Annotated in this window: 46 protein-coding genes (2 of these 46 cut by a window edge); 18 read left to right on the forward strand and 28 right to left on the reverse strand. The window is 46.2% G+C overall.

All coding sequences use genetic code 11. The annotated features are described in order from the left end of the window. The 4 genes from pstB to ACF8CV_RS08495 form a co-directional block, all read right to left on the reverse strand. Positions 1 to 492, reverse strand: partial view of a phosphate ABC transporter ATP-binding protein PstB gene (gene pstB, locus ACF8CV_RS08480; RefSeq protein ID WP_020838153.1) — the 5' portion only. Its footprint begins 258 nt before the window's first position; the window shows 492 of its 750 coding nt (coding positions 1-492); the start codon lies at positions 490 to 492; the stop codon falls past the left edge of the window. A gap of 60 nt (positions 493 to 552) precedes the next feature. Beyond that, positions 553 to 1416, reverse strand: a complete 864-nt coding sequence (gene pstA, locus ACF8CV_RS08485; protein ID WP_005478161.1) for a phosphate ABC transporter permease PstA — start codon at positions 1414 to 1416, stop codon at positions 553 to 555. Between the two features lie 22 nt (positions 1417 to 1438). Next, positions 1439 to 2371 (reverse strand): phosphate ABC transporter permease subunit PstC, encoded by a 933-nt coding sequence (gene pstC / locus ACF8CV_RS08490; protein ID WP_005462956.1) that lies wholly within the window; start codon positions 2369 to 2371, stop codon positions 1439 to 1441. A gap of 99 nt (positions 2372 to 2470) precedes the next feature. After that, a complete protein-coding gene (locus tag ACF8CV_RS08495) occupies positions 2471 to 3292 on the reverse strand; it encodes a phosphate ABC transporter substrate-binding protein (RefSeq protein ID WP_005462954.1) in 822 nt (273 codons plus the stop codon). 331 nt (positions 3293 to 3623) lie between these two features. Here ACF8CV_RS08495 and ACF8CV_RS08500 point away from each other — a divergent pair, with 331 nt between their 5' ends. Continuing rightward, positions 3624 to 5267: a methyl-accepting chemotaxis protein gene (locus tag ACF8CV_RS08500; RefSeq protein WP_138938069.1), complete on the forward strand. Its 1644-nt coding sequence runs from the start codon at positions 3624 to 3626 to the stop codon at positions 5265 to 5267. Between the two features lie 105 nt (positions 5268 to 5372). On the opposite strand, the gene ACF8CV_RS08505 is transcribed toward ACF8CV_RS08500, so the two are convergent. The 6 genes from ACF8CV_RS08505 to ACF8CV_RS08530 form a co-directional block, all read right to left on the reverse strand. Further along, positions 5373 to 5939, reverse strand: coding sequence for a DUF1566 domain-containing protein (locus tag ACF8CV_RS08505; RefSeq protein ID WP_005462950.1), 567 nt, complete (start codon positions 5937 to 5939; stop codon positions 5373 to 5375). A gap of 1 nt (position 5940) precedes the next feature. Then, on the reverse strand, positions 5941 to 7383 hold the full coding sequence (locus tag ACF8CV_RS08510; protein ID WP_138938070.1) for a DUF1566 domain-containing protein: 1443 nt from the start codon (positions 7381 to 7383) through the stop codon (positions 5941 to 5943). Between the two features lie 5 nt (positions 7384 to 7388). Beyond that, positions 7389 to 9695, reverse strand: a complete 2307-nt coding sequence (locus ACF8CV_RS08515) for a proprotein convertase P-domain-containing protein (protein WP_138938071.1) — start codon at positions 9693 to 9695, stop codon at positions 7389 to 7391. Positions 9696 to 9707: 12 nt separating this feature from the next. Beyond that, positions 9708 to 11846 carry a TonB-dependent hemoglobin/transferrin/lactoferrin family receptor gene (locus ACF8CV_RS08520; RefSeq protein WP_031851980.1) on the reverse strand — a complete coding sequence of 713 codons (2139 nt, stop codon included), beginning with the start codon at positions 11844 to 11846 and terminating at the stop codon, positions 9708 to 9710. Further along, positions 11847 to 13847: a prolyl oligopeptidase family serine peptidase gene (locus ACF8CV_RS08525; RefSeq protein ID WP_025499660.1), complete on the reverse strand. Its 2001-nt coding sequence runs from the start codon at positions 13845 to 13847 to the stop codon at positions 11847 to 11849. Between the two features lie 322 nt (positions 13848 to 14169). Next, a complete protein-coding gene (locus tag ACF8CV_RS08530) occupies positions 14170 to 15516 on the reverse strand; it encodes a DEAD/DEAH box helicase (RefSeq protein WP_208871071.1) in 1347 nt (448 codons plus the stop codon). A gap of 552 nt (positions 15517 to 16068) precedes the next feature. Between ACF8CV_RS08530 and ACF8CV_RS08535 the strand changes: the two genes are divergently transcribed. Next, complete coding sequence (locus tag ACF8CV_RS08535; protein ID WP_005462467.1) at positions 16069 to 16323, forward strand: Lpp/OprI family alanine-zipper lipoprotein; 255 nt, start codon at positions 16069 to 16071, stop codon at positions 16321 to 16323. Between the two features lie 26 nt (positions 16324 to 16349). Here ACF8CV_RS08535 and ACF8CV_RS08540 read toward each other — a convergent pair whose 3' ends face one another. The 4 genes from ACF8CV_RS08540 to ACF8CV_RS08555 are packed head-to-tail and all read right to left on the reverse strand — an operon-like array spanning position 16350 to position 20460. Next, positions 16350 to 17276: a L,D-transpeptidase family protein gene (locus ACF8CV_RS08540; RefSeq protein WP_015313564.1), complete on the reverse strand. Its 927-nt coding sequence runs from the start codon at positions 17274 to 17276 to the stop codon at positions 16350 to 16352. Positions 17277 to 17282: 6 nt separating this feature from the next. Continuing rightward, positions 17283 to 18698: a deoxyribodipyrimidine photo-lyase gene (phrB, locus tag ACF8CV_RS08545; protein WP_208871070.1), complete on the reverse strand. Its 1416-nt coding sequence runs from the start codon at positions 18696 to 18698 to the stop codon at positions 17283 to 17285. A gap of 9 nt (positions 18699 to 18707) precedes the next feature. Further along, positions 18708 to 19520: a MerR family transcriptional regulator gene (locus tag ACF8CV_RS08550; protein ID WP_005462936.1), complete on the reverse strand. Its 813-nt coding sequence runs from the start codon at positions 19518 to 19520 to the stop codon at positions 18708 to 18710. Beyond that, positions 19510 to 20460 carry a DUF523 and DUF1722 domain-containing protein gene (locus ACF8CV_RS08555; protein WP_020838168.1) on the reverse strand — a complete coding sequence of 317 codons (951 nt, stop codon included), beginning with the start codon at positions 20458 to 20460 and terminating at the stop codon, positions 19510 to 19512. Before ACF8CV_RS08555 ends, ACF8CV_RS08550 begins: the two co-directional genes overlap by 11 nt. Before the next feature lie 398 nt (positions 20461 to 20858). Between ACF8CV_RS08555 and deoD the strand changes: the two genes are divergently transcribed. From deoD to ACF8CV_RS08600, 9 genes are all read left to right on the forward strand, one after another. Then, complete coding sequence (gene deoD, locus ACF8CV_RS08560) at positions 20859 to 21569, forward strand: purine-nucleoside phosphorylase (RefSeq protein WP_005462930.1); 711 nt, start codon at positions 20859 to 20861, stop codon at positions 21567 to 21569. 68 nt (positions 21570 to 21637) lie between these two features. Continuing rightward, on the forward strand, positions 21638 to 23107 hold the full coding sequence (locus ACF8CV_RS08565) for a transposase (RefSeq protein ID WP_005462928.1): 1470 nt from the start codon (positions 21638 to 21640) through the stop codon (positions 23105 to 23107). A gap of 163 nt (positions 23108 to 23270) precedes the next feature. Continuing rightward, entirely contained in the window at positions 23271 to 24755 is a 1485-nt protein-coding gene (locus ACF8CV_RS08570; RefSeq protein ID WP_208871069.1) for a hypothetical protein, read from the forward strand. Then, on the forward strand, positions 24739 to 26322 hold the full coding sequence (locus tag ACF8CV_RS08575; protein ID WP_005478159.1) for a GGDEF domain-containing protein: 1584 nt from the start codon (positions 24739 to 24741) through the stop codon (positions 26320 to 26322). Before ACF8CV_RS08570 ends, ACF8CV_RS08575 begins: the two co-directional genes overlap by 17 nt. A gap of 245 nt (positions 26323 to 26567) precedes the next feature. Then, positions 26568 to 26948: a DUF3302 domain-containing protein gene (locus tag ACF8CV_RS08580; RefSeq protein WP_005478107.1), complete on the forward strand. Its 381-nt coding sequence runs from the start codon at positions 26568 to 26570 to the stop codon at positions 26946 to 26948. Beyond that, positions 26948 to 28078, forward strand: coding sequence for an HlyD family secretion protein (locus ACF8CV_RS08585; RefSeq protein ID WP_005478401.1), 1131 nt, complete (start codon positions 26948 to 26950; stop codon positions 28076 to 28078). Before ACF8CV_RS08580 ends, ACF8CV_RS08585 begins: the two co-directional genes overlap by 1 nt. A 337-nt stretch (positions 28079 to 28415) precedes the next feature. Further along, on the forward strand, positions 28416 to 28964 hold the full coding sequence (locus tag ACF8CV_RS08590) for an ECF-type riboflavin transporter substrate-binding protein (RefSeq protein WP_005375133.1): 549 nt from the start codon (positions 28416 to 28418) through the stop codon (positions 28962 to 28964). Positions 28965 to 28970: 6 nt separating this feature from the next. Further along, complete coding sequence (locus ACF8CV_RS08595; RefSeq protein WP_138938075.1) at positions 28971 to 30710, forward strand: ABC transporter ATP-binding protein; 1740 nt, start codon at positions 28971 to 28973, stop codon at positions 30708 to 30710. Continuing rightward, entirely contained in the window at positions 30707 to 31546 is an 840-nt protein-coding gene (locus ACF8CV_RS08600) for an energy-coupling factor transporter transmembrane protein EcfT (protein ID WP_138938076.1), read from the forward strand. Before ACF8CV_RS08595 ends, ACF8CV_RS08600 begins: the two co-directional genes overlap by 4 nt. Before the next feature lie 82 nt (positions 31547 to 31628). Here ACF8CV_RS08600 and ACF8CV_RS08605 read toward each other — a convergent pair whose 3' ends face one another. From ACF8CV_RS08605 to napG, 3 genes are all read right to left on the reverse strand, one after another. Then, the gene (locus tag ACF8CV_RS08605; protein WP_138938077.1) at positions 31629 to 32810 is read right to left on the reverse strand and encodes an MFS transporter; all 1182 of its coding nucleotides are present in this window, start codon (positions 32808 to 32810) and stop codon (positions 31629 to 31631) included. A gap of 203 nt (positions 32811 to 33013) precedes the next feature. Beyond that, entirely contained in the window at positions 33014 to 33868 is an 855-nt protein-coding gene (gene napH / locus ACF8CV_RS08610; protein ID WP_138938078.1) for a quinol dehydrogenase ferredoxin subunit NapH, read from the reverse strand. Beyond that, on the reverse strand, positions 33868 to 34638 hold the full coding sequence (gene napG / locus ACF8CV_RS08615) for a ferredoxin-type protein NapG (RefSeq protein WP_015313573.1): 771 nt from the start codon (positions 34636 to 34638) through the stop codon (positions 33868 to 33870). The genes napH and napG overlap by 1 nt, the downstream gene beginning before the upstream one ends. Before the next feature lie 395 nt (positions 34639 to 35033). On the opposite strand from napG, the gene ACF8CV_RS08620 reads away from it, so the two are divergent. Continuing rightward, positions 35034 to 35534, forward strand: coding sequence for a GNAT family N-acetyltransferase (locus ACF8CV_RS08620; protein ID WP_005462908.1), 501 nt, complete (start codon positions 35034 to 35036; stop codon positions 35532 to 35534). 46 nt (positions 35535 to 35580) lie between these two features. On the opposite strand, the gene ACF8CV_RS08625 is transcribed toward ACF8CV_RS08620, so the two are convergent. Then, the gene (locus ACF8CV_RS08625; RefSeq protein ID WP_171055943.1) at positions 35581 to 36555 is read right to left on the reverse strand and encodes a phosphotransferase; all 975 of its coding nucleotides are present in this window, start codon (positions 36553 to 36555) and stop codon (positions 35581 to 35583) included. A gap of 2 nt (positions 36556 to 36557) precedes the next feature. Beyond that, positions 36558 to 36833, reverse strand: a complete 276-nt coding sequence (locus ACF8CV_RS08630) for a GNAT family N-acetyltransferase (RefSeq protein ID WP_005478017.1) — start codon at positions 36831 to 36833, stop codon at positions 36558 to 36560. A gap of 150 nt (positions 36834 to 36983) precedes the next feature. Here ACF8CV_RS08630 and ACF8CV_RS08635 point away from each other — a divergent pair, with 150 nt between their 5' ends. Beyond that, positions 36984 to 37718 carry a flagellar brake protein gene (locus ACF8CV_RS08635; RefSeq protein ID WP_005462902.1) on the forward strand — a complete coding sequence of 245 codons (735 nt, stop codon included), beginning with the start codon at positions 36984 to 36986 and terminating at the stop codon, positions 37716 to 37718. A 123-nt stretch (positions 37719 to 37841) separates the two neighbouring features. Here the strand turns inward: ACF8CV_RS08635 and ACF8CV_RS08640 are convergent, their stop codons facing one another. Together ACF8CV_RS08640 and ACF8CV_RS08645 are read right to left on the reverse strand one after the other, a co-directional pair. Then, positions 37842 to 39470 (reverse strand): methyl-accepting chemotaxis protein, encoded by a 1629-nt coding sequence (locus ACF8CV_RS08640; protein WP_005478090.1) that lies wholly within the window; start codon positions 39468 to 39470, stop codon positions 37842 to 37844. 234 nt (positions 39471 to 39704) lie between these two features. Beyond that, positions 39705 to 42065, reverse strand: coding sequence for a Lon protease family protein (locus tag ACF8CV_RS08645; protein ID WP_005462897.1), 2361 nt, complete (start codon positions 42063 to 42065; stop codon positions 39705 to 39707). 187 nt (positions 42066 to 42252) lie between these two features. On the opposite strand from ACF8CV_RS08645, the gene ACF8CV_RS08650 reads away from it, so the two are divergent. Then, positions 42253 to 42750, forward strand: a complete 498-nt coding sequence (locus ACF8CV_RS08650) for a hypothetical protein (protein WP_015313576.1) — start codon at positions 42253 to 42255, stop codon at positions 42748 to 42750. 89 nt (positions 42751 to 42839) lie between these two features. Continuing rightward, complete coding sequence (locus ACF8CV_RS08655) at positions 42840 to 44471, forward strand: ABC transporter ATP-binding protein (RefSeq protein WP_031814726.1); 1632 nt, start codon at positions 42840 to 42842, stop codon at positions 44469 to 44471. A 236-nt stretch (positions 44472 to 44707) separates the two neighbouring features. Here ACF8CV_RS08655 and ACF8CV_RS08660 read toward each other — a convergent pair whose 3' ends face one another. After that, positions 44708 to 46741, reverse strand: a complete 2034-nt coding sequence (locus ACF8CV_RS08660) for a prolyl oligopeptidase family protein (protein WP_138938080.1) — start codon at positions 46739 to 46741, stop codon at positions 44708 to 44710. Positions 46742 to 46856: 115 nt separating this feature from the next. Continuing rightward, entirely contained in the window at positions 46857 to 47756 is a 900-nt protein-coding gene (locus tag ACF8CV_RS08665; protein ID WP_005499789.1) for a LysR family transcriptional regulator, read from the reverse strand. A 162-nt stretch (positions 47757 to 47918) separates the two neighbouring features. Between ACF8CV_RS08665 and ACF8CV_RS08670 the strand changes: the two genes are divergently transcribed. Together ACF8CV_RS08670 and lldD are read left to right on the forward strand one after the other, a co-directional pair. Continuing rightward, positions 47919 to 49610, forward strand: coding sequence for an L-lactate permease (locus ACF8CV_RS08670; protein WP_005462890.1), 1692 nt, complete (start codon positions 47919 to 47921; stop codon positions 49608 to 49610). Positions 49611 to 49924: 314 nt separating this feature from the next. Beyond that, entirely contained in the window at positions 49925 to 51064 is a 1140-nt protein-coding gene (gene lldD, locus ACF8CV_RS08675) for an FMN-dependent L-lactate dehydrogenase LldD (RefSeq protein WP_138938081.1), read from the forward strand. A gap of 93 nt (positions 51065 to 51157) precedes the next feature. Here the strand turns inward: lldD and ACF8CV_RS08680 are convergent, their stop codons facing one another. Beyond that, entirely contained in the window at positions 51158 to 51505 is a 348-nt protein-coding gene (locus tag ACF8CV_RS08680) for a helix-turn-helix transcriptional regulator (RefSeq protein WP_005462888.1), read from the reverse strand. Positions 51506 to 51764: 259 nt separating this feature from the next. Between ACF8CV_RS08680 and ACF8CV_RS08685 the strand changes: the two genes are divergently transcribed. Beyond that, positions 51765 to 52862: a mechanosensitive ion channel family protein gene (locus ACF8CV_RS08685; RefSeq protein WP_005462887.1), complete on the forward strand. Its 1098-nt coding sequence runs from the start codon at positions 51765 to 51767 to the stop codon at positions 52860 to 52862. An 83-nt stretch (positions 52863 to 52945) separates the two neighbouring features. Here ACF8CV_RS08685 and ACF8CV_RS08690 read toward each other — a convergent pair whose 3' ends face one another. From ACF8CV_RS08690 to ACF8CV_RS08705, 4 genes are all read right to left on the reverse strand, one after another. After that, positions 52946 to 53662, reverse strand: coding sequence for a carbonic anhydrase (locus ACF8CV_RS08690; protein WP_138938082.1), 717 nt, complete (start codon positions 53660 to 53662; stop codon positions 52946 to 52948). A 141-nt stretch (positions 53663 to 53803) separates the two neighbouring features. Beyond that, positions 53804 to 54772 carry a spore coat U domain-containing protein gene (locus tag ACF8CV_RS08695; protein ID WP_138938083.1) on the reverse strand — a complete coding sequence of 323 codons (969 nt, stop codon included), beginning with the start codon at positions 54770 to 54772 and terminating at the stop codon, positions 53804 to 53806. Beyond that, positions 54769 to 57144, reverse strand: a complete 2376-nt coding sequence (locus ACF8CV_RS08700) for a fimbria/pilus outer membrane usher protein (RefSeq protein WP_171055954.1) — start codon at positions 57142 to 57144, stop codon at positions 54769 to 54771. The genes ACF8CV_RS08695 and ACF8CV_RS08700 overlap by 4 nt, the downstream gene beginning before the upstream one ends. Before the next feature lie 59 nt (positions 57145 to 57203). Next, positions 57204 to 57671 carry the 3' portion of a molecular chaperone gene (locus ACF8CV_RS08705; RefSeq protein ID WP_171055944.1) on the reverse strand. Its footprint extends 291 nt past the window's final position, so only the last 468 of its 759 coding nucleotides appear in the window; the start codon falls outside the window, past its right edge; it ends in the stop codon at positions 57204 to 57206.

The raw sequence follows: 57671 nt of genomic DNA on the forward strand, positions 1-57671 counted from the left end.
CGGTTCCATCGCGATAGTACGCGCGATACACAAACGCTGCTGCTGACCACCAGAAAGGCCGAATGCGTGTGATTTAAGGCGATCTTTCACTTCATCCCAAAGTGCTGCGCCGCGTAGCGAACGCTCTACCACTTCATCAATGGTCTTTTTGTCTTTGATACCTTGAGCACGCAAGCCGTAAGCCACGTTCTCGTAGATGCTCATTGGGAATGGGTTTGGCTTTTGGAATACCATGCCGACTTTAATGCGAAGATCCGCAACGTCAATGTTACCGTAGATGTCTTCACCATCCATCGCCAGCTTACCCGTAATTTTTACGCCTTCGATAAGGTCATTCATGCGGTTCAAACAGCGTAGAAGCGTTGATTTACCACAACCTGATGGGCCGATAAGAGCCGTCACTTGACGAACAGGAATAGGCAGGTTGATCGATTTCAGTGCTTGGTTTTCACCGTAGAATAGGTCTAGGTTTTCAATATCAAACTTGTTCATTGTCTTAATCTCTTAAATCTTGAATTCGTGTCTTTTAACGTGCGTTCTTAATTGGTTTTGTTAGTAAGTTGCTGTGTTAAAACGTCTTGCAATCAGTTTAGTCACCATGTTGATCAAAAGAACAACGACGATCAGCACTGTTGCCGTACCGTAAGCCTGATTCCATTCTTCAATGGTAAACAGCTCGGTAGTCAGTTTGTAAAGATGAACGGTTAGCGTACGGCCTGAATCCAATAGAGAATCCGGAATACGAGCAACCATACCTGCTGTCAGGAATACTGGAGCAGACTCACCAATGACACGACCAATACTTAGAATGACCGAGGTTAAGATACCTGGCATCGCGCTCGGAAGAATCAAACGCCAGATAGTGTAAATTTTTGAAGCGCCAAGGCCGTATGAGCCTTCACGATACGTTTGTGGCACTGCCATCAATGCTTCTTCCGTGGTACGGATGATAACTGGCAGGATTAGGATACTTAGCGTCAGTGCACCCGATAGAATCGAGAAACCAAGACCAAGAATTGCCACGAAGAAAGTCATACCAAACAGACCGAAGATGATCGACGGAATACCTGCTAGGGATTCTGTACAGAATCGAATCACTTTCACCAAACGGCTGCCGACTTTTGCGTATTCAGTCAGGTAAATCGCCGTCATGATACCCAGAGGTGCCGCTACTGCAATGGATGCAATAACCATGTAGATGGTCGACACAATCATCGGGAAGATACCGTGCTCATCGCCGGTACGAGTGTAATTGTCAGTAATGAAGTTCCAATCTACGTGTTGTAGACCGTTTGATAGGATGTACCAGATAATCCAGAACAGAAAACCTACCGTTAGTGCAGCCGAAATCCAAACGAAAGCGTTAAAGACGTTATCTTTGAACTGGCGTGCTTTTTTCAGTTTTGCGCGATCCATAATAGTCACCTTTAACGAGCGATTACTTCGCTTTTTCTCGGTTTAGGTAAAGAAGTACAGCGTTCAACGACATGATGAAGACCAGCAGTACCACACCTGTTGCGTACAGTGCGTTCGCGTGAACACCACTTGCGTAAGACATTTCAATCGCGATGTTCGCGGTCAGCGTACGTGCTGAGTCGAGAATACCTTCTGGCATTGCCGGTGCGTTACCCATCACCATGATGATTGCCATTGTCTCACCCAACGCACGACCGATACCAAGAATCACACCAGTCATGATGCCTGAACGAGCCGCAGGAACGAGCAGTTTGAAGATTGTGTAGATTTTTGAAGCGCCAAGAGCCAAAGAGCCTTCTTTGTATGCACGAGGCACTGCTCGAATAGACGTTTCAGATACCGTGATTACGGTCGGTAGAATCATCACACCAAGAACAATGATACCCGCCAAGATGGTGTTACCCGCTGGCACATTGAAGATGTCTTGAATCAAAGGAACGATGATAACGAGGCCGAAGAAGCCATACACCACCGAAGGGATACCCGCTAGCAACTCAACCGCAGGACGAATAACATCAGCCAAACGCTTAGGCGCGATTTCAGCGATGAAGATTGCGGTAAGCACACCAACAGGAACGCCAACCATCACCGCACCCGCAGTAGAGACTACAGAAGCGACAATCATTGTTGCTACGCCGTAAAGCGCAGGTGGAAGCCAGTTTTGGCCAAGAACGATGCCCGATACTCCAGCTTCTTGGAAGGCAGGAATACTCTCTCGAACAATAAAGTAAGCAATTACTGCTAACGACACAATGCCGATAACAGCACTGGTTAGGAACAAGCCGTGGAAGATACGCTCTTTCCAGTCTACACGACGTTTCTCGCGTAGGCCTGGCTTGCTGATAGCTTTAGCGTCAGTATTCATAAGCTTTTCACTATTTGTTGCGATGGTCATTTAAAAATCTCACGGTTCTGGGTATTGCCAATGAACGCTATGGATAGAAAAGGCTCAGCCCTAAACGGTGGGCTGAGCAAACTTAAGAGTCCCGATAAATTAGTGAACTGAGATGTAACCGTTTTGGTCAACTAGCTTTTGCGCATCTTCAGTTAGCATCCAATCTAGGAATTTTTGCGTTTCTGCAGATGGCTTGCCTTCTTTGTAAAGCACAAGGAATGGGCGAGCTACTTTGTAAGAACCGTTTTTCACGTTAGCGACTGTTGCATCAACACCGTCGATTGCTAGAGCGTTAACTGTGTTGTCTACTGTACCTAGTGAGATGTAGCCGATTGCGTATGGGTTAGACGCAACCATTGTTTTAAGTGCGCCGTTACCGTTAGCAACTTGAGCACGTTGAGAGATTGCAGATACTTTCTTGCCAGAGATTTTCATTTTCAGCGCCATGATGTCTTCAAATGCACCACGAGTACCAGAAGCGGTATCACGAGTGATTGCTACGATTGGCTTATCTTCGCCGCCCACTTCTTTCCAGTTTGATACTTCGCCTTTGTAGATTGCTGTCACTTGTTCAGCAGTTAGACCTGCTAGCTTGTTTTGTGGGTTAACAACAACCGCGATACCGTCACGAGCAACCACTTCTTCAACAAGTGTTGGCTCTTTTTCTGATTCCTTCAGGTTACGAGAAGACATACCTAAGTCTGCTGAACCGTTTTTCGCCGCTTTAACGCCAGCTGAAGAGCCAGGGCCTTGAACCTCGATGAATACGTTCGGGTTCGTCTTCATGTATGTTTCAGAGAAAACTTCCATCAGTGGAGTTACGCTGCTAGAACCCACTGCAGAGATAGTTTCTTTAGCAGAAACAGGAGTCACTGCCATTGCGCCTAGAAGTGCGATTGCACCGATTACTGTCTTTTTCATCACAATTTCCTTAAAGTGGCTTTATTGCCGTTGTGTTTCACTTGAACGGTGCCCACTTTAGAATCCGAATATGACAGTTGTGTTTCACTTAGTTGAACCCTCTATGACACGTTGTCATTTCTGTATATTAATTCCGCAACATTTCAGGTTGTGTTATTTCCTCGCTTACTTCCACGCCTTTCTACATCTATACAAAATGCCAAGTCCTTCAATTTTGCTACATTTCATAACAATTCGGCATTAGTAAGTGATTGATTTGAAAAATGTATTCATTAGAATCCTTAAGGTTATTAATAATAATGATAATAATCAAAACTATAGAGGGTCAATCATGCGTCAATTTCTTAGTACGCTTTCTATTAAACTTCAGGTCTTTTTACCTGTTCTATTCACCGTTGTATTACTCGTCATTGGATTGAGCGTCGGAATCGGCAAGCTCGACCAAGCATTCAATAAGGTTTCCACTTCCACCAACAAGCTGATCATTCATAAAGAGGAACTCAGCGCCATCGTAGACAACACCTACGCCATGCGCATCAAAGCCATTTACAGTCTATTTAGAGCCGAAGATGTCCAATCTCTCAACCAAGAACTGTCTGATAGACAAAACAAAAACCGCGATTTTCTGAATTCCATCGATAGCCTCCCAGGCGTTCAAACCGAAGTGAATGCCATGCGCAAAGCCATGGATCACTATGTTGATTTCACGCGCGTCACCATGACACCTCTGCTCACCACCAAACACTCTTCTGGCTACACCACATCCGATTTCAATCAAAAGTACGAATCTGCGATGGCAGAATATCGATTGGCTGGCGAAGCAATGATCAACGCCATCGACAACCTGTCTAAACAATTGAATCAAATCGTCACCGATGAAGTGGAAGCGAATGGCGAACAGCATTCAACCACGCTCACGTACAGCGCGGTCTCGCTTGCGGTGATCTTGAGTGCCGCTTCTCTTATTAGTTGGATACTAGCCAGCTATATCGTTGCACCGATTCGTAACCTTCAAGGAACCATGCAAGAAGTCGCGAAGGGAAATCTATTGGTTAAAGCCGAAGCCATCGGAAAAAACGAAGTGTCGCAGCTGGCTCAGGATGTAAATCAAACCATCGACAAACTGCGTGAAACAGTGAGTGCATTAGTTCGCATTAGTGAAGATGTGGCATCAGCATCGACTGAGTTAGCGACCGTTATGACTCAAAGCAGCGTCAATTCGGATCAAGAAAAACAAGAAGTTGAGCAAGTGGCTTCGGCGATCAACCAGCTAGAATCTACCGCAGCTGAGGTATCGACCAATGCACAAGAAGCCGATAGCTCATCAAATCAAGCACGCATGCTGACCTCACAAAGCCTGAGCATGTTTGAAGAAAGCACTCGCGCAAGCGAAAAAATGGCGGAGCAACTCAACGAAGCCGCAGCCGTCGTGACGTCGCTAAAAGATCAATCAGAACATATTGGTCGCGTGATCGAAGTGATTGAAGGCATTTCTGAGCAAACCAATCTGCTTGCACTGAATGCAGCAATCGAGGCTGCACGTGCGGGCGAAAGTGGCCGAGGCTTCGCGGTAGTGGCCGATGAAGTCCGTATGCTAGCGGCGCGAACTCAGGAGTCGACAAAAGAGATCCAGACCATCATTGAAGAGCTTCAACAGCAATCTGGTCACGCGAATGAAAGCATGCACTCTAGCTTAGCCATGCTGTCAGACAACCAAGCTCTGGCACAAGAAGTTAGCCAATCACTTGCTAATATCAGTAACGCTATCGCCGAACTGAACTCAATCAACACTCAAGTGGCGACCGCATCAGAAGAGCAGAAACAGGTCACGGCTGATATCAATAACAACTTAACAAACATCTATGAGCTGGTGAGCCAGAACGTAACTGGTATTACGCAATCCGCCGCTGCCGCTCAAGAGCTTTCTGGCCTAGCGGAAAACCAGCAGCAACAGTTAAGACAGTTCCAAGTGTAATCACTCATTGTGGTGTAAACACATGCGAAACACTGAATGAAATACGAAAAAAGCTCCGCAAATGCGGAGCTTTTTAACGTCATTGTCTTAACAGCCACTTGTCGATTAATCTTCGTCTGTGACAAGCAACACTGAAAACTGGTTCGCCTCAGGAGAATAGCCAATAACATCTCCATTCACGCTTTCGAACGTCATGATTTGTCTAGCGTCGGTGCCGGGCGTGTTGCTCCAGATATAGCTACCTAAATCACCAGTTTCCAGCGAGTATGCGCTTTCAAACGCCGTACCATTCATCGAAGGATGGAAACAAGCACGCTCTGTGAGTGTAACTAACTCTTTAATATTCGGTAATCGCCACTGTTTTTTATCTGCAAAATTGTGTAGTACATGGTTGCCCGAGGCATTCCGAATTTGCTCCGCAGTAAGCAGCGCGTTTTGCCATGTTACTTTTTGAGCTTCCCCAGAACACGCTTTTTGAGCCATATCCCATGTCATACCAACTGGGCAGCGCATCCAAGTGAGTCCTGTTTTTAAATCTGTTACAACACCTAGATCAGAGTATAAGTAGCGAGAATTCGGCGCTGACTTCACAAAATCCAAAGAGCATTCCTGAGCGGCCATCGACGCGTAAGAAACAAGTACAAGAGATAATGCGGTAATAAGTTTTTTCATCTTACTCTCCTTTCTCAGCAACTAGACGAATTGGAAATTGGTATGAATCATCAGCTGTTGGATCTTTTTTATCGGAATAAATCTCAATCGAGCTAGATTGTCCACGGTCGGCACCTCGAACCGTTACCAACGGCATTCTTAAGTACTCGGGCGTTTTTACCTTGTCATTTTCAGTAAAGGTAAACGCCTGGAACCAAACCGAACCGTATTCCAAATAAGGACTACCTAACGTTTGCTGTGGGAAGAACTTAAAATTCATTCCATAAACGACGCCACTTGCATCTTTCTCTGTTTCACCGAAGTCGAGAACATCATAAAACTCCTGATAATCCGGTAAGCGCCAATTTGTGATGCCACACAGTGACTTCTGGTTGAAGTGCTCAATGTATTGCTTAGTTGAGCAAATATCATCTCTTGCGTTGACACAACCAACCTGTTCCAAGTCTTTAGAAAATGGCTTAAAGTCTTCTGATTCGTAAACAAACAGACGATCTTTAAACTGAAGCGAATTTTCGTCAGCACTTTTGTTTTCCCAAACCAAACCCGTGCGCTCATCTAATGTACAAGCCCAAGTGGTTGCATCCACCTTTAGCTTCTCGCCCGTTGCACTTAACTTAACAAACTTGAAGCCATTACCTGTCGCCGCCTGCTTCTCTAACTTGTCAAAGCCAAATTCAGCATCTTGTCCTGGGAAAAGTTCTTGAGGCGTCGCTGTGTTCGAATGTCCTTTAGCGACCGTATAATACAAAACGGTACCCGTATCGTTACCTACCGAACCAAGCGCAGATAAAGAAGACAGCTTGGCCGCTAACTCAGTGAGCTCCGCATCACTCAACAAGTACGCCGCGAGAGATTTGTCGTTATAGCTGAGTGTTTGCGCCATCGTCGTCATGCCAAGTGTGATGTGTTCTGGCTTCATTTTGCTTAGCAACCCGACCGTGTTTTGCTCAATGTATTCCAACTCAGACGCATTGGGATCCGACATCACGGTGCCAGGCAGCTTCACGTTAGCATGTGCAAGCCAATCTTTTAGAACTTGTTCTGCTTGGCTGACGGTTTTACCATCAATAACCAGCGCCGCGATTAATGTGGTAACGCCATTAATGTCGTTGCCTTTGCTCAAACCTCGGCCCGGCGTCATCATGTTCAGTGTGAGCTCATCGCCTTGGTCAACCTGAGCCAAAATTGGACTGGTTAAAATGTTCTTGTTTGTCGAGGTAATCGAGAACTCACCTGCGTTATTACTTTTTGTGCTCGGCTCAGTCGCATCACACACAAAGTTCTGGTTGAGATCGATGCACACTGGTGTATCTAACAACGTACCTTTCGCAGAAATGGTTCCCGCTACGTTGTAACTTGGCGCCGTTGCGTCACCACCACCAGAACCGCCGCCACAACCAACAAGGGCCAGTGAGACTGCAATGAGAGAATATTGAAACTTCATAGGTCTTATCTTCTTTTTGATGAATCGTTATTACGAGAGCGAACCACTCTCAACATTGAAAGCACAAGCAAGCCAAAGAGCGCCCAAGGTGAGCCACTCCCACCCGAGCCATTGCCGTTGCTTTTCGAAGTGGTATCAGCACCGCACTGATACTGGTTAAAGTGACTCACACCCCACGCTTTTAGTGCGCCCGAGTTGCCGACCACCCGATCGGAGACTTCTAGTCGCCACGTTCCCCAACTAGGCTCTCCAACCAATGCTTGCAGCTCTGAATCGTGCTGAACCGTGAAATAGCCCGTAAACCCACCCGATTGACTCGGCTGATGGTTAAACAGCACTACAGACTGGCCTTGTGGCGACGTCAACGTGATGTGTAAATCCGCTAAATTCGCGTGTTCGATATCGAGATAAACGGCAAATGAGTCATCAATTTTCTGCGTTTTGTCTGATAGTGTTTGAACAAAAATTTTGTTCCCTTGCACTTCTTGACCGCGCGAGTTAATACTCGCATCGGTGAGCGCATCCTCGATAGTCTTGGGCTTATTCAAAAGTAGAGGAATACCATTCACTAGCGCCGTCACGTTTTGCCAAGATTGCGCCTTAAGCCCTTCAGCAAACTGATAATCCACTGAAACTTTAGATTCAAACGGTGCACCACACGTCAGCCCCGTTGGTAAGTTGGCACTGAAAGAGGCCGAGTTTGCCAGTTGCACATCGACCGCTTTCGATGTGTCGTTGTTCAGTGACCAATTGCCCTTTACGCTTGCAGATCGGCCGGTGTGAGAAAGCGTCAACTCGACCGTTTCCCCAGCGTTGATGTAACGAGATTGATATCGGGCGTTAAAAGGAACTTTGAGTAAGTTATGCTGTGCGAAGCTATCTTTCAGAATTTGTGCGTACTCTTTTTCAGGGAAAAGCATTGTCGCGGCAAACACGGTGGACTCCGCCAAATCATGCATTTTCACACCACGACCCACGCCGTACATGCCTTCAAGCACAATCGAGTCAAAGTCACGGAAAACACGATCCGAACCATCGCCATAACGAGCAACGGACGCTTTCAAGGCTTGGAATAAAGGTGTCGACCACAACTCGTCGCCCAATTCACCACCAACACTTTCATGCGCTCGGTATTCCGCTCCTTCAAAGTAACGAGCACGTTGGTTCCAGAGACTGCGTGTTGCGCGGCGAACGCCAAACATGCCATCCCAGTTGAACACGGTATCAATCTCAAATTCCTGACCACGGCGAGCCGCATCTAAATACTGTGTTCGGAAGCTCGCGCTGCCCGCCCAGTAATCACCGACACCTTCTCCAATCGCGCCAGTGTGGCCATACGCCCAGTCGGGAACGATTTGATAGTGAATCCCGTGTCCTAGCTCGTGCAAAATCACATCTGCATCCGCAGCATCCGGAGATACTCCGCCAACGCCTAACATCAGCGCACGCGAACCTGTGTAGTAAGAAGAGTTGTCTAGCGCTAAACCTCGTCCATCAAAACGAAGCGGCTCTTCAAACAAGTCATAGCTCAAGCTCGATAAGTACTGCAGTGAGTTGTCAAGATGATAAAACGCCATCAACTGCAAAAAGGCATTGTCGCCAAGCTGAGCACTTTGCATCGCTTTTACATCAGCAAAAGATTGAACACCTTCAGGTGGCAAAATACTGCTTGTATCGCGTACGGGCTCCGCACCTACCGCAGGTGTAGGCAGTAATGCAAGTGCATCCACCTGTTTAACGCGCTCGTTGGCTAGGTAGAACTTGCCGTCAGACTGCAAAACTTGAATCTGCTTCTCAACATATTGAAGTGGCTGCGGATAATCCTCTAACGAATTCCAAGCGGAATCAGGCGCAGCTTGTTGCTGCATCGTACGTAAATCAGGATCAAACACTGAGACGGGAACCGTCACTAACTCACCGGAGCTCAACGCTGGCGGCTCGGTCACTTCCAATCGAACAGGCAATTCCAGTTCTGCGGCTGGCATCGCCTGACCATTACGAATAACCGTATCTTCAAGGCTTTTGAAAATACGCTCGATTTGGCGGTCTTGGTTAGTCGACAACACAATAGTGCGTTGCGGTTGATACTGACCATCGACCCACACATCAAAGTTATAATGATCTCCAAGCTTAGAACGGGTTTGATAGCGAAACTTAAGTTCGCCAGCGCTAGCGTAATTGGCTTGTAAGTAGCGTAGCGCTTCGGCTTGGTTCGTGACCGTAATAGCCGCGCTAGGGTAATCCCACTGCGCTGCGTTCGTCACTTGAACGCCTGCCAACGCAAGAGAAAGCGCTAAAAGTTTGAGTTTCATGCTGAGCTCCTACTAAAAGATGTACTTCGCGTTAACCGTAAAGTAACGACCTGGTTCCGTTGAGTAGCGTTTGCTCTCATCAGCTATGCCAGCAACGTCTTGGTAACGAATGTATTCTTTGTCGAACAGGTTGATGATGGTCGCACTCAAACGGAAATCTTTGGTGATTTGGTAACTTGCTCCCAAATCGAGCGTGTTCCATGCTTCTGTTTTTGCGCATTCTGTCTTTTGTCCGAGCGACGTTTGGCAACTCGGCACACGATCCATCGAACCAGCCCAATTCCACGTCGCGAACGCATTAAAGTCTTGTTGCTGGTAGTTCAGCCCAACATTGCCCTCAAAAGGCGTGATGCTACGAACGTATTCGCCCTCAGCGTCCTTTCCGTCCACATAACCAAGCTTGGTACTTAGCTTCCAAGACGATGTGAAAGCATACGCGGCAGAAAGCTCCGCGCCGTAGGTTTCAACGCCGTGTAAGTTTTGGTATTGCTTGACGTAGTTACCGAAGTTATCTTGACCCGTGGTAACAACATCAATGAAGTTTTGGAACTTGTTGTAAAACGCAGAAACGTAAAGTTGCGCTCGGCCATTATCGAATTTGTTACCGATTTCAAACGAGTCCGAAGTTTCAGCCTCTAGATCCATATTTGGTGCAATAACAAAAGGCGTCAGCGGCACAAAGTCGTGGCTTACGAAGCCATACGCCTTATCGTATTCTGGCGCTCGATAGCCGTGATCGTAAGAGAGGTAAACGCGGTTGTTTTCGAACACTTCACGAGAAATCGACAAACTTGGTGAAATTTCAGAACTGTCGATATCTTTCAGTGGATATCCACCGATATCATTCTGGCCATCAGGTGAAAGTCGGTGCGCATCGAAACGCAAACCGCCAGTTAATGTCCATTTATCCAGTTCAATCATGTCACGGAAATAAAGCCCAATGTTGTATGCACGTGCAGCGGCAAAGGGTTGTTTTTGCGATGCGTTGGAACCCGTCCAATCGAGGACTTTCTGATTATCTTCCCGTTGGTAGTAATCCGATGCTATCTCAACGCCATACGCTAACTTGTGCTCAGCCGATGAGGCATGAAGCGTCTGTTTGAAATCCGCTCTCAAACCGACCGTGTTATCGGTAAATGTTTTGTGCTCAAGTTCGCGGCGCTTGATCAGCAGACCATTGGCGTCGGTAGAGTTCATTAAGCGATTGGTGTCTGTGATCACTTCGGTATGACGCCAATAAACTTTGGTATCCAACTCTTCAAACCATGCTGGTTCAAGCGGCGTTAGCTCTGCACCTAAATATGCACTGTATTCTTCTGTCGATTCATCTTCTGCAAAGTCTTCGATATGCCACTTGCCATCTTTTTGTATGGATGACGAACCTTCAAGGCGTTGTTGGTCTTGTCGATAGAGTTCGGCACGCGCTTTGATCATCACTTCATCACTGAAGAAATGATTGATGGCGTATGACGCGCTGTAACCATCCAAATCACGATTGTACAAATCTTGGCTGAAGTTACGCGTCTCTTCACCTTGCCAATAAGCCGCGTTGACCAAGCTTTCCGTATCGCCAGAACGAAATGCCAAATTGCTCGCGCCTTTGTATTTATTGCTGATCCCTGTATAAGTGCCCGTGGCGTCAACATAAAAGTCACGATCTTCTAAAAACTCGCCCGGCTGTTTGGATTTTAAAATCACAGCGCCACCAATGGCACCAGAGCCCAAGACTGAGGAGCTTGCCCCTTTCACTACTTCTAATGATTCAAGATTAGATAGATCGAACGTGTCGCGGCCCACTTTGTCATTGTTGTCATTCGCACCAAAACCGTCTGCAGAGCGAATGCCGTCACGAATGATCATAATGCGATTACCCGTCATGCCCCGAATCGTGATGTTTTGTGGACGACCAGCGCCACCCGACACACTTACCCCAGGCTCGTGACGCAGCGCATCATAAAGCTCTGTTTCGCCCTTTTGTTCAATCTCTTCGCTGGTGACAACCGCAACGCTGCCTGCTACTTCAGACACAGGTTGTTCAATCCGATTCGCCGTCACCACAACCTCTTCCATAGAGAAAACGTCAGATTTGGCGTGCACTTGGCTGGCAGCTAGTACCGAAAGTACTGCCGCTGACACTGGGGTAAGCTTCATTTACTGCTCCGCTTTAGATGTATTAATCAGTGATAAAAGAAAGGCGTATTCTTTTGCTTGTTGTTCTTGCGCTTGTCGTGGGTCCATTTGATGACCCGAGTTAAAATCGGTCTGTAACAAGTAAGGCCCGGTGTGCTCACTTAGCTCAGAAACCTTGGCGAGATACTTGGCACCTTCCCAGTAAGGCACGCGCTGGTCGATCAAACCGACTTGAACCAGCATCGGTGGGTAAGCGTCTTTGTGAATGTTGAGAATTGGATCGTACGCCTTCATTAGTGCCAGTTGTTCAGATTTGGTTGGGTTACCCCATTCGCCATACTGCTGCGTGGTCAGCGGAAGTGATGTATCCGACATGCTGGCTACCACATCAACAAAAGGCACTTTAAGCACGACACCTGAAAATAACTTAGGATCTCGATTAACCGCTCCCGCGACCAACGTGCCACCAGCACTAGAGCCAATGGCGAAAACCTCTCGATTACCGCGTTCAAACGTTTTCAGCGTCTTAGCGGCCGCGACAAAGTCGCCAATAGAATTGGCTTTGCGCACACCACGGCCTTGCTCATGCCACTCATCGCCAAAGTACCCACCGCCACGAACATGGGCGATAGCGTAAATCACGCCTTGGTCGAGCAAGCTTATGACTTGAGGCATAAAGTACGGTTTCATCGTAAAACCGTATGCGCCATAGCCATAAATCATCACGGGTGATTGTGCGTGTAATTTGTCTTTGCGATACGCTAAAGAGACGGGAACAGAAACACCATCGTGCTTAATGAAAATTCGTTTTGAAACATAATGTTGGCTATCAAAATCTTGGTAAGCATCTTGAGAGTACAAAGATTTAGTCAGCGTTTTTACATCAAACTCCTCCCATTGAGGAGGCGTGGTCATCGACATGCTTCGGATACGAATCTTGTTTGATTCAAAATCGCCTAACGTGCTCAACCAAGCGACATTTCCATCGTGTTCCAATGGCAGTATCACTTTTTCCTGACCTTGATAAGAATACACCGTCAACGTCGACACATTGTTTGGCTTACTAAGTGCCACAACTCCTGCATCATAAAGGTAGAACTGCTCAAGCGGCTCACTAGGGTTGGTAAAGCGTTGCCATGTTGCGCTAAGCGGCGTGAGTTCGGCTTGGTAAAGTGCAAACTTTCCTTCAAGATTACTGTTGAGGTAAACATGCCCTTTCGCGACATCTGCGTAATATTCCACACCCACTTCTGGCACTCGCAATGAATCGGTGACGGTGCCAGTTTCTAGATCGACAAGCTTCTGCTCTGTTGTTGACTCGTTGTTGCTTTGCAGCACGGCGTAACGACTATCTGCCGCGCGATAAAAAGAGAGTAACCAATCTGATTTGTACTCATTCCATACTACTGTTTTAGCCAAAGACTCAGTGGAAATACGTAGGATCTGATGAGGTCGCTGGGTACGCTTGTCCTTTGCTACAAGGTACGCCATTTTTCCATTTTGTGATAACAGTGCACCACTATCGACGTGTGTTGCCAGTTCCGAAGATTGGCCTGAGAGTAAATCAACAACCACAGCTCGATATTGCTCGCTGCCGTCGATATCCTCAGTGAAAAGCAGTTTATCGCCACTCACATGCCACTGACCAAGTTGATAGTATTGATGCGCCGATTGTCGCTCAGCGAAATCAAACACTGCGTTTTCTGGTGCATGCTGACTCGCACGTGATAACAACACGTAGCGACCGTCACGACGCGTTAACGTCCACTCTCGTCCATTCACAATCGACCATGGCTGCTCGCCTTTGTCTGCCACCATCGTTTCCCACTGTGCCAGCAGATCTTGTGTCAGTGCCTGATAACTTTTTTGATACTGTTCGGTCTTGCGGTTTTGCTGCGTCAAGTAGGTAAGAACTCGCTCATCTTTACGAGCGTCATCTCGCAGCCAGTTAAAATCATCAGCGGCAGTAGCGCCAAAACTAGAGGTAACTATGAGCCCTAAAAAAACATGAGTAAATTTCATATAGAGAGCGAATTCATTTATAGGATTAATGGAATCCGCGTATTCTGCCCTTAAATAAAAATGAGATCAATTATCATTTTCATAATTAAATAATATTTTTATCTAACCTGATTGAAAAAACGTTTGCTTTAACCAGTGTAAATACAATCAACATCTTGCTAAATTAGCAATCTGTGCTGTTTATATGAAGTCAGACAAATATAAGCATTGGGAGAAACGGTTAGTAAGAAAAGACAAGGGTTGGCTAAGTGACGGGCATAAAAAATCCGAGTGCGAACACTCGGATTTTATATGCATTAGAATCAGTTTAGAACTGAGGCGATCATGACTCTTCAGAGCTTGGTGCCGCAGGCTTTTTCTTAGGGATGAACACGTCATCACCCACCGATACGTTTTTGTAGAAGCTCTTGTCGCGTTTAGCTGGTTGCTTCGCCACTTTCTTCGCTTGAGGACGCGCTTTTTTCGTCGTCGCTTTCTTATTACGGAAATCTTTCTTAGGTGGTTTCAGACCTTTAAATTTACCTTTCAAATCTTCAAACACTGAGAATGCAAGATCTTGCTGTAGGTAAGTTTCGATACGCTTGAAGCTATCCCAGTCTTTTGGACCAACCAGAGAAATCGCATCACCTTTGTTACCCGCACGGCCAGTACGACCAACGCGGTGCACGTATTCTTCTGTATGCTTTGGCATATCGAAGTTGATGACGTGAGTCACTGTCGCAATATCCAATCCACGAGAAGCGACATCAGTCGTTACCAGAATCTTAAACACCGCACGCTCAAACTGGCTCATGATGGTGTTACGCTGCGTCTGGTTCAAGTTACCACTCAGTGCAACTGCCTTCAGTTTTTTCTCGTTCAGCTTCGCGGTTAGACGTTCGGTATCGTCACGCGTTGCCGTAAAAATGATCACTTGACGGTATTCCGCTTCAGAAAGTACGCGTTCCAGAATCGCTTCTTTGTGATCAAGGTGATCACACAAGTAGAATTTTTGCGTGATGTCTTTGTGTTCTTCGTTAGATACGCCAACTGCGATACGTTTTGGCGCATTGAGCATTTCAGAAGCAATATCGTTCACTTCTGCGTGGTCCAACGTTGCTGAGAACATCAACGTTTGACGACGACGGTGTTTCGCCGCGTTATGGATACGACGTAGCTCAGGCGCAAAGCCCAAATCCAACATACGGTCTGCTTCATCAAGAATCAGCGTTTCCAAACCGTCAAGGTACAGAGAGCGGTGCTCTAGGTGGTCAGCCAAACGTCCTGGTGTCGCCACGATGAATTTCGGGTAACGACGCAGTGCTTTTACTTGATCGTTAAAGTTCTCACCACCAAGAATCAACGCTGCATCGTAAGATAGACCAGCCAGCATAGAGCGAAGTTCGCCATACACTTGTTTAGCCAACTCACGCGTTGGAGCCAGAATCACAGCACGAGGATCTTTCGCTGAAAACGATTTTGTCTTCAGTGACTTGTGAAGCATTGGCAATACAAACGCCAAAGTCTTACCCGAACCCGTTTTCGAAGATGCCAATAAATCCTTGCCTACAATCGCAACAGGAATAGCCTGTTTTTGAATGTCAGTCGGTTTTTTAAAATCGTAGTGTTTTAGGTTCTTCAACAATCGGTTGTCTAGGCCTAGATCTTTAAATTGCAAAGTATTCTCCAATAAATCAGTCAGCGTCTGAGCGCTCTGTAATGTCGTTTCCGCTCTAACGCAGCAAAAAAATAAAGCTCGGTATAATACCGCAAATCATAGGAGTATAGATAGAGATCACACAAACTAATTCCCACGGATGAAAACAAAACATCATTTGCAACCCAGTGAAGAAGAAGCGTCGTCTGTAACTGGCGAAAACCTTGGCTAGAATTCGAGAAAAAACACGCCCATAAAAGTGTCGAATTCACTTCGTAGAATTAAGCCGATTGCAGTTATTTAGGGGTAGAAACTTTCATTTGTGTCAATATCGTCTAAATTATTGATATCAGGAACGTGGCAAAAATACCTGCTATGTGGACTGTTGTGGGAGCAATCGAAAGGATGAGTAATTACTTTTGTTAGGCTCAGGTAAAAGTTAACGTCAGGTACTCCATGAAATTCTTGGATTTTTTTGACTTTTGCTACATCATGTACTGATAAAATGTAACCACATTTAACCTCGCTACTGTATAAAAAAAGAGTTATAGGGCGAGACTTTCACTATAAGCAAGGAGTTCTTATATGAACAAAACGTTGATCGCAGCTGCAGCAACTTCAGTACTTCTACTAGCAGGTTGTGCTTCATCTGATGACGCAGCAACAGCAAACGCAGCTAAACTAGATGAACTAAGCAACCAAGTTAGCCAACTAAGCCAAGACGTACAATCTCTTCAATCTGACGTTCAAAAATCAGGTGACGCAGCAATGGCTGCTCAAGAAGAAGCAGCACGTGCTAACGAGCGTATCGATAACATCGCTCAGTCTTACACTAAGTAAGATGTTGTTCCGCGCTTTAACGCCCGTTAAGGCGCGGTTATTTCTACTGGGACCCCATTCTGAGCGGCAATAACGGCTTTCGCTTTCACATTCGTCAATCCAAATTCATTTAGCCACCAACCCAATTCTTTCGGAACTTGTAAATGTTCTTTCTCGCCATTGCTGCGAGTTAACGGTTCATGCGCTTCCACAAACACACTACGATCCGGCTCTAGTGACACTTTCACTGGCTGATTGATGATGTTTACTTTTTCACCACGACGAACCTTGTCGAACAACCATTCGATATCACTTGGGTCCATACGAATGCAACCGGCACTCACGCGCATTCCGATGCCGAAATCTTTGTTGGTACCGTGAATAAGGTACTCACCATTTCCGTAAGCTAGACGAAGTGCAAACAACCCAAGCGGGTTGTCGGGGCCTGCTGGCACAACCGCAGGTAAATCCACCCCTTTCGCTCTGTATTCTGCACGAATAGACGCAGGTGGCGTCCATGTTGGGTTCGGACGTTTTTGGCTGATGCTGGTTGTCATCACTGGTGTATCTCGCCCAATTCGGCCAATACCAACAGGGAAAACATGCACCACATCTTCGCCCTCTGGGAAGTAGTACAAACGCAGCTCTGCCAAGTTAATCACGATGCCTTGGTGAGGAACTTCAGGAAGAATAAGTTGAGATGGAATAGTAAGCACGCGCCCTTCTTGAGGAAGAAATGGATCAACGCCTTTGTTCGCTGCCATCAACGCTAGCATACCCACGTCATAATGCTTGGCGATGTTTGCCATGGTCTCGCCTTCTTGCACGACGTGGTTTTCGAGGCGACCAATCAAACGGCTGCCGTCCTCTGGTAACTCGTACATTTTGGCGAATGACAATCCACTCACTAATGATAACGAGACAGATAACAGGGTTCGTTTTGCAAAACTCATTGATCGCTTTTTGCTAAGCATTTCACTCTATTCCTTGGCACTTTTGAAGAGCCGTAAGGTTATCTCTCTTTCAACCTTGTGATCAACCATCGGCTTGTGATATTCCAGTAAAGAAAATCCCTCCCAAGTCCATGGTTTATGGACGAACTTATTCGGCACCCTCTTAATTTCTGGCACCCAGTGACGCACGAATTGACCGTCGGAATCGAACTTCTCGCCTTGGCTTATTGGATTGAAGATACGGAAGTATGGTTGGCCATCACAGCCAGTCGATGCCGACCACTGCCACCCACCATTATTTGCCGCAAAGTCGCCGTCGACGAGCTTGCTCATAAAGTATTCTTCGCCCCAGCGCCAGTCGATATGTAAATCCTTGGTAAGAAAGCTCGCGACAATCATGCGAAGTCGGTTGTGCATCCAGCCAGTTTGGTTGAGTTGACGCATTGCCGCATCAACAATTGGATATCCAGTCGTCCCCGTTTTCCAACATTCAAAAGCTTGCTCATCGTAAGACCATTGAATTTTTTCTTCCCAGTCGATGAATCCACGACCTTTGACAAGTTTAGGTTCAAACACCAATAAGTGCTGGTAGAACTCGCGCCAAATGATCTCGCTCAGCCACGTTGCTTTGCCTTCTGACAAATCCGGTTGTGGATTCTCAGCATACAACCTAGCGATGCACTGTCTTGGCGACAATGCTCCGATGGCAAGATAAGGCGAGAGCTGACTCGTACCATCGATAGCGGGGAAATCTCGCTTCATCTGGTAACCGTCACTACGCTCACGTGCAAACGTCCTCAATTGCTTGAGAATATCGTTGGTCGATGCACACCAAGCTTCGCTCGATTCCCTCGGATAAGAGAACGTAAAATCGGCATCAAAACCGTCTTGTTTTACCGCTGCTAACTGCTCACTAGGCAGTTCATTTTGTTTCTGAGGCTTGGATACCGTTGGCAAGGAAAATTTTTGCAACCATGCTCGTTTGAATGGCGTAAATACTTTGAAATACTCACCTTGCTTGTTGAGTACGGTCGTTGGCGCATGAACGCATTTGTCGTGAAAGGCGTGAAACTCTACCCCACGATTATCCAGTACTTGAGCAACCTTTCTATCCAACTCAACTTCATTCACTTCATAATTGATGTTGACCATTACCGCTGTTGCGTTGAGCTTATCCGCCCAATCGCAAATGACTTGTGTACAGTCGTCAAAACGCGGAACTTCTTTATATAGAAGAGGAATGTTTAGCTCTGTGAGCTCTTGATGAACATGCTCAAGACGCCTGGCGATTAAATCCGCCTGCATCGGCGCCATGTGGTGCTCTTGCCACTGTTCTGGCGTTGCAACAAAACAAGCAACAACAGGTTGCCCTGTATCACGTGCCGCCTTTAACGCCGTGTGGTCTAACGTGCGTAAATCACGCCTAAACCAAACCAGAATCATGTGGTCTCCTTACTGAATCTGTGTTTGTGCAAGATGAAGTTTCTCAATAACTTCCGAACACTGCACTTGCTCAGGATACCGCGCTAACAGCGCTTTGAATGCTTCCACTTGCTTGGCAGGTAGCGCCTTATTCGAGAACACATAAACACGCTGGTAGCGTTCAATCACGTCGTGCCCCACCAAGCCAGAAACGTCGTCCACCTTGTCGACCAAGGTGATGTGGTAACCTTGCTCACACAACTTCGCCGCCTGAATCCAGCTTTCTGCATCTCGACTTTGTTCAAAGCTGATCAACAGACATTTCCCCTTAGTAGATGCTTTGTTTTCAGAATCGATCACCAATGCCAAACGCGTGATTAAACAGGTTTGGAACAATCCCATCTGCAAAGAGCGCAGCGAGCCCTTAACCAAATCCAATGCTTCAAACACAGGATTGATAAACTGATCTACGACTAAGTTGAGCGGGTACTCTTTCAATACCGATGAGAGGACGCTTTCCGTTTTGCCACGATTGAGTTGCGACAACGCAGACAGTACGGTTTCCACTTCTTCAAGCGAATGGTTTTCTGCACTGATTTCTACATCCGATTGGCCGAGCAATCCTTTCACTTTGCCGATCGCAATGCCTTTGGATAACCAACCTTGAATTTCACGAATCGTATCGAGATCTTGCTGACAATATAAGCGATGCCCTTTTTCCGTTCTTTGTGGTTGGATTAGGTTATAGCGTCTTTGCCAAGCTCTCAGCGTCACAGGCTTAACGCCCGTAATCTCTGCAACATCTCGAATTGCGTATAGTTTTTCTTCTGAACTACAAACCATATCGTAATCTCATCTCCTGCGGGTGTGGCTCTAAAAACTTCTGTTTTTGCAGATATTCATCTGGATAAGCATTTAGATAGTGTTTAATTAATGTTAGTGGCGCGAGTAATGGCAGCGTGCCAGTACGATAGTCTTGAATCACGGTCGCGAGTTCTTCTTTTTCATCTTTGTTTAGAGAGCGTTTGAAATACCCTTGAAGATGCATCAACACATTCGTGTTGTTTTTGCGACTGGCACGGTTCGATAGCGCCGTCATCAGACCTAATCGATATTCTCGGTAAAACTCGTCAATCTCATAGTTGGCAACATCTGCGACTAAGCGCCCCAAAGATCGATACGACTCTGGATGATGCGCCATAAGCGTTAGCTTATAACGAGAATGGAAATCGATGATCTTACCGCGTGTCGGCTCACCTGCCATCGATTCATAAAAATCGTTGAGACAATAAATGCGAGTAATGAAGTTCTCTTTAAGAACGGGATCATTTAGGCGTCCATCTTCTTCGACAGGTAACCACGGCATTTTTTCCATCAACGTCTTCGTGTAAAGACCAATCCCTTCTTTTGCGGCGTTGTTTTTGCTGTACACTTTTACGCGTTCCATACCGCATGTTGGCGATTTGGCACAAACGATGTAACCACACAATTGCTCATTTTGAAGCTCGTCCACTTTATTTGCAGAGTAAGTCAACATGTTATCTGTGTGATCATTGTCGGGATTTTTCGTTTCAACCAACGCGATGCGTTCTTCATTACTGATTAAACGAATCGTCGGGCGTGGCACCGGCATGCCTACCCCCACTTCTGGGCATACAGAAACAAAGTCAAAATAATTGCTAAGCTCTTTAGTCACAAAGTTACTGACTTTATGACCAGAATCGAAACGCACGCGTTCACCTAACACGCAAGAACTGATACCTACTTTGATTGAAGATTCCATAGCAACGTCACCCCTATACAAAAAGTTTAGTTGTATAACTTATAGCAAGCCACCCTAAATTGTACAAGAAAATTAGTTGTACAATTTAATCGTTTTACTTACTCCTCCGCGATTTCGATCAGCTCGATTTAAAAAATATTTATCTTTTTCTTTGGCTATTTTGTGTGCGCAATCAATAAATCGCTCAAAAGCAAATCGATTGCCTTTTTGCTTTCAACAGATTTAGTTATCAACAGCTTGGTTAGTTTCGAAAAGGGTGGTTTTTGTGACTAACCTCTCAAGGGTTCACTGTACGTCCCGATATTATTGCCTCAACGAAAACGAACAAGTTCAACAGAATTGGTAATAGCATCCTATAATAGATGCGTTTTATCAGAACAAAACTTTGGAGAGCACTTATGGCAACCCCACACATCAACGCACAACCAGGTGATTTCGCTGAAACAGTTCTAATGCCAGGCGACCCTTTGCGTGCTAAATACATTGCAGAAACTTTCCTTGAAGATGTGAAGCAAGTTTGTGACGTTCGCAACATGTTCGGCTTTACTGGCACTTACAAAGGTAAAAAAGTGTCTGTAATGGGTCACGGTATGGGTATCCCTTCATGCTGTATCTACGTACACGAGCTAATCGCTGAATACGGCGTGAAAAACGTTATCCGTGTAGGTAGCTGTGGCGCGGTACGTGACGACGTTAACCTAATGGACGTTGTTATCGGTATGGGTGCTTCTACAGACTCAAAAGTTAACCGTATCCGTTTCAACAACCACGATTTCGCTGCAATCGCTGACTTCAGCCTTCTAGAAGAAGCGGTTAAGCAAGCTCGCGCTCAAGAAGTGCCAGTGAAAGTAGGTAACGTATTCTCTGCAGACCTGTTCTACACACCAGAAGCAGACATCTTCGAGAAGATGGAAAAACTAGGCATCCTAGGTGTAGACATGGAAGCGGCAGGTATCTACGGCGTAGCTGCAGACCTAGGCGCGAAAGCTCTAACTATCCTAACGGTTTCTGACCACATCATCCGTGGCGAAAAACTAAGCTCAGAAGAGCGCCAAAAGTCGTTCAACGACATGATGAAAGTTGCACTTGAAACAGCAATCAACATCTAAGAAGTTATTAAGTAATAATTTGCAGCCAGTGCCTGACTGGCTGCCCGAATTATCCCGAGGGGGCGATTGTGTCTAACGGCGAACTGCCAAAAGACGCAGATGGGTTACAACTCAACTTTTGTAAAACATTGGCGTGTGACAACTTTGGATTGAGTGATGCAAAGCGTTACGTTCTGCAACATGCGAACCCTAAGCGTCCGGCGATGGTATGCCGTGAATGTGGAGCTTTCCCCCCCTTACTTAACAACCGCGATGTCGTGAACGAACTTCATCGCCTCCGACACGTCCACAGTGACGGGTTACCTGCTTGTCGCAACGACGCGTGTGACAACTTCGGACTCTCTGTCCACACTCATAAACACCTCTATCACGCTTTCGGTTACAGTGGCGACCGTCAACGTTACCGTTGTAAAGCGTGCCAAAGCACTTTTGTCGATAAATGGTCTGGCGCCAATAAAAAGCTGCAGTTTCAAGAAAACCTGATGGGCCTTTTGTTCACCGGTTATTCCGTGCGCGAAATTTGCCGCAAACTCAGCATCAACCCAAAAACGTTTTATGATCACGTTGACCACATCGCCAGTCGTTGTCGTCGTAAGCTCGCGACCATTGATGCTCGTTGGGTTAATCACGCCAGTCACTACGAGTTGGCTTCCAGCTACATTGCCTTGCAGCCACACAGCAATAATGGAGTGTACTGGATTGTGTCTGGTGAAGCGCACTCGGGCTACATTCTTTGCCAACACGTGAACTACTCTTCGGATGAAGAACCTATCGCGACGCTGGATCACAACCCGTACGACGAAGTTTCTCGTTTTGTCTCTCAAGAGTACACAGCGGAAGCAAGTGAGCCACCAGCGGAACCTTCTAATCACCTTAGAGAGCGTATTGACCAAAAATACCAAACGATTTTGGCTCGTGGTAACGTCGAAGATCCGCTCGGTAACTTATCGGTATTTCATTACCCATCGAAAGGCGCGTTAGTTCGTCCTCCTTACACCTCGTACGCGCACTATTTGCATGTACTTGATATGTGTTGCCCTAACAAGCGGGTTTCGATTTACATGCCACAAGATCCCCTGCTCCGCTCCGCAGCGTTGAGCGTTTGTTTGTCTCGTATTCAAGAGAAAAACGTCGATCTGATGTATGTAGAAGAAGACGCTGGCTGGGACATGACTGCTCCGTTTGGCAAAGTGGATATTGCCTACATGAGTTGGTGGCGCGATCGCTGGGCGATCTCCAGTCAAGGCGAAAGCCACAAAGGCATTTGCTACCTTGCTGGCGATAAAAATGAACCAGAAAAGTGGTTTAACGTTGCAACAACTCGCCATGTGCAGTTCTATCAAAATCGCTTCCAGCTGTTGTTCGAAAGTTTCATTAACGAGCCACGTCGCAAATTGCGACCTGCCGGAATTTTACCTCTTTTAGATATATTCAGAGCTTGGCATAATTTGTGCTATCAGGACAAACAAGGTCTTACTGCCGCACAAAGGCTAGAAGTCACTGACGCACCTCTAACCATTAAGCAGCTCCTATCGTAACTATTTAACTCATTTAGATGTGGTAATTAGGGGCAGTGACGGTATACATTACGGCACCTGATATTTTATGATGTGGCTTTCATGCTGCACTCGTAATGAAGTACGCATCTAACCACTTATTATTTAGGTGTAAATTCCAGTTCGATAGTCATGGATGTGAACGTTGGATAAAACCCAAATTCAGCTAGAAGACGAGCTTAACTCACTCAAAGGGCAAGTGAAAACGCACCCTGAACGCACTCTTCGCCTCGCCGAGCAGTGCCGCCTTCGCGCGGAACAAATACTGTTTATTGACGGTGAAATCAAAGCGTTACTCGTCATGGCGCACAGTTGTTGGTGTTTGATGGAATATCGCCAAGGGCTGAAATTCATCAAAGACGCCTACAATAAGCAAATCCAACTGGACACTGACGATCACCTTCCAGAAATTCTGCATATCTTCGCCCTTCAATACTGGGGACAAGCCAAATATTACTCGGCGCAGCAATATTGGATTAATGCCTTGGAGCAATCGGCTTTGGTCGATGATATTGAGATTCAGATTGAATCCCTGATTGGTCTTGGCAATGTTTGGCGCATCACCAACGAACACAAACTTGCCGCATCGACTCATGAGCTTGCAGTTAAAGTGGCAAACAACGTCCGAATTGCATGGTTAGAAGGTAAAGCTCGCATTCTGCTTGCTTGGGACTACTACCTCCTCAACAACTTTATTGAGATGCTAACGGTACTTGATGGCGCAACAGAAGTGCTCAAAGACCATGAAGACAGCACTTGGCAAGCCGAAATTTGGGACTTTAAAGGCTTGGCACTCCTTGGCTTAGAACGCCTAGACGCTGCGGAAGAAGCAACCCAAAAAGCGCACAAACTGGCCATTGAGCACGATCTAACGTGGATGAAAGCACACTCTTTCATCAGTCGAGCAAGACTAGAGCTACTGCGTAAAAACACGGACAGCGCAGCCGAGTTGTTGCTTGCCGCAGAAGAATCCGCGCTTAATTTCGACAACGGCGAACTGCTAAGTCAGATCTGTTTTCAGCAATCTCGCGTTGCTGAAGAGCAAGGCGATTTCGAAGCGGCATTTAATGCGTTTAAAAAATACCGAAAACATGCACTGAAAATGCTCAAAGAGCAGACCAATCGGGTCAGCATGGATAAAGCGCGCGGCTCAAAACGCCAGCTAGAACAACGTGCTCGCAAGCTCATCAATCGTATTCGCTCTCAACATGAATACGATCCCGAAAAGCAGTTTTCTAACGTCGTTTCCGAAACGTACTGGTGGGAACAACTGGTTCTATTTAAGACTGAGCTTAAACGCTCTAACCATGCGGTGATCATGATTCGCCACTCCAATCCTGCGTTTCTCGATGCGTGCACTGAACTGGTTCACTCATTAACGACGCCAAGCGATCTCATTTCACGCCTATCTAGCGATCGACTCGCTATGTTGATTGCCGAAAAAGATCAAGCCGCAGAAGAGCTCTACCGAACCGTGCATGCCATGTTAGACATTTATCCATGGGAACGACGTGGCCTCAAAGGGCCAAAACCGACATTGTATTTACAAGACATCCTGACTTTCCCATTTACTTTAGAGCAGTTGGAAGAAAGCTATATTGAGGTAATGAAGAATGGAACTACTGCTTAGCAAAGTCACTGACGCAGGCATCGATCCTTCTTCTGTTTCTGGGGAAGAAGCCATCACGCTTTGGGAACATATCGGTCGACACATTGCGTCCACCAGCCGTGAAAAAGCACATTGCCTAATTATCAGCGCAGAATACCGCCGCGAAATCAAACAGCTTTGTGACAGTATCGAAGAGCTTAGACAAGCATTAGAGCTGCTCTCATTACCTGAGGATGTCGAAGATATACTGTCGGTCAAAGCAAGTTTAAGCGAACGCTTAGTTGAAGTTGGTGATTACAACTCTGCCCTCACCGAGTACATCGCTTCCACCAACATCGCAGTGGAATACGGTTTTATCGACGAATACGTTTTAGCGATCATTGGTATGGGCAACTTATGCGATGCTTATGGCGATCACAACCGTGCTCTACGTTACTACCAAAAGATCGACGCGATTGATCATGCCATCAGCAGTCGCTCACTTCGTTTGCGTTACAAACTGTATATGCTCGCCTGTTACATCAGTCTAAAACGCGTGGCCGAAGCCAGCGAATTATTGGGTGAATGTGAAGAGCTCAGCATCCTAGTAAGCGACAAAAACCTCGCCGCTCAAACGCATTTGTATCGCGCTAAATTGCATCGTCTGCAAGAAGAGTATTCCGAAGCGCTGCTTTCCATATCCAGCATTAAGTACACCACCGGAAGTGCGACCACCTATTGGCTCTCAACCATGGTCAAAATTGAAACGGCCTATTGCTTGAATGGTGTTGGCCACACTTCGTTGGCTAATTTGCTGTTGGAGTCCATTGGGAAGCGAATTAAAAAGCATTCTTCGCCCATTCTGGCGAAACGTTTTTACAACGCAATGAGCAAAGTCAGTGCGTCACAAGGGCAGTTTCAGCAAGCTTTAAGCTGTGAGAAACGCGCTTTTCGTATTGAATCAGACTTAATAAAACACATCCCAATCAGCGAATTGGGCGCGGCTCAACTGCGTCGATTGTCTCGCTTTGAATTGCAGTTAAAGCTCATTCTGTCTGAGATTGAAAACAAAGAGCTTAAAGAGACGACCAAACAACACAAAAATACCGTAGCTCAGTTACAACAAGACGTATTTACCGATCCCCTTACCTCGTTGCACAACCGCCGCTGGTTGGAGGTAAAACTGAAAGACATGTTGCTGCACGACACTCCATTCGCATTGATGGTCATCGACATCGATCACTTCAAATCCATCAATGACGAACTGAGCCATTTGGTGGGTGACAAAGCGATCAAAAGTGTGTCACAGGAACTGGCAGCCTACTTCAAATTTAAAGGTGCATCGTGCGTGCGATTTGGCGGTGAAGAGTTCCTTGTAATTCTTGAGAACAGCCAATTGGAACGCGCAGAAATGCACGCTGAAAACTACCGCGAACGTATTTTTAAATATGCATGGCGAGACATTCTTGGCGAACGCGGCCTAACCGTTTCCATCGGTATTACACTCCATCGCGAAGGGGAAAACACTCAGCGCACCTTCTACCGCGCCGACAAAGCCTTGTATCGTGCCAAAGCCAATGGCCGAAACCAAGTCTGTACCGAACTTTAAGCCACGCCCCAGTTGAAATCTGGGGCTTTATCATGCTTTTTATCAGCCCTACCCGAATCTATTCACTTTTTGTTTAAATCTGTACTCAATCTCGCCAAACTTGCCTACAACTATCAGTACGTACTGATATCGCATAAACATAATTCGCACATAAAAAGCGCTTGATTCATCTATAGTTAAGACAAATACTTAAACCGTTAATTTACGTAAGTTTTTCCAATTCGCAACAAGCACAGGTAAGTAAGATGTTTCTAGACTATTTTGCACTTGGGTTACTCATCTTCGTTGCTTTAGTTATCTTCTACGGAATCATTGTTATCCATGACATCCCGTATGAAATTGCTAAAGAGCGTGAACACCCGCACCAAGACGCAATTCACTACGCAGGTTGGGTCAGCCTGTTCACACTGCACGCGCTTTGGCCATTCCTTTGGATATGGGCAACATTGTGGCGCAAAGAGCGTGGTTGGGGTTTCAAACAACTTGAGCAAGAAACACACGACATTCATCACCGTCTTGAAGAACTCATCGACGAAGTCAACGAACTCAAAAACGAAGTATCGATGTTGAAACAACAAAAGATTCAGCAAAAGCCTTTGACTGAACAAAGTAAAGAGGACGAATAATGGATTTATTGCTGATTCTGACTTACGCAGCTCTTTGTATCGCCATTTTTAAAATCTTCAATATTCCTCTAAACAAATGGACGGTCCCGACAGCTGTACTTGGTGGCGTAGTGTTGGTGGGCACACTTGTGCTACTTATGAACTACAACCACCCATTTACTCAGTTAGGTAACCAAGTGTTCCCAACTACGCCTATCGTCTCTGGTGTACGTGGCCGCGTTGTGGAAGTGCCAGTTCAAGCGAACCAACCGCTCAAAACCGGCGATATTCTTTTTAAAATCGACCCTGTGCCTTTTGAAGCGGAAGTCGCTCGCCTTGAAGCGAAAGTCAAAGAAGCAAGCCAAGGCGCGTTGGGTTTAGAGTCTGATCTAAGAGAAGCAGAAGCTGCGGTTTTAAAAGCACAAGCAGATAGAGATAAAGCGCAAAGAGAGTTTAGCCGATATCAAAGAGGCTTTGATCGCGGCGCGTTTACTGAACAAGATTTAGATACTCGACGCCAAGCGTATAAAGCGGCAGAAGCCATGCTAGACGTTGCGATTTTGCAACAAGAACAAGCGCAAATCGCTCTGGACTCTGAAATTGGTGGTGAAAACACTCAAGTCGCGCAACTTCTCGCAGAGCTGCGTAAAGCAGAGTTTAACCTAGAACAAACTATCGTTCGTGCACCAACCGATGGTTACGTTACGCAATTGGCTTTGCGTCCTGGTGTGATGGCTGTGCCGTTACCGCTTGCTCCTGCAATGACCTTCGTGCATACCGAAGACATTACGTACACCGCTGCGTTCAGACAAAACTCGCTACAACGTTTGAAGCCGGGCTTTGAAGCTGAATTTATGTTCCGCGCAATTCCGGGCAAAGTGTTCCGTGGCGAAGTCATTGACGTGATTCCGGCCATTGGTGAAAGTCAAATTCAAGCCAGAGGTGCTCTACTTGGTACCGATGCCTTGCGCACGAGCGGACGTGTATTTGCGAAGCTAAAAATCACGGACGATTTGAGCGAATACCACCTGCCAATGGGTACTGCGGTTGAAGTCGCAGTTTACTCAGACAGCTTTACTCACGTATCAGTAATGCGCAAAGTGCTTATTCGCATGAAGAGCTGGCAGAACTATTTGTACCTAGACCATTAATGAACTGCTAGCTCATTCATTTATCGATGAAAATAGCATCAAAAAGTGTAATCGGGGGCTGACAATCAGCCTCCGATTTCATTCTAGCCATCCAGACAGATAGCATTCCCACTTTTATCAATATTCTGTATAATGCGCGCCTTATTTTTAATGCTTGCTAAAAAACAAAGCCAGTCAAAGGGATACGTGAATCAAATCACACATTTCCTGAAGAAAAATAGAGCAAACAATAAGCAGTTTGGTTGTTTTGGATATATGTTACACAATCAAATAACCAATGCTTTCCAACAATATAAATGAACGTTCTTTAAAATCGACAATTGAACTGAGGTTATCTATGAATCTTTCTGCTAAAACCGTTGTGGTTATTGCAATTGGTGCTGCTCTTTACGGCATCGGTGGCTTACCTATGTTTGGCATCCCTGTGTTTGCAAACACAACGCTAAAACCAGCAATGGCAGTATTAGCATTGTTCTCAGTACTATTTGGCCCACTTGTTGGCTTTTTGGTTGGTTTTATTGGCCACTGGGTCACCGACCTATTTGCAGGTTGGGGCGTATGGCTCACTTGGGTACTTGGTTCAGGTATTGTTGGTTTGATTATCGGTCTATTCCCTTCTCTAACGCGCTACCGTTTGGAGAAAGGTGATTTCAATATGAAAGACTTCGCGTTATTCGTGGTACTTGCACTATTAGGCAACGTATTTGGTTACGGTTGCTCTGCATTCCTCGACACGATTTTGTACGCAGAACCGTTTACTAAAGTGTTTACCCAGCTTTCTATTATCGCGATCGGTAACACCATTCTTATTGCTATTGTTGGCTTCTTCATTCTTAAGTCTGTCGCTAAACGTAACAAGCAAAGCCGTAACTTAACAGAGGCTTAATGTCGAATGACAATCGAATTTTCTAACTTCTCTTTTAGATATGAGTCGCTGGACAAACCGACGCTAAAAAATATCAATCTAAGGATAGAGAAAGGAGAGAAAATCGTCATTATTGGTCCAAGTGGTAGTGGTAAATCTACCCTTGGGCAATGTCTTAACGGACTGATCCCACACGCAATCAAAGGGGAAACCAGTGGAACATTGACCATCAATGGTCAAGACACCGCCCCTTTCGACATGCACCAATACACTGAGCAAGTTGGCACCGTACTGCAAGATACGGACAGCCAATTTGTCGGCTTGAGCATTGGCGAAGACATCGCATTTGCGCTGGAAAACCAGCTAACTTCTAACATCGACATGTACCCATTGGTCAAAGCCACGGCCAAAATGGTCGACTTGGAACAGATGTTAGATCGCTCTCCCCACGATCTATCTGGCGGGCAGAAACAGCGTGTTTCTTTGGCGGGCATTCTCGTCGATGACGTCGATATCCTTTTGTTTGATGAACCACTAGCTGCGCTTGACCCTAAAACGGGTAAAAAAACCATCGAGATCATCGATGATCTACACCGCGAAACGGGCAAAACCATCGTAATCATTGAGCATCGTCTTGAGGACGTTCTGCATCGCTCAGTTGACCGTATTATCTTGATGGAAAGCGGCGAAATCATTGCCGATACAACGCCAGATGAAATTTTAGCGTCGCCTCTGCTAGAAGATTACGGCATCCGCGAACCGCTTTATATTTCGGCTCTGAAAGAAGCAGGCTGCGCGATTGAGGGCGATGCAAAACCTTCTAGCTTAACTACCTTACCGTTGGAGCAATATAAACCAGCAGTACAAGCATGGTTTGATGGTTCAACAGTACAACCACCTAAAACGCCAGCCGAGACTTTGCTTGAAGTCCGTGGCCTCACCTATTCTTACGACGGTGAGAAAAACGCGCTAGAAGACGTGAGTTTTGACATCAAGCGTGGCGAGTTTGTCTCTGTACTTGGCAAAAATGGCTCGGGTAAATCGACCATCACCAAACTGATTATGGGCGTTATTGAAGCGGATAGCGGCTCAATGAGCATGAATGGTCAAGATCTAAACGAACTGACCATTTTCGAGCGCAGCCAGAAAGTGGGCGTGGTGATGCAAAACCCGAACCACATGATTTCCCATCACATGATTTTCGACGAAGTGGCCTTCGGCCTCCGTAATCGTGGCGTTGAAGAGAAACAAATCGAAGCTAAAGTACTTGAAGTCCTTGAGCTGTGCGGTTTGAGCAAATACCGTCACTGGCCAATCGAAGCATTGAGCTACGGCCAGAAAAAGCGCGTAACCATTGCGTCAATTTTGGTCTTGGAACCAGAGCTTCTGATCCTTGATGAACCGACGGCAGGTCAGGACTACCGGAACTACACATCTATGCTGAGTTTCATCGAAAAGCTCAATCGCGAGTTGGGCGTAACCGTGATGATCATCTCTCATGACATGCATTTAGTGCTGGAATACACTACGCGCTCTATCGTGATTGCAGACAGTAAATTAGTCGCGGATGCACCAATGACGCAGGTATTCAGCAGTCCAGAGCTACTAGACCAAGCAAACCTCACCACAACAAGTCTGTTTGATTTGGCTACGAAAGTTGGTATCGAAGACACCAATGGCTTTATGCAGCATTTTATCAATGTAGAAAAAGCGCACCGCCAACAAAAAAGCAGCGAAGTAAACCAACCAGAGAAAGCAGTGGCATGAAAGACAATAAGATGAAGTTTGGTATCAACTACATCGATACCCAATCGCCACTTCACAAGTTGAATGGCATTACTAAGTTCTTGCTTTTCATTGCTTGGGTGACGGTGGTGTTGACCACATTTGACTTGCGAATCATCACTCTGTTGATCGTGCTTGGTTTAGGCTTACTGAAAATGACCAAAGTGCCATTTCATGTCTACAAACCGCTTTTACTGGGTACAGGCACGGTATTGCTGATCAATGCCCTGTTTATGTTCGCGTTAGCGCCACAACAAGGTACTGAGTTCATGGGATCATCAACGGTTTTACTCTCGTTACCCGGTAATTACTCGCTCACTCAAGAGACGTTGTTTTACTTAGTAACAGTGACGTTGAAATACTTCAGCATGTTCCCAATCGCGTTGGTGTTTGTATTTACCACTCACCCGACGGAGTTTTCAGCCAGCTTGAACCGCTTAGGTGTGCCTTACAAAATCGCCTATGCCGTGAGCTTAACGCTGCGCTACTTGCCGGAAGTGAAAAAGGACTTTGTTAACATCATGCACTCGCAACAAGCACGCGGAGTAGAACTGAGTAAGAAGGCTCCGTTGTTCACTCGTATGAAGAACGTGGCGAAGATTCTTGGCCCTCTGATTTTCTCTAGTTTGGACAGAGCCGACCAAATCTCAAACGCGATGACGCTACGTGGGTTTGGTCGTCACTCATCTCGCACTTGGTACAGCCTAAAACCCCTGACCAAAGCCGATATGATCTGCATGGCGGGGATTGCGGCGATAGTGATTGCTGCTATCAGCAAGCGTGTTCTGGACACGCAACTGTTCTGGTATCCGTTTTAACGCGAGATAATCATAAAAATGGGATGCCGATGCATCCCATTTTTCTATCCAGATTATGGCTTAGTCTTTTGAGTAGTGAGCACTAACTCCACCTTAACAATCGTGTTTCGTTCCCCTCTTCCGGCTTCGCTGGAATATTGAGTGACAACAACAAGCTAACGGCGGCCATACCCGCTCCGATGTAGAAAACGCTAGAAGGCGACACCAACCAAATCATCCCGAATGTAACGGGAATCACCACCGCTGCGATGTGGTTGATGGTAAACGCAACGCCAGCGGTCGATGCCATATCGGCCGGATCAGCAATCTTCTGGAAGTACGTTTTAATCGCCAAGGCAAGCGCAAAGAACAAGTGGTCGATAACATACAGCGCCGCAGCCCATTCCGCCGTTTGCACCAGACCATATCCCACAAAGACGAAAATCAAACCGACGTATTCAAACGTTAATGCCTTACGCTCACCGACAACACCGATAAAACGGCCAATGCGCTTGGCAAATAAAAAGTTAAACAGGTAGTTGATCAAAAACAGTAAGGTAATGTCTGCGGCAGAGTAGCCAAACTTCTCTACCATCAGGAAGCCCGCAAATACAGTGAAAATCTGTCGACGCGCACCACTCATAAAAGTGAGCGCGTAATACAACCAGTAGCGTTTACGCAGTACGAGTTTCTTATTTTGTGGCACAGCCGTTTTGAACTGAGGAAACGCCAGCGCCATCACGATGATCAACACAAAGCCAACGCCACCCGCCAGCAAATATACGGTTTTGAAATCAAATTTAAGCTGCTCTAACAAAATCCAAATCGCGCCGTAGGTAAACAGAGAAGCCAGAGCGCCGACCGAGATAAACTTGCCTAGCATTTCTGGCGCTTCTTCTTTCGATAGCCATTGCAAAGACAGGGACTGCTTCAATGTTTCAAAGTAGTGAAAACCAGTGGACATCAACAAGGTCGTAAAAAGTAAACCGTACAAAGTGGGAAAGTAACCTGTTAATGCTGTACCAAGTGTTAGCATCGCTAAAGACACCAACATGAATCGTTGTTCGCGGATAAACCACAACACAAACACGGCGGTAAAGGCTAAAAAGCCCGGTATCTCACGCACGCTTTGTAATAAGCCAATGTCCGCCCCATCAAAGTTCGCTTTTTCAATAACAAAGTTATTCAGCAAAGCCATCCAGGTAGAAAAGGCAATGGGCACAATAATCGAGATCAACAGAAGGAAATTTTGCGGCGTTCTCCAGCCGTGAGAAGAGGTATTCATGATGCATCCTTTAGATATGAAGTCATCATCATAGCTTTAAATGTAACAAATTCGCAATATCATTATTATTTATGGTCACATACGCACTGTTGCGATTCTAAGTGCACTGAGGATATGACCAATACAGAAAACATCGCGCCCAATGATGAAAGTGAGCGCGATGTGTAAAAGGCAAGAAAAAGTTTGATGAGTGACTTATCGACTTAGTCGATGTTTTTCACATTAAGGCGATTTTTGAACTCAAACACATGCTCTGGACAAACATCCAAACAACGGCCACAACTTATGCAGTTTTGATCCATAACTCGACGATCTCCCTCTTTCAAAGGCTGCCGAAGCACTTCTGGCTCTGGGCAAACGTAAAAGCAATCCATGCATTTCGTGCAATCTTCGCGGCGGACAGCGGTAACACGCAACAGGCTTTTTCGGCCTATCACGCCATAAGTTGCACCCAGTGGACATAAGTGCCCACACCACCCATGCTCAACTAAGAGTAAATCCAGTACGAACACCAGTGCGATCAGCACCCAACCTGCGCCCATACCAAACACCAATCCGCGATGCAGTGCCGCCACTGGATCTAACCATGTCCAAAGAATCGCGCCAGACAGCGCACTGCCCAACATCAAAACAGGGATCAGCCAATAGCGAATCGCAGGAGACCAACGATAGCTCGCTTTAATGTTGAACTTTCGGCGCAGCCACGCCGCTAAGTCCGTCACGATGTTCAACGGGCATACCCAAGCACAAAATGCGCGCGGCGCTAACATCGCGTAGAACAGCACGACAATCACTACGCCTAACAACGCATTGAACTCCGGAATATGGCCTGTCGCCAAAGCTTGAAGCACTATTAACGGGTCACTTAAAGGGACCGTATCGAGCAACATACTCGATGAGAGGTTACCGGTTAGAACCCCTAATGTCGGCCCAGCCATAAACAGCGCAATGATGGTGAGCTGACATAGCCGACGTAAAACCAGAAACCGATGCGCGCGCCACCAACCAAGCTTTTCAATCGCCTCTTTGCCAGCATTTTGAGCTAAGTTCTTTGCCATTACTTACCTCCTTTTAGCGATTCAAGCGCACCTTCCGGTACAGGCGTCTCACTGGGGAGGATATTTTCGAGTGGTTTGTCGATCTCTTTCCAACCAAAATTGTAATGGCTGCCCACTTTGCCTTTCGCCAAATCCGTCGGGACAACTTTAATAGCAGCGACATCCAACACGCACGCTTGTTCGCACTTACCGCACCCAGTACACACTTCTGAATTCACTGTAGGGATAAGTTTGGCGTGATAGCCAGTTCGGTCGTTGTGAACCATCTCTAATGTGATGGCTTCATCAATCAGCGGACAAACGCGATAACAAACGTCGCATCGCAGCCCTTGCCAGTTAAGGCAAGTTTCATGGTCAATAAGAACCGCTGTGCCCATTCGAGCATCATCAATATCGGTTAACTTCGGATCCAGCGCCCCACTAGGGCAAGCCACCACACAAGGAATGTCTTCGCACATTTCGCAGGGAATATCGCGCGCAGTAAAGTAAGGAGAACCAGTGGCTACAGGAGAAAGTAATGTCGCGAGTTTCAATGTGTCGTAAGGGCATGCTTGAACACACAAGCCACATCGAATACAGGCTGATTCGAAATCGCCTTCTGGCAAAGCACCGGGTGGGCGAATAGGCACACCTTTGGTTTCTCGAGCTTGGCTTTGCAGCGATTGTAAGCCCAACACACACGCCGCTGCGCCAACGCCTGCCGCAGTTCGGACCGTATCACGCAAAAATCGGCGCCGACTTTGCGATGTTTTAGACTGAGAGGATTTCATGCTATTTCCTCAACGAAACTCCTTTATCAAGTTAAGCATGAATAGCGCTAAACGTACCTCTTCCCCATACCTCATAAGAGGTAACTCCACCCTCAATTGATTCAAGTCAACTGATGTACAGTGCCGCCGTCACAGTTTGAATAATTCCATTTATTTCCTCCAACATGAAATTCACCACGATACTCTGCCGTGCACGCCATTTTCAGTACAATAATTCAACACCTTTGCAATCTATTTGCTAAATTCGAAGATAAATGACTACTAAAATTTAGAAAAACATCCCTATAACAACCTAATTTAAAAGGTGTTTATCTCTCAAACATCAAAAAATACTATCCAAAATAAAGAACTGTGGTTAGATTGAAAATTAATACTAAAAAGCGAAGGAGAGAAGCATGGAAATTATCGTACGTCCAACGACCGTTGAAGACGCAGCGGCACTCGTAGAAATCTATTCACAACCAAAAGCACAACGTGAAACCCTGCAACTCCCAAAACCTTCGCTCGCAATGTGGGTAGAACGATTGTCAAACATGCCCGCTGGCGTTTACAGCTACGTCGCTGAAATCGATGGTAAAGTAGTGGGTAACATTGGCTTTCATCACTCGCAGCGCCCAAGAACGGCGCACACGGCCGCGTTTGGTATTGGCGTTCACGACCAGTTTCACGGCCTAGGCGTGGGAAGCAAGTTGATTGAAACTATCACCGAGTTGGCGGATAACTGGTTGAATGTAAGACGCATTCAGTTAGAAGTGAATGCCGACAACGAGGCCGCGATTGGCCTGTACAAAAAGCATGGTTTTGAAATTGAAGGAGAGGCGATTGATGCCTCATTCCGAGATGGCGAGTTCATCAATACCTATTACATGGCACGTATCAGACCAAGTAAAAAATAAAGAAAAGCCTCCTACTAGTTGGAGGCTTTTCTTTTTAAACTTCGACTCACTTTCGTAAGTAAGCCAACGCTCTACGAGTCAATGCTTCTGTGTAGGGATTGATCTTCCAGTGGTCAGGACTCCAACCTTTCACAAAGCGCTGAAAGTCAGCCCAAGCAACCGCAAACAAAGAACGCCATTCACGCTCGACTTCATCGGGGCCGAGATTCGGCTGATAAACCATTAACGCCTGTTGCAACTGAGCGAAATACGTGTCCAAGACCCAAACTTCCATCTCTGCACAACGTTCTGCCTTGACGGCGCTACTCATAAACAGTGCCACATCTTTCATCGCACAGCCATGTCCGACGTATTGAAAGTCGACCGCAGCAACGCTCAATTCATCTTGCGCAAAACAGAAGTTCGCCAATTTGGCATCACCGTGTACAAGCGTCTTGAACTTGGCTTGCGAAAGCGTTTGATCAATCAATTGAGCGGCATTTTTTAGCTCACTGTCTTGCAATGCCTCAAGCTCATCGGGTCTGGTTGCCAAGTGCCAATACGTGCCGGTATGCCACAGCTTATCCGAGCAAACACCGATGTAGCGCGCATGAAAATTCGCCAACCAAGTAAGGCAGGCTCGTAGATGTTCTAGCTTTGCATCGGTGATGACTTTTGGAAAACCCGCCTCGGCGAGATCTTCCATCACAATGAGCCATTCATTCTCCGACTGAAACGTTTTTAAGCCTTGTGGTACTCGACAGTGCGAGTCCATGACTCCGGAAAAATGCGCGTACCAACTGACTTCAACCTGATAAGAGTGCAGCTTTCTTTGGTGAGAACGGTCTGTATTCCAGCCTCTAGGGTGTTCAGAAGGTTTAGGCAATTTGACGTGTTTTACAATGACAGAGCGTTTAGCGAATATCAGCCTAACCAATTCTCCGTAACCGCCCCAAAGTGACTGGATTACTTCACTCGACAGCAATGCACCGAGATCAAGATCCTGGCTGATATTTTGATACAAAAGGTGGTGGTCATTCATACTCAAGCAAGAAGATGTGACCAAGCTTGGTTACGGTTGATGTAATGCGCCACATACGGGCAAACCGGTTCGATTTTATAGCCCAGTGCTTCAATTTCTGGGAGTACCGCTTCCATCATTACTTTGCCATAACCTTTGCCTCGCAGCTCTTCTGGTACGACCGTCGATGTTATGTGCATCACATCATTTTTCAACTCATAGACCACTTTTGCTTGGAAGTCTTGCTCTAAATCAACCCAAAAGAGGCCACTTTCAGTGTCGTGAATCACTTTATGCATATCTTCTTCTCTAATTTTGTTACGGATTTATTGAATCAAACTATATCACTGAATAAAATCATTACCACGCAAAGACACCCAGTCGTTTAGTGCTAAATTTCATAGCAGTCACCTCTTCTCAAATCAGGTACGACAATAAGAATGAGAAATATGATAACCAGTGCCAGAGACGGCAATCTACCTCTGCAGAGTAAGAGAGCACCAGAACGTCAGGCCACCACATTAAACAGCACCGATGCAATGGCGATGGTTGAGCATGGTAGTGAAGTCACTCTCAATGTGACCACGCCTGTTGGAACGAAGTTCATCACCACCAGTACGTTTGTCGGCTGCCACTCTAACAATACGGCATTGATCGAAGTTCCGAATATTTCCGATGAAGATTTGAAATTCTATTTTCAAGAAGGCTTTTGGATTAACGTAAAAGCGTATTCTCATCGTGGCGAAGGCGCAGTCATTCCTTTTAGGGCTCAGCTTCAACATCGCTTGGGCGACCCTTATCCCATTTTAGTGCTTAGCCTTCCCAATACAATGCAGGTATTCCAACTTCGTAAAGAAGTGCGTTATGAGGTGAATTTGAAAGCGCGAGTCCGCTTGGATGAATATCGAAGTGAGTGTGAGATCAGAGACCTGTCTCGCAGCGGCTGTCGTTTTGTGACATCGCCAATGAGCCGACCATTACAAGTTGGCGACCGTATCACTCTAGATCTCACCATGCCGAGTGATGGTCGCCTGTTAGCGCCACTGAATGGCCGTATTTGCAACCTTCAAAAATCGACTCACTATGCCCGCTACGGAATGGAGTTTGATGAGGTAGGCAAAACTAACGCCAAGAGTCTGCTGAGCCATCTCAAATTCGACGGCACCAAGCTGAAGTTGAAATAAATTCGAACGGCCTAGAGCCATGAAGTTGCTAGAGCACGTATTCGTTCTTGAAAAACGAGCATTAAAAAGGCACCCGAGGGTGCCTTTTTGCTGAGACCATATTTAAAAACGTAAAGCAAAAGCTTACAGCTTAAAGAAGCTCAACTGTTCTTTTTGCTTTTCAGCCAGTAGTGATAGCTCGCTACTTGCGCTTGCGCTTTGGCTGATGCCCGCTACATTTTGGTTCACAAGTTCAGACATGTTAACCACGTTGCGGTTGATGTCTTGAGTGACTTGAGATTGCTCTTCCGCAGCTGTCGCTACTTGCGTGTTTGAATCGTTGATGTTCGCAACAGATTCCGTAATACCGATCAACGCATCGTTCGCTTGCTGAGTCAGCTCGTTGTTACGAGTTAACATTTCTAGGCTAACCTGCATGCTGTCGTTAGCAAGGCCAGATTGCGCTTGTAGCTCTTCAATGATTGTTGAGATTTCTTGCGTTGAATCTTGAGTACGTGCCGCTAGCATACGAACTTCATCCGCTACTACAGCAAAACCACGACCAGATTCACCAGCACGTGCAGCTTCAATCGCTGCGTTCAACGCCAACAAGTTCGTTTGTTCAGATACACCGCGAATCACTTCGATAACATCGTTGATCTGTACTGATTGCTCTTTTAGACGCAGTACAACTTGCGCGGCATCGTTCAATGCCTGAGACATTTGCGCGCTTGCGTCTGCACTTTCTTGGAAGATAGCCAAACCAGATTGCGCTAGACCGTCCGCTTCGCGTGCTGTCGCATCAGCAGAGGTCGCATTGTCACTTACGTTGTTTGCCGTGCTTGCTAGCTCATTTACCGCAGAAGCAACTTGCTCGATTTCTGCCAATTCTTGTTGTGCGTTCGCTTCTGCTTGCGTCATTACTGCAGCAAGTTCTGTTGATGCAGACGCCACTTCTTCACTGATTCGAGTTAACTGATCAACGATGCTGTAAAGTTGAGACGCGGTTTGGTTAACGTCTTTGCTTAGCTGAGCAATCTCGTTGTCGCCTTCGACATCCGCGCGAACAGAAAGGTTACCAGCCGCCAGTTCACGCATCACACGTTGCAGCTTTTGGATTGGTGTAACAATCATTCCAGATAGGAACCAAGCACCAATTAGAGAGAACACAAATACCGCAAGAACCGTCAGCATCGCATTAGTTTGAACACGCTCGTTTTGTGCGTTACTTTTTGCCGTTGATTCAACCGCTTGATCGTTCACGTGTTTAGACAAAGTGTTGATGCCTTGCACCATTTCGTTACCAACACGGCGGTACTCAGAAATAAATGCACGGTATTCGTTGTCTGATTTAAGACCTTGATCGTATTGGTTGAAAAACGCTACAGAGCGCTGTGAGTACTGCACATACGCTTCAATCGCTTTACGCACTTCAATCGCATCTTCACGAAACAGGTTGCGCGCTTCGATTGCACTTAGATCCGCTTCAACTTGTTTCAAGCCTGCTTTTAGCTCATTTAGGAACGTTTCACGACGAGAAGCATCGTAAATTGCGTAAACCGCGCTGATGCGCAATGGGTAAATTTGATCGTCGATACGCGCCAAAGTGTCTTTATGGAAAACCAAAGACTCTTGGTTAGAAGCAATAACGTCTTGCTCCGCTTGAAGATTGTTTTTAGTAATCCACAGAGCAATAAACAAAACAATAGCGGTAAATAATACCGGAACCAAAATTTGGGTTCGTACTGACAAGTTTTTCAGTGATAGCTGCATGACTGGACCTCAGTTATATGCGTGATGCCTACTTGCTTCCATGCGACGGGATTGTTCCCGGACGAATAAACAAGTGGCGAATATTAGAGGTCGATCACACTTTTGTCTAGTACAAAAAGTCCCCATTTTCAATCTGTTATTGACAACATCCCGACACTAGTGTCGGGATATTGTCGTTATTACAAGTTGTGATTAATTGTGATGATATTTATTCACATCCAGAGCGAATATCGCTTACTTTCTCAGCGAATTGAGCTTCGCTTGAGCAAGGCCAAAAATCGTATCAATCGGGTAAGAACCTTCATCTGTCGGCTCACCTGCCACCTTGCCGGTGAACAATTCAATGGCTTCAGTCACGTGGTCAATTGCCCAAATATGGAACTCCCCTTTTTCTACCGCTTTCACGATGTCAGCTCGTAGCATCAAGTTATGAACATTCGAACGAGGAATGATCACGCCCTGTCCGGAGTGACGACCTTTGATCACACACACATCATAGAAACCTTCGATTTTTTCGTTTACGCCACCAATCGGCTGCGCTTCACCAAATTGGTTCATTGACCCCGTGATCGCGATATCTTGTCGATTTGGTTGTTTAGAAAAAGCCGAAACGACCGCGCAAAACTCCGCCATGCTCGCGCTGTCTCCGTCGACTCCGCCGTATGATTGCTCAAAGGTAATCGTCGTCGTGAGTGGCACTCGCGCGGTTTTGCCGAATACGGAAGACAGATAAGCCGATAGGATCATCACACCTTTTGAGTGGATACTGCCGCCAAGATCGACGCTGCGTTCAATATCGATAACATCGCCATCGCCGTAGCATGTCGTGGCAGTGATACGGTTAGGCGCACCAAACATATAATCGCTGGTACTCAACACCGACAACGCGTTCACTTGCCCTATCGCCGAACCCTCAGTGAGAATCAACGTAGTGCCGTTTAAGAACGTCTCCATCACACTGTCTCGCAAACGGCTGACGCGCATCTCCTGATTTTTCATCGCCTCTTCGACGTGGCCAATGCGGATCATGTTTGAGTTTGCTTGGCGAGCCACGTAGTTCGATTCTCGAAGCAAGTTGGCGATATTAGCCGAATGCAGAGATAGCTTGGATTGGTCGCCAGACAAACGTGAGCTGTATTCGATAATTCGAGCAATGGCTTTGCGATCGCAATGCAGCATATTGTTGTCATGCACCACGCTAGAGATAAAGCGCGCGTAATGCAGCTCAGACTCCGGCGTACGTTTCATTTCGTCTTCGAAATCTGCCGTCACACGGAACAACTCGCTGAACTCTGGATCGTAATGTTGGAGTAATTGGTAAGTTCGGTAATCACCAAACAAGATGATTTTGATATCAAGCGGAATCGGTTCAGGATCTAATGAAACCGCCCCCGTCAACGTCACCTCTTTTTCTAATGACGTAAAGCTTAGTTGGCGAGAGCGCAGCGCACGTTTTAAGCCATCCCAGACATACGGCTGCTCCAACACTTTTTGCGCGTCCATCAACAGAACGCCGCCGTTGGCTTTGTGCAAACTACCTGCACGGATCAATGAGAAGTCGGTAAAGACTGTCCCTTTGAATGTCGCAGTTTCAATCGAGCCAAACAGTGAGTGGTAATTTGGGTTCTCTTCCACCACGATTGGGAAATCGCTGTTGTTACGACTCACTAACACGTTCACTTTGTAACGACGAGGCAACTTTTTATCTAAAGACGCAGCAGCAATCTCACCTTGTTCACCACTTTGATCGAGGAAAATATCCGCATTTTCAACGATATCTTTTTGCAGCTCCGTCAAATAGGTTTTGATTTCGGAGTATTCTGAATAATCCACTTTGAGCTTTTTAATGAAGTGAGTAATCACGTCGAGCGTAACTTCATCATTCAGTTTTTTGATTTTGTCGCTGTAGGTATCCTCCCACTCGGTCAGTTCACGCACCATGGAACGTAAACTCACCTCTAACGCGTCAATGCTGTCACTGAACTGTTCTTGCTCTTTTTTGCTCAAGGCATCAAAAGATTCTTCTGTGTGCAACTCATCGCCATTCATGGCGACAAATTGATAATCGCCTTGCGATGTGATCGTCAGGCTGATGCCGTGCTCTTTTGCTTCACGACTAATGCGGTCCAATTCATTTTGCTGTTTGTTTGCCAACTGGTTTTTCAAACGATCAGCACGGCTAAAGTACATTTCGTTATCAAAAGCTAATGGCAGCGCGTTAAGCAATTTCCCCATTAAGGCTTCAATATCAACACGCAGTTTGTTACCGATTCCACAAGGGAGCTTTAACACTTTAGGCGTGCGTGTATCTTCAAAATTCGCGACGTAACACCAGTCAAATAACGCATCGGCGTCATGCTGGTGACGATTCAAATAGCGCAGAATCATCGTGCGCTTACCTAGCCCGTTCTGACCGATGGCGTAAATGTTGTACCCTTTTTCCTTAATTGACATCGCAAACTCGACCGCTTTTTGCGCACGCTCTTGTCCCACGATTTCGTCAATAGGAGGCAGTTCCTTGGTCGACTTACATGGCATATTCTCTAGATCCGCTACAGAATACAGCTGTTGAGGTTCCAATCTTAGTATTGCCATATCCGCTTCCTTTTTCTTATTGTCGTAACTTGAGTGTAGAGATTATTTGTTTAATTTTAAGTGATTTAGCTTACACCATGGTTTAATCGCACACTTTATGACCATTAAAATGAAAACAATACGCACTTGCAATTGATAATCAATTTCATTTAATATCTTCAGCAAATCAACTTTTGTGGAGATGGACATGAATATTGAGCAATGCTGGATGCGCTATTTGAAAGCGGAGCAATTGATGGAGCAAGGCCATTGGCCAGAAGCTCATCGCTTATACGAAGATGTGCTCAATCACTTGCCTAGCCATATCCATAAGGCGCTAGAGAATGACCTTACCAAGCCTTGCCAATTTGTGTGTCTGGTCAGCGGATTACGCGATGCGAGCGTGGCGCAATCTGAGATCCTCAACAAACTGGGATTACAGCGCGACGCATTTTCAGCCCTCAACCAAACTTATGCGTTGTTCCAATTTTTGCAGCTTGAAAGCCATGAGCTGATTGAGCGTGTTGGCCACCTACTCGGTCAGCAAAGTGAGGACTTACTTGCACACATGGCCGCATTTTGCTCTGCGCAGCGCAATGCTCAATGGATGATAGAGCTGGACCATGTCACTCGCGCCCATGAGCAGTTTTTGCATTTACAGGCAATGAGCTCAGCAGAAGCGGTTGCTCCCCACCTCTACAACTAATGAGTACCAGAGCAATGGAAAGCAGCAGGATTTCAGCGCCATCACCATTGCTCTAGGTTTATTTGCTATATCAAACACAAGGATACGTGATGTCTTCTCAAACCATTCTTTCGGTGAACAACTTGTCTGTCAGCTTTACGACAAACGATGGGATCGTCGATGCAGTAAAGAATGTTAGCTTCGAGCTACAAGCGGGTGAAACGCTGTCTATCGTCGGCGAATCTGGTTCCGGCAAATCAGTTTCCACCAACGCTTTAATGAAGCTGCTACCAGACAACGCCATTGTCCATCCAGACTCGTCAATCATGTTTGAAGGCGAATCCATTCTGGACAAAACTGAGCGACAAATGCAGCGCATTCGCGGCGATCGCATCGGAATGATATTCCAAGAGCCGATGACTTCACTGAATCCGTACATGCGGGTCGGTATTCAAGTGGCGGAAGCCATGATGTGTCATCGCTCAGTCAATCAGCGCAAAGCCAAAGAACGTGTGCTTGAACTGTTTGATTTGGTTCATTTGCCGAACCCGCAACAAGCCTATGATAAGTATCCACATGAGTTTTCTGGTGGTCAGTTACAGCGCATCATGATTGCCATGGCGCTAATTAACGAACCAGACATCTTAATTGCCGATGAACCGACAACCGCGCTTGACGTTACTGTTCAGGCGGAAGTGCTACTGCTGATTAAAGAGATTCAAGCAAAAATGGGGATGGCTATTTTATTTATCACCCATGACCTAGGCGTGGTGAAACATTTTGCCGATCGTGTGTTGGTGATGTGCAAAGGTGAGGTCGTTGAAGAAGGCATCACTGAGCACTTGTTTTCTGAACCTCAGCATGAATACACCAAAATGCTGATTAACTCGATTCCGAAAGGAAGCAAAACCCCCGTTGATGAGAAAGCGTCGGAATTGCTCAACGCTGAAGACATTCGTGTGAAGTTTTTGGTGACGCCTCACTTTATCCCAAGCAAAAACGAGTACTTCGAAGCGGTAAAAGGCATCTCGTTACAACTAAAACAGGGCGAAACACTAGGCATTGTTGGTGAATCCGGTTCGGGTAAATCCACGTTAGGGCGTGCGTTGATCGGTTTGCTACCGTCTACCGGAAAAATTGAGTTTAAAGGTCAAAACATGGCCTCACTCAGTGATAAAGAGCGGTTCGATCTGAAAAAAGAAGTACAAATGGTGTTCCAAGATCCATACGGTTCGCTTTCACCACGTATGACCATCGGGGAAATCATCACTGAAGGATTAACCGTCCACCGGCCATATTTAAACAAGAAAGAACGCATGCAAAAAGCGCGTGATGTTCTGCGCGAAGTACGTTTGGATCCCGCATCAATAAACCGCTATCCGCACGAATTTTCCGGTGGGCAGCGTCAACGTATTGCGATTGCACGAGCCTTGATTTTGGAACCGTCGTTTATCTTGCTTGATGAGCCGACCTCAGCCTTAGATCGCTCAGTGCAACTCACTGTCATCGATCTTCTCAAAGACTTGCAGAAAAAACACAATATCGGTTATTTGTTCATAAGCCATGATTTATCAGTGGTTAAGGCGCTTTCTGATCGCGTATTAGTGATGCAAAAAGGAGAAGTGATGGAGCAAGGAAGCGCACAAGAGATTTTCCATCACCCAAAAAGTGAGTACACTAGAAAACTGATTGATGCCTCATTTGATCTTGAAAACAATGAAAATCAAAATGATGCTGCTTAGATTCATCACAGTTTCATATTAATGAACTAGGATTAAGTAAAGATGATTATTTCATCTTTACTTGAGAATGGCGTAGCTGCCTTTCGGTTTGGCCGCCGAGACTGGTTGGTTCATCGAGTCAGACTTAGTCAACCTGACTCAACAATACTGAAAAACAGTATTACTTGAGTTCCCCCAACCATGAAAAATGCCGCGATTCTGTCGCGGCATTTTTTATTCTCTAAAGCTCAAAATCGTTAAATCGACTCGATACCCATGTTGTATAGCGTAAATGCGTACACATCGGTCGTGAGATCGATTTGCTTGCTGAGCGGCATACCGGCACCATGACCGGCATTCACATCAATACGAATCAACACCGGATTTTCGCCTTGCTGTTTGTCTTGCAGTTCAGCAATAAACTTATACGAGTGAGCAGGCACAACTCGGTCGTCATGATCAGCGGTTGTCACCAAGGTAGCAGGGTATTGCACGCCTTCTTTTACATTGTGAACAGGTGAATACCCAAGTAAGTATCGGAACATCGCTTCACTTTGTTCTGACGTGCCGTAGTCGTACTTCCAGCCTTCACCAGACGTAAATGTGTGGTAACGCAGCATATCAAGCACACCAACCGCAGGCAGCGCAACTTTGAATAGTTCAGGACGTTGCGTCATACACGCTCCAACTAACAAACCACCGTTAGAACCACCACGAATCGCTAGGCGCTCCGAGCTGGTGTAGTCGTTTTCAATTAGGTATTCCGCTGCCGCAATAAAGTCATCAAACACGTTTTGCTTTTGCTGCTGAGTGCCTGCATTGTGCCAAGCTTTACCATATTCACCGCCGCCTCTCATGTTGGCGACAGCGTAAATGCCACCCAATTCTAGCCAGTTGGCCACATTGCCAGAAAACATCGGAGTGAGGCTGATGTTAAAACCGCCATAACCATACAGCATGGTTGGCGCACTGCCATCAAGCGAGATGCCCTTCTTGTATGAGATGATCATTGGGACTTGCGTGCCATCTTTTGAGGTGTAGAACACCTGTTTTGACTCATACTCATTGCGATCGAACGGCGCTTTTGATTCTTGATAAAGCGTCGATGCACCAGATTCGACATCAAATGAGAAGATCGTCGGTGGTGTCACGTAGTTAGTAAAGGTGTAATACAGCGTGGTTTCTTCTTTTTTACCCGCTAGACCATAAGCCGTGCCCTCCCCCGGCAGTTCTACATCTCGAATCCACTCACCTTGGTAGGTAAACTGCTGCACTTTAGAAAGCAGATCCACCATATAAGTCGCAAACAGATAACCGCCACCTTTGCTGATTTCTAGCGGCTGTTCTTGTTCAGCAATCACGTCAGCCCATTGTTCTGTCTGAGTGTTGTAGCTGACAACTTTGCCGTTCGGCGCTTCTAGGTTAGTGTAAAGCAGCAAGGTTTCGTCTTGGCTATCAATCAAGTAGGTGTCGCCTTGCGTCGTATCGCGCAGTGTCACAATCGCTTGGGAGTCAGACTGTAAATCGATATAAAACAGACGATTACCCGATGTGGATTCTGCGCCAGAAATAATGAGGAAGCGATCATCTGTCGTCGTCGTACCAGACACATAACGATGAATCTGAGCACCCTGCTCACCAAAAATCACTTTGTCTTCAGATTGAGAGGTACCAAGTTCATGATAATAAAGCTTGTGATGCTCAGTTCGAGCAGACAACTCACTGCCTTGCGGCTTGTCGTAACTTGAGTAATAGAAGCCTTTGCTGCCCAGCCAAGAAATAGACGTAAACTTCGCATCAACGATCTCTGGCTCTAGCTGTTCTTTAGTTTCCGTATCAATGACAAAGATCTTACGCCAGTCACTGCCTCCTTCCGAGATGGAATATGCCACCAAACGATAGTCTTTCGAGAAGCTGACTTCGCCAAGAGAGGTTGTGCCCTCTTCAGAGAAAGTATTTGGGTCAAGGAAGACCTCGGCTTCTCCCTCGCCTTTACGGCGATACAATACGCTTTGGTTTTGCAAACCGTCGTTTTTGTAGAAGTAGGTGTAGTCACCACGTACAAATGGCTGGGAATATTTTTCGTAGTTTTGGCTATTCGCGACTAAGTCACGGATTTGTTGGCGGTAAGGGATCTGACCAAGAAAATCGAAGGTCACTGAGTTTTGACCCGAAACCCATTGTGCGGTTTCTTCACTGCGATCATCTTCTAACCAGCGATAAGGGTCGGCAATGTCGTGACCAAAATAAGTGTCCACGACAGAATCTTTACGTGTTTTTGGGTAATGCATAACGTCCGTGTTACTCCGTTTGAAGTGTTTTGTTTTTATTGAGATTTATTCTCAACAGCTAGATTAGGGCTCAAGTGGCGAAATTCAACCAAAAAATGCAAACAATATGAAGCACCTAGAAGTAATGAGAAATGGTGAGGTAACGTTCGCGAATGTGCTCAATGAGCAGCTTAACTTTATTCGGCGGCTGACGCGTAAACGGATATACCGCGTAAATGCCCAGCTTTTTGCCGACCAGTTCGGGGAAAATATCCACCAGCTGGCCATTACGAATATCGTGGTACACCAAACAGCGAGGCACATACGCAATACCGTGTCCGCCTAATGCTGCTTTGCGCAGAGCGGTGGCATTGTCGGTTGAAAAGCTTCCAGAGACTCGAACAATATAATTGCCTTCGTCACTCTTAAATTCCCACTCCGATGCACCGGTGGTTTGATAAGCGTATTGCAAACAGTTGTGCGAAGTCAGATCGATAGGTTCGATAGGTTTGCCGTTTTTAGCAATATAAGAAGGCGATGCGCATACCACCCATTGAGAGTCGAGTATATGCCGAGCAATTAAACTGGAGTCTTCCAAGTAACCGGTTCGGATGACCAAATCGTAACCATCGGCGACAAGATCAACAAAGCGATTATCGAGCGACATATCGACAGTGAGCCCCGGATGAAGGTTACAAAACTCCGCCACCGCGTCGGCAAGAATCAAGTCACCGGAGATAGTCGGCACCGACATCTTGATATGACCGCTCACATTCTCTCCAAAGCCTGCAACAGCGTCCATAGCCTCCTGAGTGGCTTGCTTCACATTTTTAGCACTGTGTAACAACACCTTCCCAGCTTCGGTCAGGGTCAATTTGCGCGTAGTTCGATATAATAGTTGTGCACCTATCTCTTCTTCTAGTCGCGCCATTCTTTTGCTAACTACCGAATTTGTAAGGTTATTTGCCTCTGCAACCTTACTAAAACTGCCTAATTCGATGACCTGAGAAAACAGGATTAAGTCGTCTGCTCGCATACAATTATGTCACTTTTGGAATTAATTATTTTCATTATTTCCCTATATCAATAAAAAATAAAGGAGTAAATTCACGCCAAATTAACAAAACCATTACAACAAAAAGTCGCCTCTACAGCGGATTGACACCGTTCGAGAAGTCAGCGTACGAAGGATGAACAAATGAGTGAAACCCTACTAGCCCTAGTGGCCTTTTCGCCAATTGTTGTTGCCGCCATTTTATTGGTTGGTCTCAACTGGCCTGCTAAAAAAGCTATGCCTGTTGCGTTCGGTTTAACCGTCGCTATCGCCCTAATGTTTTGGGATATGTCAGCTACTCGCGTACTGGCATCAGTATTCCAAGGTTTAGGAATTACTGTCTCTGTTCTTTGGATCGTGTTTGGTGCCATCTTCTTGCTCAACACTTTAAAACACACTGGAGCGATCACCACTATCCGTAACGGATTTACCGATATCTCTGCCGATCGTCGAGTTCAAGCCATCATTATTGCTTGGTGTTTTGGCTCATTCATCGAAGGTGCATCGGGCTTTGGTACACCAGCAGCGATCGCCGCACCACTATTGGTTGCGATCGGTTTCCCTGCCCTAGCAGCTGTACTAATGGGCATGATGATTCAATCAACGCCAGTATCGTTTGGTGCAGTGGGTACGCCGATTATCGTGGGTGTAAACAAAGGTTTGGATACGCACAACATCAGTGAAGCGTTGGCAGCTCAAGGCTCAACATGGGAAGCATACCTACAGCACATCACGGCTAACGTTGCCGTAATTCATGCCGTGGTTGGTACGATGATTCCTGTATTGATGGCGATGATGTTAACACGTTTCTTCGGCAAGAACAGAAGCTGGAGCGAAGGTCTGGATATTCTACCGTTTGCGCTATTCGCAGGTGTGTCATTTACCGTTCCTTACGCGTTAACTGGCGTGTTCTTGGGCGCTGAGTTCCCATCGCTGATTGGTGGTTTGGTTGGTCTTTCTATCGTCGTAACTGCTGCGAAAAAAGGTTTCCTAGTTCCTAAAACAAAATGGGATTTTGAAAGCGAAGACAAATGGCCAGCAGAGTGGCTAGGCTCTTTGAAAGTGGATCTGCACGACAATCCTGGTAAGCCAATGAGCTTGGTAAAAGCGTGGATTCCTTATGTAATGCTGGCCGTTATTTTGGTAGCAAGCCGCGTAAGCTCGGAGTTTAAAGGTCTACTTCAAAGCATCAGCGTGTCGTTTAGCAACATTCTAGGCGAGACAGGCGTTAGCGCTGCCATTCAGCCGCTTTACCTTCCTGGTGGTGTACTGGTGTTCGTTGCTCTGCTTGCTGCTGTATTGCAAAGCGGTAGCGCAAAACCTTTGCGTGAAGCATTCGGCGAATCAAGCAAAACGCTAATCGGTGCAGGCTTCGTATTGGTGTTCACTATCCCGATGGTACGTATCTTCATCAACTCAGGAGTGAACGGTGCTGACCTAGCAAGTATGCCTGTAACAACTGCGAACTTTGCCTCAGACCTCGTTGGCTCTGCATTCCCTGCGCTGAGTGCAACGGTTGGTGCGCTAGGTGCATTCATTGCGGGTTCGAATACCGTATCGAACATGATGTTCAGCCAGTTCCAATTCGAAGTCGCGCAGACATTGTCTATCTCAAGCGTGGTTGTAGTGTCACTGCAAGCCGTTGGCGCGGCTGCGGGTAACATGATTGCCATTCACAACGTGGTGGCGGCATCCGCAACCGTCGGTCTACTAGGTCGTGAAGGCGCAACCTTGCGTAAGACGATCATCCCAACGTTCTACTACCTAGTAATGACAGGCATCATCGGTTTGGTTCTGATTTACGGATTCCAACTCACCGACGTCTTGATGAAGTAATACGAATGCAGGGCTCACTGCCCTGCCCGATTTGACACAGCTGTCAGCACTACTACCCCGACATGTTGATTTAGCTTGCTACATCAATTCCCCCGGCAGCTGTGTCACCTTTCCAGTTTGCATAACTGACTGAACGATTAAATCAAGATTGTTCAACCAATTATGTAAGTGGGTTACCTAAATCACCGATTCAAAAGTAAGTGATGCAAAGGTAACTATACTCATTTTGATGCTTTTAGCGCTTTGTGCGATGAAAGCTCACTTAAGAGCAAATGCTCCACAACTTTGCTTAGAATAACCGCTAGGACACAATTATGATTATCTCAGCTTCTACCGATTACCGCGCTGCCGCGAAAGCCAAGCTACCTCCGTTTCTATTCCATTATATTGATGGCGGCTCTTACGACGAACGCACTCTGAAGCGTAATACTGACGATTTAGGCGATGTTGCACTACGCCAGCGCGTCCTACGCGATATGACAGACTTGAGTCTGAAGACCGAGATTTTCGGTGAGAAACTTGCGATGCCAATCGCACTGGCACCTGTTGGCCTAACTGGCATGTACGCTCGCCGTGGTGAAGTACAAGCAGCAAAAGCGGCAGAGAAAAAAGGTATTCCTTTTACCATGTCGACTGTGTCGGTTTGTCCGATTGAAGAAGTGGCACCAGCCATTGAGCGTCCAATGTGGTTCCAGCTTTACGTGCTAAAAGACCGCGGCTTTATGAAAAACGTTCTTGAGCGTGCAAAAGCAGCAGGCGTTACTACATTGGTGTTCACGGTAGACATGCCAGTTCCAGGTGCGCGTTACCGTGACATGCACTCTGGTATGAGTGGCCCTAACGCAGCAATGCGCCGCGTATTCCAAGCCATGCGCCACCCAAGCTGGGCGCTGGATGTTGGCTTGCTAGGGAAGCCACACGATCTTGGTAACATCTCAACGTATCGTGGTGAACCAACGAAACTAGAAGACTACATCGGCTGGTTGGGCGCGAACTTCGACCCATCGATCTCTTGGAAAGATCTTGAGTGGATTCGTGATTTTTGGGATGGCCCAATGGTCATCAAAGGTATTCTGGATGAAGAAGACGCGAAAGATGCGGTACGTTTCGGTGCAGATGGCATTGTGGTATCAAACCACGGTGGTCGTCAGCTCGATGGCGTACTATCAACAGCGAAAGCTCTGCCAAGCATTGCGGACGCCGTAAAAGGCGATCTGAAGATCTTCGTAGACTCTGGTATTCGTACTGGTTTGGATGTTGTTCGTATGCTTGCACTTGGCGCAGACTGTACACTGCTTGGTCGTTCATTCGTCTACGCGCTTGCTGCACAAGGTGGCGCTGGCGTAGAAAACCTACTCGACCTATACGACAAAGAAATGCGCGTGGCTATGACGCTGACTGGCGCAAAAACCATTGCTGATCTATCTCGCGATTCGTTGGTGAAAATCCCATAATCTTTACGAATACGCAGAAAGCAGAAACGAAAAAACGAGCCTCAATTGGCTCGTTTTTTTATTGCTCTTCAACCCGATAATTTGACGAGCAAGCTAGCTAACTTGGTGAACGTACTCAATGACGACTTGGTTGCCTTCAATGAACACATTGCGGATGTCACCATCCACTGTCACTCGGTTTTGCAAATGAACCGATCCCGCCGCCGACAGTTCTCTCTCAGTCAATGATGGAATCACTTGCCCAGGACGCACATGCAGCTGTTCACAAAGTTGTTTGATAAAACCTAGCGTCAGTGGCGAATTACCACGTAACAAGCCAGAAAACTCATGTAGGCTCAAACCTAGGCGCTTTGCCATTTCCATTTGAGTGATGTGCATTTTGGCTTTTTGTGACATCCAGATGTCGTAGAGCGCGTTTCTATCCAGCTCTGTAAATTCCATATCTGCCTCCGATAATTCAAGTGCCAATACACTCTCACACTTGCTTGAGATAAATGTTAGCGATAAGTCAGAGAACTTATAATTGATCGTTCGAATATTTGCGCTCAGCAAAGGTATGGCAAGGCTTGCACGCATCCGCTTTCGATTCAAAATTCATCAGATAATAGTGATAAATGGATGAAATCCCGGAAATTACTGGGGTGATACTTCAATATCTGCTACCTTTCCCTCCATGGTTCATCAGAAATAAAAGTTACTTATGTCACAGTGGTTTACCGATTTACAAAACTATGTACAAGCGCATAGTCAGGATTGGAGCGGAAGTGTTCTTTTTATCACGTTAGCCAGTTTTATCGCATGGATCGCTTGGCGAGTCATCCGTTCCCGTCTTGCAATTCTTGTCGAGAAAACCCCTTTTCATTGGGATAACATGTTGCTTGATGCGCTCAAAGCGCCAGTGAGCACACTCATTTGGTGTTGGCCTGCTACAGTGTCACTCGGCATCATTTTAGAAAGCGAACTGAATGACAAGATCAATTGGCTGAGCACGCTCAAGCTGATTCTTATAATCAGCGTCTTCGTATGGACCGTCATGCGACTGATCACCAATATCGAAGATTTCGTTCTGGAACAGAAAAACCGAGACGAAACCACCGTTCAAGCCATCGCGAAAGTCGGGCGATTATTCATCATCACTATCGGCGTATTAACCATCATGCAGGCATTTGGCTTGTCTCTGTCTGGTCTGCTGACGTTTGGTGGTGTGGGTGGCTTAATCGTAGGTCTTGCTGCAAAAGATTTGCTGTCGAACTTCTTCGGTGGTTTGATGATTTACTTCGATCGTCCATTCAAAGTAGGCGATTGGATTCGCTCTCCAGATCGTCAAATCGAAGGCACCGTAGAGCGCATTGGTTGGCGCATGACCAGCATCCGCACGTTTGATAAACGCCCACTTTATGTGCCGAACTCCGTGTTTAGCAACATCGTGGTTGAAAACCCTTCCCGAATGCTAAACCGTCGAATCTACGAAGTGGTGGGCTTACGTTACGATGATGCCGACAAAGTGCCAGAAATCATCACCGCAGTGCGCGAAATGTTAAAGAATCACAAAGACATCGATACGCGCCAAACCTTGATTGTGAACTTTGATACCTTTGGCCCATCATCGTTGAACTTCTTTATCTACACCTTCACGAAAACCGTGAACTGGGTGAGATACCACGAAGTGAAACAAGACGTCTTATTGAAAGTCGTCGGCATCATTAAAGAGCACAACGCAGATATAGCGTTCCCAACTCAAACACTGAAGCTCGACCCGATTCAAATGGCGAAAAACCAAGAAGACAGCGGTTTTTAATTCGCTCTTAAACACACAAAGCCCACTCAACATTGAGTGGGCTTTGTTTTATTTCGGGCTTACAAAATCTCAAAAAACATCGGTTATTTGGTAAGAACCATACGCGCATTGAGCGGTTGAACTGGACGATTGTTTTCCCCCATAACGTGTTCAAATTGCGCAATTTGCTCTGCCGAAATGCTTTGTGGATCTTTGATCACAAGCCAACGCACGCCTTCTGAACATGGTGGCGTGGTCAATGAGCCGTTAAATCGGTAGTAGTCTTTGTCGCTAGGAATCAACGCGTTTGCATCGAAAGGAGCGCGAATCGCTACGTTTTGATCTCTTTCCGGCACATTTTCTAGCAGATTAGCCAACGCCGGATTGGCTTTGCCTTGTTCAAAAAATACCGCCACTACTGCGAGATTGCCTTGCTCATCGGCATGAACGTAATGCGCTTCCAATGGGTAAGATTTGCCGTCGACATGGTTTTCAGATGGTGTGTGGAAATGAAACTGCTTTAAAGCAAACTCTTTGCCATCAATGGTCAGAACATTCTCTCCCTCAATGCTGGTTTGCAATGTGTGGCCATTGTTTGTTAGCGCAACCACTTTGCCTTGGTAATCCAATTGCAGTTTTGCTAATTCAGCTTGCGTCGCCGAATGAATATCAATCGGGCTTTGGTTTTTACCTTGCGCACATTCAGAAGCAAACTCGCCCCAATGCTCTGGTCCGTGACTTCCTTCGTAACCCCAGTTTGCTGCGTTGGCCGAACCAACGAATACCAAAGACAATCCAATCGCTGTAAGTGACTTTTTCATGATTTTCCTTATCCCTTCAAGTGAAGTGTTGTAAAAGCAAAGCCATACTAATCTCACAGGATTCGGTCGTTACAGAGTGAAAACTATGATTGCAAACAAACTTTGGAATCAACTCCTCTAGTCATGCAATTGATATGATGCTCAAAATTGAACATCAACGATTATTGAGTCGGTATAAGTGCCCGCTGGAGGGGTATTTTGGCTTGTCATTATCTGCGCGCGATAATTGTAGTTCTGTGGAGTGATACCATCTGGAATGGCATCGCCAGTATCGACATCGCTCTGTTCGCGGCGCTCAGCACCAGCCGAGCCCCAGCGCTCCGTCGATGAAGACTTATAGATTTCATATTCCAAATAGTTACCATCAGATGCCATCCTTCGTTGGCCTCCTGAAGCATTTACGCCATCGTTTAAACCAATGGTGAAGGAACTGTTCTTGGTACAAGTTAACGATATAACCTGACTAACGGGATCGAAGCCCGCCACCAATGGGGATGAACCAAAATCAATATCCGGCGCGGTTATCATACAGTCGGGAGTCACTTCCAACTCGACCGTAATAGTACTTTGAGCACTCCCCTCAGTCCGCATAATACATACTCCTGGCAGACCTACGCCCTTGCAGTAATTCCAAGTCCAAGACGCCATAATTTGGTCTGTATAAATTCCGGCCGAAAGGTTACTTCCAGCTCCCGTCCGAGCATAAAGAGGGAACTCAACTTGGTCTCCAAACAGCCCCAACAAATCTAACAAGTCGGTGTCTGTGAAAGTGTACAATTGGCCAAAAACATACTCTTCTGAAAGGCTTGAATCGCCAAAGATCTGATAGTTAATTACCGAACTGGCATCTCCTTGGGTGGTCATCTGCCCACCATTGAGGCTGGTAAATGTGACGGACACATAGTCGCCACTCAACAACGACACAAGTGTCGAAAAGTCACACGTTATCCCGGCATGAGGCTGAGCTGAACTTTGTTGCTGAGTGCTCGACACCGTAAATGAAGAAACATTGCCAAACTGGATTGAAGGTGTTAGCGCCGTGATCTCACATGCCATTGTCGAACAGGAGAAAAAGAGAAGTAGACTAGCCAGCCAGCGATGCAAAATCATAGTGCCGCCTCATCTTCTGTTTTGAGGCAAACCAGACTATTCAGTGTTTGTATTTTTTGACTCTCGCGCTCATACAACCCTTCAATTGAAACTTTACATGGTGACTGCCCTTGAGGATAAAACAGAATGTAACTGCCCGGGTCAACGCCTTCAAAGTAGGTAAACCCATCCCACCCAATTTGACTGACTAATCCTGTCTCTGAACGCCCAAACGTGCCAAGCGGCAGGACTAGGTGATTTTCATCCACAACGGTCATACTCAATGCAATTTGCAGCTCAATGGGAAACTCTAATAAATAACCGTAACCTGCATGTATCGAAGCGAACTGCTCTGTCGTCGAAAATGCCGCATTCGCTGGTAAAGTGAGTGGGTCAATTTCATATTTGGCGGTGTAATACGCGGTAGCCCAAGGCACTAGCAAATAGCCATCCTCGTCAGTCACGCCAACAATTTGGTTTTCATATTTAACCGGAATACCGTCAAAACCGCTGGTGCTGACCACGGCAAAGCTGTCATACACTTCGTTAGCAGGGAAGATTTTGCCATCCAATATCGAGACTGAACCCGCCATTTCCGCAAAATAATCATAATTCCCACTGGTGCCATTGAGCCCTCCTCGAAACTGAGCCCACGAGGCACGATAGGTCAAATCGGCTTGCTTACGGTTTTCAGGATCTTCATTGAGGTCATGAGCTAAATTGATACCCCACCCACCTTTTATAGGCGCGAGGCGACTGTAACCAACGCGTCCTCGCACATCGCCATCATCTTCCCTTTTCAGCGTTAAGCCGGCACTGCCGCCAAGCGAACCAAAGGGCAACGAGAACTGCGCTAATGTCACTGCCTGACCACCAATACTGTGGTTGTATGAGAGCGACATATTGATATCAAAAGGCAGAGCATAACTGTACGTAAGATTGAGTGTACGCGAGCTAGAATCGGTTTGCTGAATATCGAAATAGCCACCGGAAAGTGAGCCCCAATCCCCTAAGCGTACTCCCATGTTGACTTGCGATACATGACGAGACTTCAGCGATGCCTCCTCCCCTTTATTAAGCTTCTCGTAATTTGGCAAATGCGACAGGGTATAGAAATCAGCTTGCTCCACTTGCGTTCTAGCAGCGAAGCTAAACAACCTAGATTGGTAACTGTAACTCAGCGCGTATGAGCTGGATTGGTCTTTAAAATTACTGACTCGAAAAGAGGCATCTACCGTACCTAAGTTGAACGCATTACTAACAAAACCCAGCCCCGCAACAATTAGGTCATCTTTTGCTTCAGCTTGCGTTTCCAAGGTTAACCAATCCGTCATGCCATGACGCATCGCTACAACAACGCCACCAGCACCATATTCATTCGATGCGTTTCCAAAATCTTCTCTGAGCGCACCAATACTGGCACTGTAGGAAGTAAATCCTGTTTTCAACAAATCGGAAGAGAGGAAAAACGGGCTGGTCATGACCGTTTGTCGGCCTTGAGCATCAGTCGCAATGACGGTTGCTTCACCCGCGCCAGAGATCATAGGAATGTCGTTAATAACGAAAGGGCCTGGCCCGACGGCCATTGAGTCGGTTTTAAAGCCATTGATGAATAAATCCAAGGTCGTGGGCGCAGTGACCTCACCATAAAACGCTGGCAATGGCGTCGTCACTACGTCGGGGCGCATAGAAAAATCATGCGACAACTGAATGCCCGCCATTCTCACCGGCTGACTCCAAGACAAAGGACGGACGATGTAGTCCCCGACTTCCAAACGAAGTCGTCGCGCCTGATTGGCGTACTCATATCCTGTATCGAAACGGGTGTATTGACTGCTTTGCTGAGACTGAACATCGCGATGAAAATTGGATTTAAATATTCCCGTTGTAGAAAAAACGCCAAACTCAGAAAAGGCTCTGATTTCATGATCGATAGAAACCTCCTTTTGTTGGCTTTCGTTTTCATACACACCAAAAACGTTGTAGTTAAACAGTCCCCCACGACCAAACTTAGCTGGAGAAAATCGCCCCATATCGTGTGCAGATAAACTCTGCATCGGCAGCCAGTTCGGCGGAACGTCGATCGCCAGTTGCAGTGACGATTGCAAATAACGCACGTTAACCCCAGCGATGGAAGAAACGTCAATCCTGTCTTCCGTTCCTGGCAACGATTTGGCCGTAACGCCAACCGCTATTAGATCTTGCCGCTGGAGAAAGTACTGCTCGCCAATGCGCTCGACTTCGGTAATATGCCCCGTCGCTCTTTGATTGATCACCAATTCTAGTTTCAAGCTAATATTGTTAAACTTATCAAAAGAAAAGTTTTCAGGACTCGGTAACTCAGAAAAACTGTTGGGTGAGTTCGCACAAAGGCCAATATTGCTCCACGCCATACTTAGTAATCCAACCCAAAGCAAGACATACATTTCATTGCGTCTGTTCATTATTATCATTATTGCGTCAATGGTATTTTGTAGCGTTTACCTCCAATATTCGCACTCAAACTCATATTGTTTATATTCTTATATGAAATAGGCCAAACCTTATATTGCTCTGGAAGAATATAACCGGCTAATCCTTCAGAAATCATTAACGGTTCTTTATTCGGAGAATCCAGTTGTAAATTCACCAGACGCACATGATGATTTCCTGAGTTTTTAATGTGAATAAAGCGTTGATTATTTTTCTTAATCAATTGAGCTTGCAAACCATTCCACAACTCACTGTCCTTATTCTTCTGTTGAGTATTGTTAAGTCCTTTTCCATAGATAAATAAGGGGATGGAGTAGCGCATTCGAACTTTAACAGCGAGTTCATTTTCCATCGAATCGGTTAGAGGGTCGTGAGTTGGAGGCAGTTCATCGATGATCACTCGGTAAGCGTACTCTTTACCTGCTGTGGCTTCATCTTGATTGAGGAT

The organism is Vibrio sp. zbq_1 (assembly GCF_043102935.1).
Classification (GTDB): Bacteria; Pseudomonadota; Gammaproteobacteria; order Enterobacterales; family Vibrionaceae; genus Vibrio; species Vibrio parahaemolyticus.

Coding starts and splice junctions, on each gene's coding strand:
- napH (WP_138938078.1), bottom strand. CDS start 33,868: ATGGCAAAGAACTTAGCTCAAAATGCTGGCAAAGAGGCGATTGAAAAG.
- ACF8CV_RS08575 (WP_005478159.1), top strand. CDS start 24,739: ATGGAACTACTGCTTAGCAAAGTCACTGACGCAGGCATCGATCCTTCT.
- deoD (WP_005462930.1), top strand. CDS start 20,859: ATGGCAACCCCACACATCAACGCACAACCAGGTGATTTCGCTGAAACA.
- ACF8CV_RS08665 (WP_005499789.1), bottom strand. CDS start 47,756: ATGCGAGCAGACGACTTAATCCTGTTTTCTCAGGTCATCGAATTAGGC.
- pstA (WP_005478161.1), bottom strand. CDS start 1,416: ATGGATCGCGCAAAACTGAAAAAAGCACGCCAGTTCAAAGATAACGTC.
- ACF8CV_RS08625 (WP_171055943.1), bottom strand. CDS start 36,555: ATGAATGACCACCACCTTTTGTATCAAAATATCAGCCAGGATCTTGAT.
- napG (WP_015313573.1), bottom strand. CDS start 34,638: ATGAAATCCTCTCAGTCTAAAACATCGCAAAGTCGGCGCCGATTTTTG.
- ACF8CV_RS08650 (WP_015313576.1), top strand. CDS start 42,253: ATGAATATTGAGCAATGCTGGATGCGCTATTTGAAAGCGGAGCAATTG.
- ACF8CV_RS08580 (WP_005478107.1), top strand. CDS start 26,568: ATGTTTCTAGACTATTTTGCACTTGGGTTACTCATCTTCGTTGCTTTA.
- ACF8CV_RS08635 (WP_005462902.1), top strand. CDS start 36,984: ATGATAACCAGTGCCAGAGACGGCAATCTACCTCTGCAGAGTAAGAGA.
- ACF8CV_RS08690 (WP_138938082.1), bottom strand. CDS start 53,662: ATGAAAAAGTCACTTACAGCGATTGGATTGTCTTTGGTATTCGTTGGT.
- ACF8CV_RS08540 (WP_015313564.1), bottom strand. CDS start 17,276: ATGCTTAGCAAAAAGCGATCAATGAGTTTTGCAAAACGAACCCTGTTA.
- ACF8CV_RS08605 (WP_138938077.1), bottom strand. CDS start 32,810: ATGAATACCTCTTCTCACGGCTGGAGAACGCCGCAAAATTTCCTTCTG.
- ACF8CV_RS08510 (WP_138938070.1), bottom strand. CDS start 7,383: ATGAAGTTTCAATATTCTCTCATTGCAGTCTCACTGGCCCTTGTTGGT.
- ACF8CV_RS08555 (WP_020838168.1), bottom strand. CDS start 20,460: ATGGAATCTTCAATCAAAGTAGGTATCAGTTCTTGCGTGTTAGGTGAA.
- phrB (WP_208871070.1), bottom strand. CDS start 18,698: ATGATTCTGGTTTGGTTTAGGCGTGATTTACGCACGTTAGACCACACG.
- ACF8CV_RS08535 (WP_005462467.1), top strand. CDS start 16,069: ATGAACAAAACGTTGATCGCAGCTGCAGCAACTTCAGTACTTCTACTA.
- ACF8CV_RS08670 (WP_005462890.1), top strand. CDS start 47,919: ATGAGTGAAACCCTACTAGCCCTAGTGGCCTTTTCGCCAATTGTTGTT.
- ACF8CV_RS08695 (WP_138938083.1), bottom strand. CDS start 54,772: ATGATTTTGCATCGCTGGCTGGCTAGTCTACTTCTCTTTTTCTCCTGT.
- ACF8CV_RS08630 (WP_005478017.1), bottom strand. CDS start 36,833: ATGCATAAAGTGATTCACGACACTGAAAGTGGCCTCTTTTGGGTTGAT.
- ACF8CV_RS08515 (WP_138938071.1), bottom strand. CDS start 9,695: ATGAAACTCAAACTTTTAGCGCTTTCTCTTGCGTTGGCAGGCGTTCAA.
- ACF8CV_RS08680 (WP_005462888.1), bottom strand. CDS start 51,505: ATGGAATTTACAGAGCTGGATAGAAACGCGCTCTACGACATCTGGATG.
- ACF8CV_RS08655 (WP_031814726.1), top strand. CDS start 42,840: ATGTCTTCTCAAACCATTCTTTCGGTGAACAACTTGTCTGTCAGCTTT.
- ACF8CV_RS08595 (WP_138938075.1), top strand. CDS start 28,971: ATGACAATCGAATTTTCTAACTTCTCTTTTAGATATGAGTCGCTGGAC.
- ACF8CV_RS08640 (WP_005478090.1), bottom strand. CDS start 39,470: ATGCAGCTATCACTGAAAAACTTGTCAGTACGAACCCAAATTTTGGTT.
- ACF8CV_RS08700 (WP_171055954.1), bottom strand. CDS start 57,144: ATGGCGTGGAGCAATATTGGCCTTTGTGCGAACTCACCCAACAGTTTT.
- ACF8CV_RS08550 (WP_005462936.1), bottom strand. CDS start 19,520: ATGGTTTGTAGTTCAGAAGAAAAACTATACGCAATTCGAGATGTTGCA.
- ACF8CV_RS08525 (WP_025499660.1), bottom strand. CDS start 13,847: ATGAAATTTACTCATGTTTTTTTAGGGCTCATAGTTACCTCTAGTTTT.
- ACF8CV_RS08600 (WP_138938076.1), top strand. CDS start 30,707: ATGAAAGACAATAAGATGAAGTTTGGTATCAACTACATCGATACCCAA.
- lldD (WP_138938081.1), top strand. CDS start 49,925: ATGATTATCTCAGCTTCTACCGATTACCGCGCTGCCGCGAAAGCCAAG.
- ACF8CV_RS08660 (WP_138938080.1), bottom strand. CDS start 46,741: ATGCATTACCCAAAAACACGTAAAGATTCTGTCGTGGACACTTATTTT.
- ACF8CV_RS08585 (WP_005478401.1), top strand. CDS start 26,948: ATGGATTTATTGCTGATTCTGACTTACGCAGCTCTTTGTATCGCCATT.
- ACF8CV_RS08685 (WP_005462887.1), top strand. CDS start 51,765: ATGTCACAGTGGTTTACCGATTTACAAAACTATGTACAAGCGCATAGT.
- ACF8CV_RS08500 (WP_138938069.1), top strand. CDS start 3,624: ATGCGTCAATTTCTTAGTACGCTTTCTATTAAACTTCAGGTCTTTTTA.
- ACF8CV_RS08520 (WP_031851980.1), bottom strand. CDS start 11,846: ATGAAGCTTACCCCAGTGTCAGCGGCAGTACTTTCGGTACTAGCTGCC.
- ACF8CV_RS08505 (WP_005462950.1), bottom strand. CDS start 5,939: ATGAAAAAACTTATTACCGCATTATCTCTTGTACTTGTTTCTTACGCG.
- pstC (WP_005462956.1), bottom strand. CDS start 2,371: ATGACCATCGCAACAAATAGTGAAAAGCTTATGAATACTGACGCTAAA.
- ACF8CV_RS08620 (WP_005462908.1), top strand. CDS start 35,034: ATGGAAATTATCGTACGTCCAACGACCGTTGAAGACGCAGCGGCACTC.
- ACF8CV_RS08645 (WP_005462897.1), bottom strand. CDS start 42,065: ATGGCAATACTAAGATTGGAACCTCAACAGCTGTATTCTGTAGCGGAT.
- ACF8CV_RS08590 (WP_005375133.1), top strand. CDS start 28,416: ATGAATCTTTCTGCTAAAACCGTTGTGGTTATTGCAATTGGTGCTGCT.
- ACF8CV_RS08495 (WP_005462954.1), bottom strand. CDS start 3,292: ATGAAAAAGACAGTAATCGGTGCAATCGCACTTCTAGGCGCAATGGCA.